Annotated in this window: 46 protein-coding genes (2 of these 46 running past the window's edge); 21 read left to right on the top strand and 25 right to left on the bottom strand. The window is 37.5% G+C overall.

Going from position 1 to position 57,671, the window contains the following annotated elements:
• Positions 1–5,507, top strand: the 3' portion of a protein-coding gene (locus ICG50_RS06565; RefSeq protein ID WP_187660115.1) for an immunoglobulin domain-containing protein. Its footprint begins 2,734 nt before the window's first position; only the last 5,507 of its 8,241 coding nucleotides appear in the window; its start codon lies off the left edge, out of view; its stop codon occupies positions 5,505–5,507.
• A 217-nt stretch (positions 5,508–5,724) separates the two neighbouring features.
• Here the strand turns inward: ICG50_RS06565 and ICG50_RS06560 are convergent, their stop codons facing one another.
• On the bottom strand, positions 5,725–6,102 hold the full coding sequence (locus ICG50_RS06560) for an RNA-binding S4 domain-containing protein (protein ID WP_187660114.1): 378 nt from the start codon (positions 6,100–6,102) through the stop codon (positions 5,725–5,727).
• 79 nt (positions 6,103–6,181) lie between these two features.
• On the opposite strand from ICG50_RS06560, the gene bamM reads away from it, so the two are divergent.
• A complete protein-coding gene (gene bamM / locus ICG50_RS06555) occupies positions 6,182–7,174 on the top strand; it encodes a BamM family beta-barrel-assembly machinery protein (protein ID WP_187660113.1) in 993 nt (330 codons plus the stop codon).
• 68 nt (positions 7,175–7,242) lie between these two features.
• Here the strand turns inward: bamM and ICG50_RS06550 are convergent, their stop codons facing one another.
• From ICG50_RS06550 to ICG50_RS06540, 3 genes are read right to left on the bottom strand one after another with little or no spacing between them, the layout of a single operon-like run.
• The gene (locus ICG50_RS06550) at positions 7,243–8,196 is read right to left on the bottom strand and encodes a transketolase family protein (RefSeq protein ID WP_187660112.1); all 954 of its coding nucleotides are present in this window, start codon (positions 8,194–8,196) and stop codon (positions 7,243–7,245) included.
• Positions 8,197–8,859 carry a hypothetical protein gene (locus ICG50_RS06545; protein ID WP_187660111.1) on the bottom strand — a complete coding sequence of 221 codons (663 nt, stop codon included), beginning with the start codon at positions 8,857–8,859 and terminating at the stop codon, positions 8,197–8,199.
• Between the two features lie 32 nt (positions 8,860–8,891).
• Entirely contained in the window at positions 8,892–9,737 is an 846-nt protein-coding gene (locus tag ICG50_RS06540; RefSeq protein ID WP_187660110.1) for a transketolase, read from the bottom strand.
• 213 nt (positions 9,738–9,950) lie between these two features.
• Here ICG50_RS06540 and ICG50_RS06535 point away from each other — a divergent pair, with 213 nt between their 5' ends.
• Positions 9,951–10,355: a response regulator gene (locus ICG50_RS06535; RefSeq protein ID WP_187660109.1), complete on the top strand. Its 405-nt coding sequence runs from the start codon at positions 9,951–9,953 to the stop codon at positions 10,353–10,355.
• 90 nt (positions 10,356–10,445) lie between these two features.
• Here ICG50_RS06535 and ICG50_RS06530 read toward each other — a convergent pair whose 3' ends face one another.
• Entirely contained in the window at positions 10,446–11,105 is a 660-nt protein-coding gene (locus tag ICG50_RS06530) for a hypothetical protein (RefSeq protein ID WP_187660108.1), read from the bottom strand.
• Between the two features lie 305 nt (positions 11,106–11,410).
• Here ICG50_RS06530 and tgt point away from each other — a divergent pair, with 305 nt between their 5' ends.
• The 6 genes from tgt (at position 11,411) to ICG50_RS06500 (ending at position 18,717) form a co-directional block, all read left to right on the top strand.
• Complete coding sequence (tgt, locus tag ICG50_RS06525) at positions 11,411–12,541, top strand: tRNA guanosine(34) transglycosylase Tgt (RefSeq protein ID WP_187660107.1); 1,131 nt, start codon at positions 11,411–11,413, stop codon at positions 12,539–12,541.
• An 83-nt stretch (positions 12,542–12,624) separates the two neighbouring features.
• Positions 12,625–13,710, top strand: a complete 1,086-nt coding sequence (locus ICG50_RS06520) for an LptF/LptG family permease (RefSeq protein ID WP_187660106.1) — start codon at positions 12,625–12,627, stop codon at positions 13,708–13,710.
• A complete protein-coding gene (locus ICG50_RS06515; protein WP_187660105.1) occupies positions 13,697–14,626 on the top strand; it encodes a DMT family transporter in 930 nt (309 codons plus the stop codon). The genes ICG50_RS06520 and ICG50_RS06515 overlap by 14 nt, the downstream gene beginning before the upstream one ends.
• Positions 14,627–14,733: 107 nt before the next feature.
• Entirely contained in the window at positions 14,734–15,687 is a 954-nt protein-coding gene (locus ICG50_RS06510; RefSeq protein WP_187660104.1) for an acetyl-CoA carboxylase carboxyltransferase subunit alpha, read from the top strand.
• A 140-nt stretch (positions 15,688–15,827) separates the two neighbouring features.
• Positions 15,828–17,372, top strand: a complete 1,545-nt coding sequence (gene dnaB / locus ICG50_RS06505; RefSeq protein ID WP_187660103.1) for a replicative DNA helicase — start codon at positions 15,828–15,830, stop codon at positions 17,370–17,372.
• Between the two features lie 85 nt (positions 17,373–17,457).
• Entirely contained in the window at positions 17,458–18,717 is a 1,260-nt protein-coding gene (locus ICG50_RS06500) for an asparagine synthetase B (RefSeq protein ID WP_187660102.1), read from the top strand.
• 176 nt (positions 18,718–18,893) lie between these two features.
• Here ICG50_RS06500 and ICG50_RS06495 read toward each other — a convergent pair whose 3' ends face one another.
• The 7 genes from ICG50_RS06495 to ICG50_RS06465 form a co-directional block, all read right to left on the bottom strand.
• A complete protein-coding gene (locus ICG50_RS06495) occupies positions 18,894–21,026 on the bottom strand; it encodes a S9 family peptidase (RefSeq protein WP_187660101.1) in 2,133 nt (710 codons plus the stop codon).
• 55 nt (positions 21,027–21,081) lie between these two features.
• Positions 21,082–21,543: a DinB family protein gene (locus tag ICG50_RS06490; protein ID WP_187660100.1), complete on the bottom strand. Its 462-nt coding sequence runs from the start codon at positions 21,541–21,543 to the stop codon at positions 21,082–21,084.
• Positions 21,544–21,612: 69 nt separating this feature from the next.
• Entirely contained in the window at positions 21,613–24,237 is a 2,625-nt protein-coding gene (gene cphA / locus ICG50_RS06485) for a cyanophycin synthetase (RefSeq protein WP_187660099.1), read from the bottom strand.
• 250 nt (positions 24,238–24,487) lie between these two features.
• On the bottom strand, positions 24,488–25,333 hold the full coding sequence (locus ICG50_RS06480; protein ID WP_187660098.1) for an alpha/beta fold hydrolase: 846 nt from the start codon (positions 25,331–25,333) through the stop codon (positions 24,488–24,490).
• Positions 25,334–25,364: 31 nt separating this feature from the next.
• Entirely contained in the window at positions 25,365–26,144 is a 780-nt protein-coding gene (locus ICG50_RS06475; protein WP_187660097.1) for a zinc ribbon domain-containing protein, read from the bottom strand.
• A gap of 3 nt (positions 26,145–26,147) precedes the next feature.
• Positions 26,148–27,242 (bottom strand): Nif3-like dinuclear metal center hexameric protein, encoded by a 1,095-nt coding sequence (locus ICG50_RS06470; RefSeq protein WP_187660096.1) that lies wholly within the window; start codon positions 27,240–27,242, stop codon positions 26,148–26,150.
• 48 nt (positions 27,243–27,290) lie between these two features.
• Positions 27,291–27,860, bottom strand: a complete 570-nt coding sequence (locus ICG50_RS06465; protein ID WP_187660095.1) for a hypothetical protein — start codon at positions 27,858–27,860, stop codon at positions 27,291–27,293.
• A gap of 57 nt (positions 27,861–27,917) precedes the next feature.
• On the opposite strand from ICG50_RS06465, the gene lpxK reads away from it, so the two are divergent.
• Both lpxK and ICG50_RS06455 read left to right on the top strand, forming a co-directional pair.
• Positions 27,918–28,937, top strand: coding sequence for a tetraacyldisaccharide 4'-kinase (lpxK, locus tag ICG50_RS06460; RefSeq protein ID WP_187660094.1), 1,020 nt, complete (start codon positions 27,918–27,920; stop codon positions 28,935–28,937).
• Positions 28,909–29,721: a purine-nucleoside phosphorylase gene (locus tag ICG50_RS06455; RefSeq protein ID WP_187660093.1), complete on the top strand. Its 813-nt coding sequence runs from the start codon at positions 28,909–28,911 to the stop codon at positions 29,719–29,721. The genes lpxK and ICG50_RS06455 overlap by 29 nt, the downstream gene beginning before the upstream one ends.
• On the opposite strand, the gene ICG50_RS06450 is transcribed toward ICG50_RS06455, so the two are convergent.
• From ICG50_RS06450 to ICG50_RS06435, 4 genes are all read right to left on the bottom strand, one after another.
• The gene (locus ICG50_RS06450; protein WP_187660092.1) at positions 29,718–31,889 is read right to left on the bottom strand and encodes a tetratricopeptide repeat-containing hybrid sensor histidine kinase/response regulator; all 2,172 of its coding nucleotides are present in this window, start codon (positions 31,887–31,889) and stop codon (positions 29,718–29,720) included. The two genes, ICG50_RS06455 and ICG50_RS06450, sit on opposite strands and share 4 nt — an antisense overlap.
• 39 nt (positions 31,890–31,928) lie before the next feature.
• Positions 31,929–32,924 carry a type I glyceraldehyde-3-phosphate dehydrogenase gene (gene gap / locus ICG50_RS06445; protein WP_187660091.1) on the bottom strand — a complete coding sequence of 332 codons (996 nt, stop codon included), beginning with the start codon at positions 32,922–32,924 and terminating at the stop codon, positions 31,929–31,931.
• 123 nt (positions 32,925–33,047) lie between these two features.
• On the bottom strand, positions 33,048–33,917 hold the full coding sequence (lipA, locus tag ICG50_RS06440; protein ID WP_187660090.1) for a lipoyl synthase: 870 nt from the start codon (positions 33,915–33,917) through the stop codon (positions 33,048–33,050).
• An 89-nt stretch (positions 33,918–34,006) separates the two neighbouring features.
• Complete coding sequence (locus tag ICG50_RS06435; protein WP_187660089.1) at positions 34,007–35,251, bottom strand: MFS transporter; 1,245 nt, start codon at positions 35,249–35,251, stop codon at positions 34,007–34,009.
• Positions 35,252–35,419: 168 nt separating this feature from the next.
• On the opposite strand from ICG50_RS06435, the gene ygiD reads away from it, so the two are divergent.
• Positions 35,420–36,253 carry a 4,5-DOPA-extradiol-dioxygenase gene (ygiD, locus tag ICG50_RS06430; RefSeq protein ID WP_222940159.1) on the top strand — a complete coding sequence of 278 codons (834 nt, stop codon included), beginning with the start codon at positions 35,420–35,422 and terminating at the stop codon, positions 36,251–36,253.
• Between the two features lie 11 nt (positions 36,254–36,264).
• Here ygiD and ICG50_RS06425 read toward each other — a convergent pair whose 3' ends face one another.
• Positions 36,265–37,356 carry a C1 family peptidase gene (locus ICG50_RS06425; RefSeq protein ID WP_187660087.1) on the bottom strand — a complete coding sequence of 364 codons (1,092 nt, stop codon included), beginning with the start codon at positions 37,354–37,356 and terminating at the stop codon, positions 36,265–36,267.
• A 123-nt stretch (positions 37,357–37,479) separates the two neighbouring features.
• Here ICG50_RS06425 and ICG50_RS06420 point away from each other — a divergent pair, with 123 nt between their 5' ends.
• The 7 genes from ICG50_RS06420 to ICG50_RS06390 all read left to right on the top strand — a co-directional run bounded on the left by ICG50_RS06420 (position 37,480) and on the right by ICG50_RS06390 (position 44,416).
• Complete coding sequence (locus tag ICG50_RS06420; RefSeq protein ID WP_187660086.1) at positions 37,480–38,322, top strand: 1,4-dihydroxy-2-naphthoyl-CoA synthase; 843 nt, start codon at positions 37,480–37,482, stop codon at positions 38,320–38,322.
• Between the two features lie 66 nt (positions 38,323–38,388).
• Positions 38,389–38,904 carry a PH domain-containing protein gene (locus tag ICG50_RS06415; protein ID WP_187660085.1) on the top strand — a complete coding sequence of 172 codons (516 nt, stop codon included), beginning with the start codon at positions 38,389–38,391 and terminating at the stop codon, positions 38,902–38,904.
• Positions 38,904–40,406, top strand: a complete 1,503-nt coding sequence (locus ICG50_RS06410) for a PH domain-containing protein (RefSeq protein ID WP_187660084.1) — start codon at positions 38,904–38,906, stop codon at positions 40,404–40,406. The genes ICG50_RS06415 and ICG50_RS06410 overlap by 1 nt, the downstream gene beginning before the upstream one ends.
• Positions 40,407–40,478: 72 nt before the next feature.
• On the top strand, positions 40,479–41,402 hold the full coding sequence (locus ICG50_RS06405) for a 1,4-dihydroxy-2-naphthoate polyprenyltransferase (RefSeq protein WP_187660083.1): 924 nt from the start codon (positions 40,479–40,481) through the stop codon (positions 41,400–41,402).
• 16 nt (positions 41,403–41,418) lie between these two features.
• Positions 41,419–42,096 (top strand): metal-dependent hydrolase, encoded by a 678-nt coding sequence (locus ICG50_RS06400; protein ID WP_187660082.1) that lies wholly within the window; start codon positions 41,419–41,421, stop codon positions 42,094–42,096.
• A 69-nt stretch (positions 42,097–42,165) separates the two neighbouring features.
• Positions 42,166–43,365: a tetratricopeptide repeat protein gene (locus tag ICG50_RS06395; RefSeq protein WP_187660081.1), complete on the top strand. Its 1,200-nt coding sequence runs from the start codon at positions 42,166–42,168 to the stop codon at positions 43,363–43,365.
• Between the two features lie 4 nt (positions 43,366–43,369).
• The gene (locus ICG50_RS06390) at positions 43,370–44,416 is read left to right on the top strand and encodes an o-succinylbenzoate synthase (protein ID WP_187660080.1); all 1,047 of its coding nucleotides are present in this window, start codon (positions 43,370–43,372) and stop codon (positions 44,414–44,416) included.
• 42 nt (positions 44,417–44,458) lie between these two features.
• Here the strand turns inward: ICG50_RS06390 and creD are convergent, their stop codons facing one another.
• From creD to ICG50_RS06355, 7 genes are read right to left on the bottom strand one after another with little or no spacing between them, the layout of a single operon-like run.
• Entirely contained in the window at positions 44,459–45,823 is a 1,365-nt protein-coding gene (gene creD, locus ICG50_RS06385) for a cell envelope integrity protein CreD (RefSeq protein ID WP_187660079.1), read from the bottom strand.
• A gap of 20 nt (positions 45,824–45,843) precedes the next feature.
• Positions 45,844–46,158, bottom strand: coding sequence for a hypothetical protein (locus tag ICG50_RS06380; RefSeq protein WP_187660078.1), 315 nt, complete (start codon positions 46,156–46,158; stop codon positions 45,844–45,846).
• The gene (locus ICG50_RS06375) at positions 46,130–46,816 is read right to left on the bottom strand and encodes a DUF1361 domain-containing protein (RefSeq protein WP_187660077.1); all 687 of its coding nucleotides are present in this window, start codon (positions 46,814–46,816) and stop codon (positions 46,130–46,132) included. Before ICG50_RS06375 ends, ICG50_RS06380 begins: the two co-directional genes overlap by 29 nt.
• Positions 46,817–47,272: a hypothetical protein gene (locus ICG50_RS06370; RefSeq protein ID WP_187660076.1), complete on the bottom strand. Its 456-nt coding sequence runs from the start codon at positions 47,270–47,272 to the stop codon at positions 46,817–46,819.
• Positions 47,273–47,324: 52 nt separating this feature from the next.
• Positions 47,325–47,621, bottom strand: a complete 297-nt coding sequence (locus ICG50_RS06365; protein WP_187660075.1) for a winged helix-turn-helix domain-containing protein — start codon at positions 47,619–47,621, stop codon at positions 47,325–47,327.
• A 2-nt stretch (positions 47,622–47,623) separates the two neighbouring features.
• A complete protein-coding gene (locus ICG50_RS06360) occupies positions 47,624–48,286 on the bottom strand; it encodes a YiiX family permuted papain-like enzyme (protein WP_187660074.1) in 663 nt (220 codons plus the stop codon).
• Between the two features lie 3 nt (positions 48,287–48,289).
• Positions 48,290–48,913 carry a hypothetical protein gene (locus tag ICG50_RS06355; protein ID WP_187660073.1) on the bottom strand — a complete coding sequence of 208 codons (624 nt, stop codon included), beginning with the start codon at positions 48,911–48,913 and terminating at the stop codon, positions 48,290–48,292.
• An 86-nt stretch (positions 48,914–48,999) separates the two neighbouring features.
• Between ICG50_RS06355 and ICG50_RS06350 the strand changes: the two genes are divergently transcribed.
• Both ICG50_RS06350 and ICG50_RS06345 read left to right on the top strand, forming a co-directional pair.
• Positions 49,000–50,373 carry a M28 family peptidase gene (locus ICG50_RS06350; protein WP_187660072.1) on the top strand — a complete coding sequence of 458 codons (1,374 nt, stop codon included), beginning with the start codon at positions 49,000–49,002 and terminating at the stop codon, positions 50,371–50,373.
• Positions 50,374–50,375: 2 nt separating this feature from the next.
• A complete protein-coding gene (locus ICG50_RS06345; protein ID WP_187660071.1) occupies positions 50,376–50,726 on the top strand; it encodes a DUF1801 domain-containing protein in 351 nt (116 codons plus the stop codon).
• Between the two features lie 35 nt (positions 50,727–50,761).
• Here the strand turns inward: ICG50_RS06345 and ICG50_RS06340 are convergent, their stop codons facing one another.
• A protein-coding gene (locus tag ICG50_RS06340; RefSeq protein ID WP_187660070.1) for a choice-of-anchor L domain-containing protein crosses the window boundary here: on the bottom strand, positions 50,762–57,671 show its 3' portion. Its footprint extends 1,073 nt past the window's final position; the window shows 6,910 of its 7,983 coding nt (coding positions 1,074–7,983); its start codon lies off the right edge, out of view; it ends in the stop codon at positions 50,762–50,764.

Raw genomic sequence — 57,671 nt, 5'->3', positions numbered from 1 at the left:
CTAATGGTAAGATTGTAAATTTAGTGAGTGCAGCAGGAGGTTCAGGAGATAACTTTAGCAACACAACGGTTACTTCAGATATTGCAGCTGCGGCATTTTCAACCGGTTCAGCGCCGTTTGCTAATGGTGTTTACACGGCAAGTTTATTAGACTTGGCTGTTACAAACTCAACTACAAATTTTGCTGAATTATTTACAGCACCATTCAATGGTACTTGGACTATTCAGACTTATGATACTGCCGGGGGTGATACAGGTACGTTAAATAGTGCTTCTATTAGAATCTTCTATTCAGCTCCTACTACTACTTCTTGGACAGCTTCTTCAGGTACTTTATTATCTTCGGTTAATCCTGATGTAGCTTATGTTTCAGGAGAAAATGCAGCAGTATTGTATGCAAGACCAACAACCGCAACTACTTATGCAGCTTCTGCTACTTTAGGAGGTTGTACTAGTATAGGAAGTACTTCAGTGGCAGTTAACCAATTGCCGGTATTTAGTGTGGCACCAATTACTATTTGTAATGGTACTACAGGAACTTTAGTAGCTTCTTCTTTAGAAAGTAATTCATACAGCTGGACGCCTGTAGGTGGTGGTACTACTTTATCAGGTAACTCTGTTATGGTGAGTCCAAGTGAAACTACTACTTACAATGTTACGGCTACGAGTAATACCACAGTACCGGCTTGTTCTAGTACTATTCAAGTTACTGTAACAGTAAACGAACCAGGTACTATTGTATCCGGTACAGCTTCAAGAACAGTGTCTCCGGGTCAGTTGACTTCTTTTGAAGTGGTAACTACCGGTCTAGTGACTTACCAATGGCAAGTAAATGACAACGTAAATGGATGGCAAAATATTTTGGCAGCTAACCCTGATTATTCAGGAGAGAATACTGCGGTATTGAGTCTTCAAAACATTACGTTAGCCTTTGATGGTTTCCAATACAGATGTTTGGTAACTGGTTTAGCACCATGTGTTACCTTAACACCAATTGAAGCCATCTTAAACGTAACTAATACAGGTTTCTCTACTCAACCGTCAGATGTAAACCTTTGTGGTCAATCAAGTACCTCATTCAGTATTGTAACTACAGGTGATGCACCTTATAATGTACAATGGCAAATGAGTACTGATGGTGGTATCAGTTTTAATGATATTTTTGATGGACTTGATGCTTCAGGATTAACATTCTCAGGCGTTAATGAATTCAGCCCAAAAACATTATTTGTTTCCGGAATTACTACGGTTCATTCAGGATACCAATTCAAATGTCAATTAGATTTCTTCTTAGACAGTGGAATTGCTACCTTAACAGTTAATACTCCGGTAACTGTAACTAATAATTTCTCTACAACTCCGGTTGTAAGATGTAATGCACCAAGTGCAGCAGCTACTACTTTTGGAATTTCAACTACAGGTTCTGTAGCGGGAGTAGAGTGGAAATATGCTACTTCAGCTAGTGGTCCTTGGAACACTATTGCTGCAGGAACACCGGTAGGAGCTTCTTATTCGGGTGCTAATTCTAATACTTTATCAGTAACTACCAACGGAAGTACTCCGGTAGGTAATTACTACTATAAAGCTTTCGTAACCGGTTCAGGTACGGGTGTTAACAAATGTGCTGATGTAGAATCAGCGCTAGCTACAGTAACTGTTGCTAATCCAACCATTACTGTTTCTTCAAGTGCTGCAACTTACTGTACGCCAGGTCCTGCGGTTACTTTAACAGCGTCTGGAAGTGATATTAACAGTTATTCATGGACGGCTAGTGGTTTCACTACTACTACAGGAACTTCTGTGGCAGTAACGCCTTCTGCAGCTACTACTTATACAGTAACGGGCACAGATGCTAATGGTTGTACTAATACAGCTCAAGCTACTGTTAATGTTGGTGGTACATTTAGTTTAGCGGCTACAAGCTCACTGGATACAGTATGTCCTGGTAACACAGTTTCTTTAAATGCTGTACCAACGCCTTTGAGTGGAACTAGTTACTTAATCAACTCTGTACCTTATCAATTTAATCCAAGTAGTGGTGCATTTACACCATTAACAGGTACAGTATCTACAGCCGTTGCCAGTTTATCTGATGATACCAACTCGGCTTCATTACCTATTGGTTTCAGCTTTAACTTTGGTGGTACAAACTATACTAACTTCAGAGTAAACTCTAATGGTTTATTCTCTTTTGGTGCAGGAAACACCTCGGCAGGCAATTCATTAAATTCAACTACAACAGGTGTAAGACCTGGAATCGCTCCTCTTTGGGATGATTTACAGTGTTCTTCTACGGGTGTGACTTACCAAGTAAGTGGTGTTTCACCAAACAGAGTGTTAACTGTTGAATGGTTAAACATGGAATGGAACTGGAGTTCAAGTCAAAATGCCATCTCTTTCCAAGTGAAATTGTACGAAGGTACTAATGCAGTGGAATTGGTGTACAGAAACGAAGTACCGGCAGGTAGCCCTGCAGGTTCAGGTGGAGCTTCTGTTGGTTTAATGGGAACAGCTTCTACTAACTTTGTTTCTTTACAAAACCTTACAGCTTCTCCTACTATTAGTACGACTACTTCAACAAATAATATAGCTGTAAAACCAGCTACTGGTCAAACCTATAGATTTACTCCTGTAGCTCCGGTTACTTATACTTATGCATGGTCGTCTACTCCATCAGGATTTACGGCTAGTACGGCTAGTACAAGTGCCTCTCCAAGTGTAACAACTACCTATAATGTAACGGCTACTTCAAACGCGGGATGTACTGCTCAAACATCAAAATTAGTTACTGTTGATTCAACACCTCCGGTGTTTACATTACAACCGGTAGCTACTTTAGAAAGATGTCAAGGAACAACAGCTACATTTACGGCTACTGTTTCTAGTGCTACCCCAGTAACTTACCAGTGGTTTAAAAATGGATCTCCATTAACAAACGGAACAGGTATTTCTGGTGCTACTACTGCTACATTGACCTTAACCGGAACAACTCCTTTAACTTCAGGAAGTTATACAGTTACTGCAACGAATTGTTCTGCTGTTTCAAGTGAGGCTGCTGTATTAACAGTATATCCTACACCAACTGCAGTGGCGCCGGTTGCTCAAGTTTACTGTATTGATGCTACTGTACCTGCAACTCCTTTAGTAGGAACTCCAAGCGGAGTAACTTTTGATATAAGTGGTGGTGCTTCTGTAGGATTACCAAATCAAACAGGAGTTACACAAATTCCTTCATTCAATCCAACAGCAAGTGGTAATGTAACTATTACAATTACACCTAAAGCAAATGGTTGTACAGGATTACCGGTAACTTATAACTTAATTATTAATGCCTTGCCAATTGCACCGGTATTAAGTTCAAATTCTGCTATTTGTCAAGATAGCACCTTAGACTTAATGTCTGTGGTTGCTGTTGGTCCTCCTACAATTTTAACGCAAAACTTTGAAGGTGGTTTAGCAGGATGGACTGTAACATCTGCTTCTACAGGTGGTGCTAATGCTTCATTAGCTAATTTCAACATTAGACCACACGGCCATGCAAGTGGAACAACTTTCAATAGTCCAGGTGCTGGAAGCTTTATTTTAGCTGACCCGGATGCTGCAGGAAGTGGAATTGTATTGAATACGCAGTTAACATCTCCTAGTTTCAGTACTGTAGGTTATTCTGCTGCTACTCTAAGCTTCAGACATTATCACAGATATTTGACTAGCGCACCGTCAGTACAAATATCTACAGATGGTGGTACAAACTGGACCACAATAGCTTCTTATTCGACAACTGTAGGTACTGCTACAAGCTTTACCACTGCTTCAGTATCATTAAATGCTTATTTAGGCTTATCAAATGTGAAAGTTAGATATAACTATACAGGAGGTTGGTTATGGTATTGGGCTATCGATGATATTAGTATCAATGGTGTTCCAAGTACTTATGATTATGCATGGACTGGACCTAATGGATTTACTTCTTCAGCTCAAAATCCAAGCATTGTTAATGCTACACCGGCTGCAACTGGAGACTACACTTTACAAATTACTAATGGTAATGGATGTAAATCAAGTTCAACTATTTCGGCGGTAGTTTATCCTACTCCAACAGTAGTTGCACCTGCCAATCAAATTTATTACTCAGGTTTTGCAACAGCAGCTATTCCATTGACCGGAACTCCATCAGGTGTTACTTTCAATATTAGTGGTGGTGCTGCTTCAGGATTGGCTGATGCAAATGGTATAACTACTATTCCATCTTTCATTCCTACTGCTACGCCTTCAACAGTAACCATTACACCGGTTGCTAACGGATGTGTGGGTGTGCCTGTAACTTATCAAATCGCGTTTAACCCTGTAGTGGTAAACATCACTTCAAATATTTGTGGTGGAATCAACCATGGTTTGAATAATCAAATTCAAGCCGGTTCGGTATCCGTTCCTGGATATACTGTAACAGGATATCAGTTTGAAGTTACGAATACTGCAACAGGTGAAGTATCCATTGTACAAAGCAGCCAAAGTCACTTTAAATTGACTGACGCCAGCAACTATGCTTATGGAACTACATTCACTATTAGAGTGGCTGCGATATTAAATGGTAACGTACAAGGATACTTCGGTAATACTTGTTCATTGACAACAACTACAGTTCAAACTAGTAGAGTTGTTACCGCTCAGTGTGGTGCTACATTAGTATTCATTAATTCAACTATTAATGCTAATGCGGTAAATTCAACTAACTTATACCGATTCAGAGTAGCCTTGGCTAGTGCTCCAACAGTAACTTATACAGTGGAGCGTACTGTTCCTAACTTTAAGTTAACTGATGTGGTGGGCTTACCATTACTATACGATACGGAGTATTTAGTAGATGTACAAATCCGTGTTAGATTAGCAGGATTTGAGGCTTGGTCTCAATATGGTTTACGTTGTTCAGTATTTACTCCTACAGCTCCGGTGACTTCTTTAGTTGACGCTCAGTGTGAGGATTACGCAGTACCATCTGATGCTACTCAAATCAATGCTATTGCATTCCCGGGTGCTACCGCTTATCGTTTCAGATTAACTGGATTTGATGAGTTTGGTGATGTGAACTACCAACAAACAGTTACTAATGCTACACCAAGCTTTACTTTAAGCCAATTCACAGGATTAACACCTGGAGTTACTTATGCTGTAGCAGTGTCTATGAATTTGTTCGGTACATTCACTGACTATGGTAAAGATTGTAGTATCATTACTCCAAGTGTGACTAAACAATCTGTTGTAGAGCCATTTAAAGCAACTGCTTACCCTAACCCGTTTGCAGCTAACTTTATGATTGATGTGAAAACAACAAGTGATTCTGTAATCGCTATCAAAGTTTATGACATGGTAGGTAGATTAGTTGAACAAAAATCGGTAACTGTTGCCCAATTGGAAAATGCTCCAATAGGAGATCGTTATCCATCAGGAGTTTACAATGTTGTAATAACTCAGGATGAAACCGTTCAAACAGTTCGCGTTGTTAAACGATAAATAACAAATAAGTAATAAGGAAAAACCCATCAAGTAATTGATGGGTTTTTTTATTTAATAAAAATCGGTAGTATTCAAAAAAGAAAAAGACAATAGTCATAAGGCAATAGCCAATACTGAAAAACCAAAAATCAATAACACAGCTTACGACTCAGAAAACACAACAAAGTATCATTTAGTGCTCCCTTTAAACCTTACACTAACAGAACACTGAACACTACTCCTCATCCACCTCAAATCCAAACTCATCCAAATCTCTACGATCTTTCTTTGTAGGTCTACCGGTTCCGGTTTTGCGATAATGTTCTTTAGACAATTTTAATAATTCCAAATGCGCAAAAGTTTCCGGTGGTGTTTCATCCTTACGGTATATATCAACCAATTTAGCCCCAACTCTGTTAAGCGGAATGTCTAAAACTGTGATGATATAGGTAATTTGGTCTTTTCTAAAAGTAATTTTATCCATAGGGAAAACCTCTCGGGAAGCTTTTGCCACTTGACCATTCACCGTGATTTGGTTTTTCCGACAAGCTTCGGTCACCATGTTTCTGGTTTTGTAATATCGAACACACCATAAATATTTATCAACTCTCATTTTTTTTCCAAAATCAACGTTAAATAGTTCACAAAAATAAATCAATATTGTATCTTGCGGACTTAAATACCAAACAAAAATGAATAATTTTTTTAAAACTATTGTAGGGTTCACTTTAGCGCTATTGGTAGTTTCTTGTACAAAAGACGATGAAAAAACGGTGCCTTTGCGTGATTATGCTGAACAGTATACAAAGGACATTGAAATCATTGAAGAGTTTTTACAAACGCATTACATTGACGTGATTAACAATCCGGGTGCTATTAATGACCAAGAAGTGACTTTTACTAAGATACCGGAAGGTGGAACACAAACCCCTATTTGGGACAGTCCGGATTTGGTGACTAATTACACAGTAGATTTACACGATATTACTTATAAAATATACTATTTAAAGTTAAGAGGCCATGTAGATCGCAGTGTCTCTTCTCCTGAAGATATTGCCAAAGCACCTTGTAATGTTGACAGGGTTTTGGCCGCTTATGTAGGTCAGTATATGTACGTAGATTCAGAAACGGTTGACGGTCAAACTACAGAGTCACTTGAGTTCAGTGAATTCGAAAGAAACTTAAACCCGCAGAGCTTTTTGGCTTTATCATCAACCATTAGAGGTTGGAGTGAAATTTTCCCAAGATTTAAAGCAGGTACTTATGTCGGAAACCCGGACGGAACCATTTCTTATTCAGATTTTGGTGCCGGTATTATGTTTCTTCCTTCAGGATTAGGGTATTATAACAATGTAGCCGGATCTATTCCGAGTTATTCCAACTTGATTTTTACTTTTAAATTATATGAAATCCAAAGAGTTGATAATGATGGTGACGGTATTTTTTCCTACCAAGAAGATATAAATAATGATGGGTATGTAAAAGCGCTTGGAGAAGGCATTGCTAATATTGATGATACCGATGGTGATGGCGCTCCCGATTTCTTAGACATTGATGATGATGGAGATTTCTTTATGACTAAAGTGGAAATTAAAAACCCTTTAACCGGTACAGCTTATCCGTATAATGACATTCCATTGTGTTCAGACGGGAAGAAAAAGCACCTTACAGCCGATTGTCATTAAACAAAAACTAATACATAAAAAAGCCGTCTTGTTAATTCAAGACGGCTTTTTTTATACGCTAAGATTTCTTATTTTCTCTTAATTACTTTTTCAACAGCTGCCACGATGGCTTGGTGGTTCAGTTTGTATTTGTCCATCAATTGCTCCGGAGTACCACTTTCCCCAAAGCTGTCATTAACGGCAACAAATTCTTGAGGTGTTGGGGTATTTAAAGCCAAAACTCTGGCTACACTTTCGCCTAAACCGCCTAAGAAGTTGTGTTCTTCAGCCGTTACTATACAACCGGTTTTGGCTACCGATTTTAAAATAGCTTCGTCATCCAATGGTTTAATCGTGTGAATGTTGATTACTTCCGCTGAAATTCCTTTGGCTTCTAAAGCTTCCGCTGCTAATAAGGCTTCCCAAACCAAGTGTCCTGTAGCTACAATGGTTACATCAGTTCCTTCGTTTAACATAATCGCTTTACCAATTACGAAAGGTTCATCGGCAGGAGTGAAGTTAGGCACCACCGGACGGCCAAAACGCAAATAAGCCGGACCGTGATGGTCGGCTAAAGCCAAGGTAGCGGCTTTGGTTTGATTGTAATCACAAGTGTTGATTACCGTCATACCCGGTAGCATTTTCATTAAACCGATGTCTTCCAAAATTTGGTGTGTAGCACCATCTTCTCCTAATGTCAATCCGGCATGGGAAGCACAAATCTTTACGTTTTTATCAGAATACGCTACGGATTGGCGAATTTGGTCATAAACCCTTCCGGTAGAGAAATTGGCAAAAGTTCCGGTAAAAGGAATCTTTCCGCCTATGGTTAAACCCGCTGCTATGCCAATCATATTCGCTTCTGCAATACCAATCTGGAAAAAACGCTCCGGATGGTTCTTTTTAAAATCGTCAAACTTCAACGAACCAATTAAGTCTGCACAAAGCGCCACGACGTTTTCGTTTTTTTGCCCCAATTCGGTCATGCCTGCTCCGAATCCTGAACGGGTATCTTTACTTCCTGTATTTTCGTATTTTTTCATTTAGTCTTTTATTTTAATTTCTTTTTGGTTTACCGTAAAATTAAAGTGAGTTGTAGTTTCTTTAATCAAGGTAATTTCATTTTTAATGTTGGAACCTGAAAACATCTTTAGAGAGGTCGGTAGCCCTTTTTGTGAAATTTTAATTTCTTCGCAAAATAAGAAATGAGATTCTAATGCTTTTGTAATTAATCCTAGAACCGCTAAGTCATATGGCTTAGAAATAACTTCTATCTGATATAAGATCTTCTTTTTTTTATCGTTTTTATATTCTGTAAGTAAGAGTTTTGTAGAAGTATTGTCAACTTCAGTTTGGTCTAAACTTATTGAAGTACATAACTCATTTAATCTTGCCGTTTTTGTACTATCATTTGTTTTAGATGAGTACCAATATTCAGGGATATTACTTTTATTTATATCGTAGGTTTTATAACGATGATAAATTTGATTTTTAGTATCAGTAAAATAGGTGTCTAATTCTTCACCCCAAGTTCTGCTTACAATATAATGAGACAAATCTTTGGAATCAAAACAGATTGTAATCACTCGAATACCCGTAAAAGAAGAACTTAAATATTTATATTGAATCATTCTATCAAAATGATACTCCTGACCAAATAAATTTTGGCCTAAAAAGAATAAAAATATCAATAGAATCTTTCTCATCTGAAATCGGCAATCTAAAAACGTCCTTCTGTTTAATAATCTCCTAAAGTCTCTGCATTTTGGTCCAATCCGATAGCTAACTGATCGTTATTAGGGGCTTTACCGTGCCAGGCGTGAGTATGCATCATAAAATCAACGCCATTACCCATTACGGTATGCAATAAAACACAAACCGGTTTGCCTTTTCCGGTTCTGCTTTTCGCGTCTTCCATGCCGGCTATGATGGCTTCAATGTTGTTGCCTTCTTTAATTTCCAAAACATCCCAATCAAAAGCTTCAAACTTGGCTTTCAAATTCCCCATGTTCAATACTTCATCGGTAGAACCGTCAATTTGTTGGCCGTTGTAATCAACAGTAGCAATAAGATTGTCTACTTTCTTAGCCGAAGCATACATAATGGCTTCCCAATTTTGACCTTCTTGCAATTCGCCATCGCCATGTAAAGAATACACTAAATGATTGTCGTTGTTCAATTTTTTGGCTTGAGCCGCACCAATCGCCACCGATAGGCCTTGCCCTAAAGAACCGGAAGCAATTCTAACGCCCGGTAAATGATCGTGCGTGGTTGGATGTCCTTGCAAACGCGTATTCAACTTTCTGAACGTCGCTAATTCGGCCACCGGGAAATAACCCGAACGCGCCAAAACACTGTAATAAACGGGGGAAATGTGCCCGTTGGACAAAAAGAATAAGTCTTCGCCTTTACCGTCCATGTCAAATTCCGGGTTTCTTTTCAATAAGTGTTGGTATAACACGGTGAAAAATTCGGCACAGCCTAAGGAACCTCCAGGATGTCCCGAGTTAACGGCATGAACCATACGCAAAATGTCTCTGCGTACTTGTGTTGTAAAATCTTGTAAATGTTGTGTGTTAGACATTATAAAGTAGATATAAATTATTGTGCCCAAAAGTAATTCTAATTTTTGCAAGCCGCAAAAGTTTTACAAATTAGTTATCAAAGGGTTATTAATAAACTAAAGGCCATCAATCTGCCTGACATCTTGAGATTGAAATCCTATAAGAAAAGTGTAATATTCTGTAACAAACATTGTTTGGCGTTCAATTAATTTTATAATCAAAGAAAAATGGCTATGAAAAATTCACAATTACTTTTTTATTTAGATGATGATGAAGAAGATTTAGACTTCTTTAAAGAGATTGCGGAAGAATTAGGGCATACCGTTCGCGGATTTACAGCAGGCAGAATCATGCTCTTGGTGTTAGAAACCGAAATCCAAAAACCCGACATGATTTTTCTTGATATACACATGCCCATCCTCAACGGTCAGGAGATTTTAGAAATCATCAAAAAATCTGACTCGTTAAAAAAGATTCCGATAGTCATGGTTTCCGGAGCCTATCCTAAAAAGTTAGTCAAGCAGTTTTTAGACCTTGGGGTGAATTATATGTTGAAAAAACACCACGTTCACGATTACAGAGAATCACTCAAAGAATTACTGGATCATCATTTGGAAAATTATAAAGCAACGTCTTAAATGTAATAGAAAAACGCTTAACCAATCTTAACCACTATTTACTAAACAACCTTGAAGGGATGTAAGGTTGTTTTTTTGAAATGTATTGGTTTATGTGCCGTTGTATTTTCTATCCTTTTTCTTTTTAAGGATGAACCAAATAAGAATAACCAGCACAGCAACACCTATAAAATAACCCACAACTTCCCCAATTTTATAAGCCATAGAATCTTCCACTGAAGCTGTTAATTGATGGTTTATAGTTAAGCCATCACGAAATTGCAAAGAAGAAATGACCGCTTTTTTTTGTGTTTCATAGTCAGCTGGAGTCGAACCGATGTTGAAAAACTGAACGGTATAGGCGTAATTGTTTAAAAATACTACCAAACAATCAATGGTTAAATTAAGATTGTTCATTTTCGACCGGCATTCAAACAAAGAGCCTTTTAAATGACCAACATCGACTATTTTGTCCTTAACAATCTTTCCATAAACGGATTTTGCATAACCTTTCTGAAATCCGATATAGAAATCTACTAAATCGGATTCCTCTTCTAAAACAACTTTCGTATTTTGTTCCTTAGCCTTTAAGAAAACTATGTTCACACCACCGATAGTGCCTTTTATCATTTTTTGACCTACACTATCCGTCACAACACTGTTCTCCGGTAAAAGTAGAGAAGCATCTTGGTCAATAGTATAGTTTACAAGCTGTTGCGAAGAACTGTTAAGGGATAAAAAAAATAACAACGTAATAAAAGCGGCTTTCATAATAGGCTATTTTGGTAAAAAGCTAATCTACTAAAAAAACTTATTCTAAGTTTATTAAGCTTTACTAAATTTATAATTCGACTCAATTTTCAACTAGGATTAATCCATAAATAAAGTATAGTAAAGGTATGGATAGTGTATGAAAACAGTTCTAAAAAGATACCCAAAATGTATATAATAAAGGGCTGAAAATAAACTTTATCAATAATAACCATTAGGACACCTATTTGTAGTGTTAAATAAAATCCTAAATCCTAATACCTAAATCACAATTCTTTTATCTTTGCCGACTGTAAAAGAAACATATGCAATTTGATTTATTAGCCAAAGATCCTAATTCAAGCGCCCGTGCCGGAAGTATCACAACCGACCATGGCGTAATTGAAACTCCTATATTTATGCCCGTTGGTACCGTAGCTTCTGTAAAAGGAGTTCACCAACGCGAGTTAAAAGAAGAAATCAATCCCGATATTATTCTTGGGAATACTTACCATTTATACCTTCGTCCACAAACTGAAATCCTCGAAAAAGCCGGTGGTTTGCACAAGTTCATGAATTGGGACAGGAATATCCTAACCGATAGTGGTGGTTACCAAGTGTATTCGCTATCGGCCAATAGAAAAATTAAAGAAGAAGGCGTAAAATTCAAATCGCACATCGATGGTTCGTACCACGTTTTTACACCCGAAAATGTGATGGAAATCCAACGTACTATTGGTGCCGATATCATTATGGCTTTTGACGAATGTACCCCATATCCTTGTGATTACCGATATGCCCAACGTTCCATGCACATGACACATCGTTGGTTAGATCGTTGTATCAATCATTTGGAAAAGTTACCGTTTAAGTATGGTTACGAGCAAACATTTTTCCCAATCGTTCAAGGAAGTACTTACAAAGATTTAAGAGCACAATCTGCAGAATATATTGCCAATTCCGGAGCTCAAGGCAACGCTATCGGTGGTTTATCTGTTGGGGAACCTGCCGAAGAAATGTATGCCATGACAGAAGTAGTTACCGCTATTTTGCCACAAGACAAACCAAGGTATTTAATGGGTGTCGGAACGCCAATAAACATCTTAGAAAACATCGCTTTAGGCATTGATATGTTTGATTGTGTGATGCCAACCCGTAACGCCAGAAACGGAATGTTATTTACAGCAAACGGTACAATCAACATTAAAAACAAAAAATGGGAAGACGATTTTTCTCCGATAGACGAAATGGGTCATACTTTCGTGGATACCGAATATACCAAAGCCTATTTGCGTCACTTATTCGCAGCCAATGAATATTTAGGGAAGCAAATTGCTACTATTCATAATTTAGGCTTTTATATGTGGTTGGTTCGTGAAGCCAGAAAGCATATCTTAGCCGGTGATTTCAGAACTTGGAAAGACATGATGGTAAAACAAATGAGCCAACGATTGTAATGTTCCGAGTTGCTTGTTAAAAGTTTCAAGTTTATTATAACCGAAACCTTGAACCCAAAATCCTGACCCGAAACCAACTATTTATGTTAAAAATAATTGACAAATACATCCTTAAACGATACTTAGCGACATTCTCCGTGATGTTGCTGATGTTTATTCCTATCGGAATCGTGATTGATGTTTCGGAAAAAGTCAACAGAATGATTGAAAACAAAGTGCCTTTCAAGGAAATTGCTTGGTACTATCTTGATTTTACGATTTATTTTGCCAATTTATTATTTCCTATCTTTTTATTCCTGTCAGTGATTTGGTTTACTTCTAAGTTGGCCAACAACACTGAGATTATTGCCATTTTAAGTTCAGGAATTTCCTTTACTAGATTTATGCGACCTTATATCGTCGGCGCTACCATAGTGTCTGTTTTTGCCCTAATCATGAGTATCTTTTTGGTACCTAGCGCAAGTGCCGGATTTAAGAATTTTAGGTACAAGTATCTTATAGGTAACGGACACAATGAGGTTCGAGATAACTCAGATGTGTTTCGACAAATCAGCAAAGACGAATACCTTTTTGTAACTAATTTTAATGAAACTTCTAAAATGGCTTTCAATTTTACTTTGGAGAAGTTTGAAGGAGACAAGTTAAAATACAAATTAGTCGCCAACCGAATCAAATGGAATGAGAAAACTAAAAACTACACTTTATTCAACTACAGCAAAAGAAAAGTAGGTGAGTTTGGCGATATCATCGAAAGAGGCGAAAAAAAAGACACCGTTTTTAAATTTGATTTAGAAGATTTGACACCGGTGGTGTATATAGCGGAAACTTTGCCATTAAACGAATTGCATAAGTTCATCGATAAAGAGAAAGCCCGTGGTTCTTCCAATATCAATACTTATTTAGTGGTATTGTATAAAAAGTATAGTATTCCGGTTTCCGCTTTTATTCTAACCATTATTGCTGTAGCGGTTTCGGCCATGAAACGCCGAGGCGGAATGGGAGCCAACTTGGCTATAGGCATCGTATTGGCTTTTGCTTTTGTCTTTATGGATAAAGTATTTGGAGTACTCGCCGAAAAATCTACTGCACCACCAATGTTAGCGGTTTGGACACCCAATATTGTATTCGGACTCTTAGCGATTTATCTTTTAAGAAATGCCAAACGATAATCTAAAGAGCTATTTACATCTTCATTTGATTGTATTCATTTGGGGATTTACGGCCATACTTGGTGCTTTAATTACTCTTGATGCTTTACCCTTAGTTTGGTTTCGGATGTTGTTTGCCGTTGGTTTTATCGCGATATACATTTACTACAAAAAGTTACCGTTAAAAGTACCAACCAAAATACTTTTTCAATTCCTTTTTTCCGGATTAATCATTGCTTTACATTGGTTTACTTTTTTTCACGCGATTAAAATTTCCAACGTTTCTATAACGCTGGCTTGTCTTTCCACCGGCGCATTATTTGCCTCAATATTGGAACCAATTTTATACGGCAAAAAGATTGTTTGGTACGAATTACTTTCCGGTTTAGTTGCTATAGTTGGATTGTACTTCGTAGCCGTTTCTGCCGATACCGGAACGGAAGGCTTACTAAAGGCTATTTTTAACGGTGGGAACAATTACTTATTCGGAATCGGATTTGCTTTAATTTCAGCTTTTCTTTCAGCTTTGTTTGCGGTAATCAACAGTCGATTAGTAAAATCATATGATGCAACGGTGATTTCCTTTTATGAACTCAGCGGTGGCGTGGTGTTTTTCTCTTTTCTATTGTTGTTTTTTGGTAGTTTCAGTCCAGAATTTTTCCAACTTTCTGCCAAAGATTTATTGTATTTATTGATTTTAAGCTCAGTTTGTACCGCTTATGCTTTTATCGCTTCAACGGCAGTGATGAAATTTTTAAGTCCGTATACTGTAATGTTGACCATCAATTTGGAACCTATTTATGGAATTATTTTAGCGGTTTTAATCTTCAAAGAAAAAGAAAAAATGAGTTTTGAATTCTACATTGGTGCGGTAATTATTTTAATGACCGTAATCATAAATGCCATCATAAAGAGTAGAAAGAAAGAATTAAGTTAAGGTCAAACAAAGGTTAATTTTTGTTTAAAACTAATCCCTATGATTTGCTTTTTATCACAATTTAAAATTTTATATTTGCTATTCGATTAAACAAAACAAACAACCCTATGGAATATTTGGATTTTGAACTTCCTATCAAGGAACTAGAAGATCAACTCGATAAATGTCAAATCATCGGTGCCGAATCCAATGTTGATGTCACCGCTACTTGCAAACAAATTGAAAAAAAATTAGAGGAAACCAAAAGGAAAATCTATAAAAACCTAACCGCTTGGCAACGTGTACAATTGTCACGTCATCCTAACCGACCTTACACTCTTGAACACATTACAAACCTAACCAAAGGTACTTTCTTAGAAATGTTTGGCGACAGAAATTTCAAAGATGACAAGGCCATGATTGGTGGTTTAGGTCGAATTGACGGGCAATCGTTCATGCTAATAGGACAACAAAAAGGAATCAATACCAAAATGCGTCAGTTGCGTAATTTCGGAATGGCCAGTCCTGAAGGCTATAGAAAAGCATTGCGTTTGATGAAAATGGCGGAAAAATTTAATATTCCTGTAGTAACTTTGATTGATACACCAGGAGCATTTCCGGGTTTAGAAGCAGAAGAACGCGGACAAGGAGAAGCCATTGCCAGAAATATTTTAGAAATGGTGCGTTTAAAAGTGCCAATTATATGCGTGATTATTGGTGAAGGTGCATCCGGTGGCGCTTTAGGAATAGGCGTTGGTGATAGAGTTTTAATGATGGAAAACACTTGGTATTCGGTTATTTCTCCGGAATCTTGTTCGTCAATCTTATGGAAAAGCTGGGAATACAAAGAACAAGCAGCCGAAGCCTTAAAACTGACTTCATCCGATATGAAAAAAATGAAACTAGTGGATGATGTAATTCCGGAACCATTAGGTGGCGCTCATTACGATAAAGAAACTACTTTTAAAACGGTTGAACAATATATCATGAAAGCCTTTAATGAGTTGAAAGATTTATCAACAGCAGAATTAGTGGCGCAAAGGATGGATAAATACAGTAAGATGGGCGAATACAAGGAATAAATCTCACAAAATAAAGCTGAAATCCGAAGCCCTATGGTTTCGGATTTTTTTTTGGTTATCAACAAAAAACACAAACTTATAAACAATGGTTTTGAATAACTCAATTCAATAAATTTTATAAAAATAGCTACTTTCGTTTCATGGAAAATCTCAGAAATATTAACCCTATCAAAGTAGATAAAACTACGATCATCAATCTGGAAAAAGGAAAACTCCCGCCACAAGCGATGGATTTAGAGGAGGCCGTATTGGGTGCGATGATGATTGATAAAAAAGGAGTGGATGAGGTAATCGATATTCTCCAACCCGATGCCTTTTACAAAGACGCTCACAAACACATTTTTGAAGCGATTTTTCAGTTATTCACAGATTCTCAACCTATTGACTTGTTAACAGTTTCAGCGCAGTTAAAAAAGAGCGGAAAACTAGATTTAGCCGGTGGTGATTTTTACTTGATTCAGCTCACGCAAAAGATATCTTCTTCAGCGCACATTGAATTTCACTCTAGAATTATTTTGCAGAAATATATCCAACGAAGCTTAATCAAAATCTCTTCTGAAATTATCGAAGAATCCTACGACGAGTCCACAGATGTATTCGATTTATTAGACAAAGCGGAATCCAAATTATACGAAGTTACCCAAGGCAACATCAAACGAAGCTCGGAAACCGCCCAAAGTTTGGTCATCCAAGCCAAAAAAAGAATTGAAGAAATTGCCAATAAAGAAGGACTCAGCGGTATCGCTACCGGTTTTGAAAAACTAGACAAAGTAACTTCCGGTTGGCAACCCTCTGATTTAATCATTATTGCCGCTCGTCCGGGTATGGGTAAAACGGCATTCGTATTGTCGATGGCCAGAAACATTGCAATCGACTTTGGTCATCCCGTAGCCTTATTTTCATTGGAGATGTCCTCCGTGCAATTAATCACCCGTTTGATTTCTTCGGAAACCGGTTTGTCTTCGGAAAAACTGAGAACCGGAAAACTCGAAAAACACGAATGGGAACAATTGTCTACCAAAGTAAAAGACTTAGAAAAGGCACCTTTGTATATTGACGATACGCCATCGCTTTCTATCTTCGATTTAAGAGCTAAAGCAAGACGTCTGTCGTCACAACACGGCATCAAGATGATAATAGTCGATTACCTTCAATTGATGACCGCAGGCGGAAGCAACGGCAAAGGTGGCGGAAACCGTGAACAGGAAATCTCCACCATTTCAAGAAACTTAAAAGCACTAGCAAAAGAGTTGGAAGTGCCGGTAATTGCGTTATCACAGTTATCGCGTGCCGTGGAAACCCGTGGTTCGAGCAAAAGACCTTTGTTATCCGACTTACGTGAATCCGGTGCGATTGAGCAAGATGCCGATATCGTATCGTTTATCTACCGTCCGGAATACTACAAAATTGACGAATGGGATGACGACGAACAATCACCAACTGCCGGTCAGGCCGAGTTTATCATCGCCAAACACAGAAATGGTTCGCTAGAAAATATCCGACTGAAATTCATCGGAAACCTTGGTAAGTTTGATAACTTAGAAGAATACGGAGGCGGATTTGACGATTTACCTTCGAAAATGAACCATGATGATAATCCGTTTATGACGAAGAACTTGCCATCGCCCAATGAAGCTTTCGGAAGCAATATCAACAATGACGACGACAGCGATGTACCATTCTAATAAATATAATCCCGATAATCTCGGGATTTTTTTATGATTTAGTTCACAGTAAATCTGTTATCTTTGGGTTGTAATATTACTTGAAATGTTTAAAAAGTCACTTTATATTTTCTTTATACTGCTTTCCTTTTCCGTTAAGGCCAATTTTTTATTGTTGCCCATGGATGAAGTGTCACAAAAAAACCATCTCAAAGCCTACGGAATTACCTATTGGGCTCTAGACAAACAATACAAAGCGAGTTGGTTGTTAAACTACCGCGGTGGTTCTTTTTTATTACCCGATGTAGCCGAAATTCGCAAAGAATGTCAAATTCGAGGTGTGAGTTTTGAAGTGTTGTCTGATGGAGAAATGCAGAATATTTTAGCTGAAATAGCGAGTCCGTCACAAAATATGGAAACCGTAGTTTTAGAAAAAGCACCCAAAATTGCAGTCTATTCGCCACCGGGGAAACAACCTTGGGACGATGCGGTAACGATGGTATTGACTTATGCCGAAATTCCGTTTAAAGTGGTTTATGACGAAGAAGTCTTGAGTGACCAATTGATTTTATACGATTGGTTGCATTTACACCATGAAGATTTCACCGGTCAATATGGAAAGTTTTACGGCGCTTATCGAAATGCACCTTGGTATATCGAGCAAAAGAAAGATGCGGAAGCTTTGGCTACTAAATTAGGTTTTCCTAAAGTATCGAATGAGAAATTGGCTGTGGCCAAAAAAATACGCGACTTCGTAATTGGTGGCGGATTTATGTTTGCCATGTGTTCAGCTACGGATAGTTTTGATATTGCGCTTTCTGCCGAAGGCGTTGATATTTGCGAACCGATGTTTGACGGCGACAATAGCGATGCCAACTACCAATCGCAAATAGATTACAATAAAACGTTTGCCTTTAAGAATTTTATTTTAGACCGAAAACCGGAACACTATGAGTTCTCAGATATTGATATGACGGAGAAACGCCGAATTCCGTTTGAAAAAGATTATTTCACCTTAATGGAATTCTCTGCCAAATGGGATGTGATTCCGAGTATGTTGTGCCAAAACCACACGCAATTGGTCAAAGGTTTTATGGGACAAACCACTTCTTTCGACAGTAATTTAATTAAATCCAACGTATTGACTTTGGGTAAAAACGAATTAAACGACGAAGCGCGTTACATTCACGGTCAAAAAGGAAAAGGCTTCTTTACCTTTTACGGCGGTCATGATCCGGAAGATTATCAGCATCGAGTAGGCGATGAGCCAACGGTTTTAGATTTACATCCAACATCTCCGGGTTTTAGATTGATTTTAAACAATGTTTTATTTCCGGCAGCGAGAAAGAAACCACAGAAAACGTAATAGTTTTATCCCGAAGTATCGGGAGAAATAAGAAATCCCAAAATCCAATGAATGTGTTGGATTTTGGGATTTTTTTTAGCCCCGATTGGAGCGGCATCCTTTTTCGTCTTCTCTTTATTCGCTTGTCACCGCATTCGAACTGACGAAAAAGATATAGCGGAAAGCGGGATTAGCTCCTACTTATTATTCTCAATCACGTAGTTCAAAACTTTCTGTATCAAATGCACGCGGTCTTTGCCGCTTACATTGTGTTTGTGCATTGGGTAAGGGAAATAATCTACCTGTTTTCCGGCTTCAACGAACTTTTTGACTAGAGACAAATTGTGTTGTTCCACTACCACATCATCGTTGGTTCCGTGAATTAAAAGCAGTTTGCCTTTTAGATTCTTTACGTAATTGTAAACAGTAGTTTCTTCAAATCCTTTTGGGTTTTCTGTTGGTGTGTCCATGTAACGCTCGCCGTACATCACTTCATACCATTTCCAGTCGATAACCGGTCCGCCGGCAACGCCTACTTTAAACGTATCGGCTTTGCGTAACATTAAAGAAGTCGTCATGAATCCGCCGTAACTCCATCCGTGAACAGCTAAGCGATTACCGTCAACATATGGTAATGATTTCAAATAATCGACACCTTTTAATTGGTCGTCCATTTCGTTGGTGCCTAAATTACCATGGATAATGCTTTCAAAAGCAAAACCTCTGTTGTCCGAACCGCGATTGTCAACCGTGAAAACCAAATAGCCTTGTTCGGCCATCCAATACATCCATAAATTGGCTCCATCTAGGTACGAATTGGTAATCATTTGCGCATGTGGACCGCCATAAACGTAAACTAAAACCGGATATTTTTTGGTTGGGTCAAAATTACTCGGCTTAATCAAACGCGTGTATAAATCGGTTGTTCCGTCGGCAGCTTTGATGGTTTTGATTTCGGCTGAACCAATTTCGTAACCTTCATATTTATTTTTGCTTACCAAAAGTGTTTTGGCTTTCAAACCTTTGTCATACAATAACGATTTAGATGGCGTATCGTGATTCGAAAATTCGTCAAAAAACCAATTCCCATCACTACTCGGAATCACATTGTGAACGCCTTGGTCTTTGGTGATTAAGGTTTGTTTGCCTTTTAAATCGACTTTATAAACCAACATATTCGTTGGGTTTGGACCGGTCGCTTTGAAATAAATCTCAGTTCCGGTTGTATTGGTACCAATGATATCGCGCACTACGAATGGGTTATTGGTCAATTGCTTGATTAATTTTCCTTCGATAGAGTAGTAATACATATTTGGGAAACCGTCTTTTTCACTGAACCAAACAAAGTTGTTAGACTTAGCGTTCGGGAAGAAAGCATCGTGTTCGGGTTCAACCCAACGTGGATTTTTTTCGTTTAAAATAGTTCTTACGAAAGAGCCTGAATTGGCATCATACAGATTTAAATTCATATCATTTTGGCCGCGATTTAATTCGGCTATCAAAACATATTTTTCGTCGGGTGTCCAAGACAAGTTGGTTAAATAGTCGTCTTGATTGCCTCTTGGCGTGATGAACACGGTTTTTTGAGTGGCCAAATTGTAAATCCCAACGCGTGGTTTTTCACTTTTTTGTCCAATCATCGGGTATTTGATGTTGACCAATTGGCCCGGTGTTTCGTTGATGTTTAATAAAGGATAATCAGCTACTTCGGTTTCGTCTTTTTGGTAGAAAGCTAAAAAGGAAGCTTTTGGTGACCAGAAAATACCGTTGCTAATGCCGAATTCGTTACGTGCAATAGATTGTCCTGATACGATTCCTTTGTTGGTTTCGTTGGTTACCGTAACTTTTTCACCTTTACTGTTTAGGAAGTACAAATTGTTTCCTTCGGTAAAAGCCAAGTTTACTTTATTGCTATCAAATGTATTGTTTTCAGCAGTTTCCGGTGCTTGTTGGGTTTGCTTTCCACTTTTGGTTGTTAGATTATAACGGTAATATTTTCCGTTTTCAGTTACCATAAAGGTGTTAGCATCAATCCATTGCAAACCAAAGAAGTTTTTTAATTTGGTTCCCAATGCGGTATTCAAGTCAGCCAAAGTAACCAATTCTGTTGCAGCATCGTTAGTCGTAGAAGCTGATTTCATTTTGGTCCAAGTATCGGTATAAAACACGTATTTGTTGGTATTCGGAATCCATTGAAAACCGGTTAAACCATCGGCTCTGAATGCACGACCTTGTTGTAAAACAGATTCTTCAAGCGTAATTTTTTTAAGTTGTCCGAAAGCAGTTGTGGCCACAAAACACAGTAATGCCACGAATAATTTTTTGTTCATAAGGTTGAAATTTAGCGCCGTAAATGTATAAAAAAAGGATAATCTTTTTTTAAAATTATCCTTTGTTTATGATGTCATTAACGATTTTTAAATGGTGATTGGTGTGTAGTTTTAGGAACCAAATGGTGCGTTTAAGATTCAAATCTCCAAAAAACGGATGTGTAAAATAATTGTTTGGATGAAGGTTCTCCAATTCAGCAATACCATTTCTAGCTTGTTGCAATTTGGATTTTAATTCTTCAACCGTAGCAACGTCAACGGGTTTGACAGATTTTGGCACTCTGACTTTGCCTCTTGGAATTTTGTTGGTGATTTGAATAAAGGTTCGAATCCATTTAAATTTCCATTTATAGTTTTCAGGATTGGAGCTTTTCATTTGGGAAACAACGCTGTTAATCACAATCAAACTATGGTCTAATTGCCAACCAATGGTAGATTGCGAAACCTGCTCATTCGATTTTTCGTGATGCGGAATGTGGTTTTCGATTTGGTTGAGAATATCCTGAAGTTGTTTCATTTTTTTAGGGTTTAAAAAATCCCAAAAACCTATTGGAAATTGGGATTTATTATTTTAGCATTTTAATTTTTAAATGTTTCCATCCTCATTTTCTTTGTCCAAGTATTCCTGAACAATGTCAATGGCGTTGGTTACCACGTCGCTTAAAGCCGTAATGAATGTACCGTCTTGCGCGCTGTTGATGGCGTGTTTGATGGCTTCGACTTCTTTGGCGATGATTTCGTGAGTGACTGTTCTACCCGAAGCGTTGATGCCTTCCATAATCAGTCCGATGATTTCTTCTTCGGTTCTGCCGCGTAGGTATTTTTCTTGGCGAATGATGATATGGTCAAACATGCGAGCGGCGATGGTGGCACATTCTCTGATGTCTTCGTCTCTTCGGTCACCAACTCCGGCAATGATTCCGATTTTTTTTGTCGCTTCTACGGACGTTAAATATTCTTCAACTCCTTTATATCCCGAAGGATTGTGAGCAAAGTCGATTAACACTTTGAATTTCTTAAACTCAAAAATATTCATACGACCCGGAGTTTGTGCTGCACTCGGAATAAACGTTTGCAAAGACAAACTAATGTCTTCCGTTTTGAATCCTTGTAAATAAGCGGCTAAAGTGGCTGCTAAAGCATTGGCAATCATGAATTTTGCTTTTCCGCCCAAAGTCAACGGCACGTGTGTTGCGCGCTCCACTCTGATTTTCCATTCGCCTTTTTTGATGGTAATATAACCGTTTTCATAAACGGCTACTACTTTTCCTTCTTTGGCAAATTGCTGTACTTTTGGGTTGTTTTCATCCATACTGAAATAGGCGATGTTGCAACTTAACTCGTTGGCGATTTTCAAACATTGTTCGTCTTCGGCGTTTAGAATGGCCCAACCGTCTTTTTTTACAGAACGGACAACCGTCGCTTTTACGCGTGCCAAATCGTCTAAAGTGTGAATGTCAGCCAAACCTAAATGGTCTTCCTGTATGTTGGTTATAATCGCAATATCACAACGGCTGAAACCTAAACCGGAGCGAAGGATTCCACCGCGAGCGGTTTCTAAAACGGCAAATTCTACCGTTGGATCTTTTAAAATGTATTCAGCCGAAAGTGGTCCGGTGGTGTCGCCTTTTTCCATCATGTGGTTTTGCACATAGATTCCATCGGAAGTAGTGAAACCCACTTTGTAACCGTTATTTTTTACAATGTGTGCCAATAATCGGGTAGTGGTGGTTTTTCCGTTGGTTCCGGTTACGGCTATAATCGGAATGCGACTTGGTTTTCCCGGAGGATAAAGCATGTCGATTACCGGTGCGGCTACGTTTCTAGGCAAACCTTCGCTTGGCGCTAAGTGCATTCGGAATCCAGGAGCAGCATTAACTTCCAAGATACAACCGCCGTTTTCTTTTAAGGGTTGGGTTAAATTTTCCGCCATGATATCGACACCACAAATGTCTAGACCGATTACACGAGAAATACGTTCGCAAAGGAAAATATTTTCCGGATGCATCATATCGGTAACGTCTATGGATGTTCCGCCTGTGCTTAAGTTGGCTGTTGATTTTAGATAAACGATTTCACCATTTTTGGGTACCGAATCAACGGTATAATTTAGTTTTTCTAATAAGTCTAAAGTATCTCGGTCGACGTCGATTTGGGTTAAGACATTTTCGTGACCGTAACCACGTCTTGGATCTTTATTGGTTTCTTCTATTAAAGATTGAATGGTGTCTTTTCCGTTGCCGACTACGTGTGCCGGTTCTCTTTTGGCAGCTGCGACCAATTTATTGTCAATCACCAAAACCCTAAAGTCGAAACCGGTGATGAATTTTTCTACAATGACTCTTCGGCTGTATTTTTGGGCGTATTCTAATCCGGCAACGGCATCTTCCCAAGTTACTACATTAATGGAAGCGCCTTTTCCGTGATTACCGTCTAAAGGTTTGATTACGATTGGGTAACCTATTTTTTTGATGGTAGCTTCTAAATCTTCTTCGTCTACACAAATGCCACCATTGGCTACCGGAATGGAAGCTAAGTCGAGCATTTTTTTGGTTTGTTCTTTATTACAAGCAATGTCAACCGCAATGCTGCTGGTTTTGCAAGTAATGGTGGCTTGGAACCGCATTTGGTTTACACCGTAACCCAATTGTACTAAGGAATTCGTTCCCAATCTTATCCAAGGAATATCTCGGGCAACCGCTTCATCTACTATACTTCCTGTTGAAGGTCCGAGACGTACTCGTTCGCGAATTTCACGCATTTTTTGGATATCGCCTTCAACGTCGTATTCGGTTCCTGCGATTAGGGCTTCGGCTATGGCTACTGAACTTTCGGCGGCGAACATGCCGACGTTTTCTTCGGTATAGCTGAAGACTACATTGTATATTCCCGGAGTTTTGGTTTCTCGGGTTCTTCCGAAACCGGTTTCCATGCCGGCTAGGGTTTGAATTTCTAAAGCGATGTGTTCAATTACATGTCCCATCCAAGTACCGCGTTCGATTCTGGAGAAAAATCCGCCACGTGTTCCTTCTGAACAACGGTGTTCAATCATGGTCGGAAACATGGCTTCTATGCGTTCGCGAAAACCTTCTATTTTATTGGTTGGAAATTGTTCCATTTCTTCTAAATCCAAGCGCATTTGGATTAGCTTTTTGCGTTGTACACTCCAGATATTCGGTCCGCGTAATGCTTGTATTTTTAGAATCTTCATGTTTTGGAATAGTTTGTAATGTTAATAGGTAATGATTTTGTTAAAAATAGGAAATATTTGTTTTTGGTCGCTACTTTTTTTGCAGAAAAGCTAAAAAGATGTTTTTGCCCAAAGTGTTTTGTTTTTGGGGTGTTGATTTTCAGGTTTTTAAAGTGACTGATATAAAAGACAAAACCTATCTAGCCCCGATAGAAGCGGCTACCATGTAGCGCGAATAGCGGGAAAAGGGACAACAAGAAAGCGCAAGCCTTTACGCTTCTGAAACAAATGCTACTATTTTTTGGTACAATTCTTTGTCGTGCATGCTGTGGCCTAAGCCTTGAGTTTCGATGTATGTCGAATTTTTCCATGCGGAAGCGTACATTCTGCCTTCTTCTACGAGGATGACGTTATCGTGAATATCGTGGGCGATGATGGCTTTTTGCGGGAAGTTTTTGGCGAACAGGTGTCCGGAAAACTCATTAATATGAATATTGAATTTTTCCTGATAATAAGCTTCTAAAAGGTTTTTCATTTTGTTGTTCAGGCTCAGAATGTTGACAAAGTTATCGCTGATTTTTTTGAAGCTTGACGGTGCGCCGAGCAGTACGATTTTCTCGATGTGGTCGTTAGGATATTTGTGCAAATAATAAGTAATCGCCGCACCGCCGATAGAATGGCCGATTAGGGTTTTGGGGTTGTATTTTTGGGTCAAAACGTGAATGAATTCGGCGTAACGTGGTGCGTTGAATTCTTTGCCCGAGCTTAATCCGTGACCCGGTGCATCGATAGCGATGATGGTTTTACCTAAGGGTTTTAGTTGGTTCAAAAGTTTTTTCCAGCGTGAAGCGTTGCTTTCCCAGCCGTGAAGTAAAAGGATAATCTCTTCGGAACCTTGCCAAATATAGGTTTGGAAATCTTCGCCGTTGTAATGCAAAGTTTCTTGTTGGGCGTTTTGTAAAGTTTTGGGCAGTTTACCGTTTTTGATTTTTCCTTTTCTCGGTTGGCTGAAAATGGCGTAGGCGATTTGTTTGGCCTTTTCCGGGAAGAAATAGCTGATTAGGTTGATGTATAAACCAACGGTTTTGGTGATCAAAAAATACTGGATTTTCTTCATAAAAAAATCCCGAGCGAGTCGGGATTAATTATTATAGGTGAGCAAATAATTTTTGCATTTTCTCTCTTTCTTCGTCTGCTAGTGAAGCATCTACTAAGATTCTTCCTGAGTGCTCATCAGTGATGATTTTTTTGCGAGCGGCGATTTCTACTTGGGTTTGTGGTGGAATCGTAAAAAACGAACCGGCTGAAGCACCACGCTCGATTGAAACTACTGCTAAACCGTTGCGAACGCTTGAACGGATTCTTTTGTAAGCCGCTAATAATCTTTCTTCGATTAATGCTTCAAACTCAGCTGATTTTTCCATTAAGAAGTTTTCTTCTTTTTGGGTTTCGGCCATGATGTCGTTCAACTCAGCTTTTTTGTGTTTTAAATGCGAAGTTTTTTGGTCTAATTTTTCTTTCGAACTAGAAATGACTTCTTTCTTGTGATCGATAGAAGCTTTTAATTCTTTGATTTGTTTTTCAGCCAATTGGATTTCCAATTCTTGGAATTCTACTTCTTTAGTTAAAGAGTTAAACTCTCTGTTGTTACGAACATTTTTTTGTTGTTCGGTGTATTTTTTGATGGCCGCCTGATGCTCTTCGATGGCACTTTTTTTAGTTTTGATTTGCTCTTCGATTGCAACCAAATCGCTTTTTAATTTGTCTAAACGAGTGCTTAAGCCAGTAACTTCATCTTCTAAATCTTCCACTTCTAAAGGTAATTCTCCTCTAACGTTTCTGATTTCATCAATTCTTGTATCTATGATTTGCAGGTCGTAGATAGCTCTTAATTTGTCTTCAACACTTAGTTCTTTTGTAGTCGCCATATTTTATAAGTACTTAACTGGATTTGTATTTTCTTCCGAAAAAATGATGGCAAAATTAAGGATTTTTTTCTTAAGAAAATCAACAATATAATTTTTTGTAAATCTTTCGCTTTCAAAGTGTCCGATATCGGCTAAAACGAGTTGATTTTCAGCTTCATAAAAGTTGTGGTACTTCAAATCGGCGGTCAGAAAAATATCGGCTCCGGCTTGTTTGGCATTACTAATCGCAAAACTTCCAGAACCACCAAGAACGGCTACTTTTTGGATTGGTTTACCTAATAATTCACTGTGGCGAATGCCGCCGCATTGCATTTTATCTTTAACAAACACGAGAAAATCAGTTTCACTCATAGGTTTTTCGAGTTCTCCTATCATGCCAAGACCTATGTTTTGGTTTGCATTTTGGAGCTCGTAAATTTCATAAGCGACTTCTTCGTAAACATGATTGGAGAATAAGGCTTTCAGCACTTTGGATTGCAAATGTTTTTCAAAAGTCACTTCGATTTTGATTTCTTCATTTTCCACAAATTCGAAGCGATTCCCGATTTCAGGATTACTGTCTTCGTTGCCCATATAAGTTCCGATTCCTTTAGAGTTGAAACTGCAATCTTCGTAATTGCCAATTTTTCCGGCTCCGGCATCGAAAAGCGCGTTCCGTAAAGTTTCGATGTTTTCCGGAATGGTATAGGTTACGAGTTTTTGGATGAAGTTTTTCTTGGGTACCAAAATTTTGGTATGGGTTAAACCTAAAGCATCACTGAAAATCTTATTTACACCGTGTTTGTGATTGTCTAAAGCGGTATGAACCGCATAAATGGCGATATCGTTTTTGATGGCTTTCAACACAACGCGTTCCACATAATTTTTACCGGTAATTTTCTTCAACCCAGAAAAAATAATAGGATGGAAGCAAACCACCAAATTACATTTCTTGGCAATAGCTTCGTCAATGACAGTTTCTAAAGCATCGTGGCAAACTAAAATTCCGGTGGCTTCGGTATTGGCATCACCAACTAGTAGGCCAACGTTGTCAAAGTCTTCGGCATAAGCCAAAGGCGCCATTTCTTCTAAAACGGATTGTATTTCTTTAATTTTCATATTGAGGTTATCTGCTAGCTGAATACTGTGACTGCGACTGAAAACTTATTAAGTCGCCCATTCGTTTAAATATTCCTTAATTATCCATTCGCCATTGACTTTTTCGAGTAACAGAAATCGACCGCTATTGTGTTCGATATTTCTGTAAAAGGCCACTCTAACTAATGCAAATTGGCTATTGGTAAAGTAAATGGGTTTATTGACGATAAGCAAACGTTGGTTGTTTTCGCCGTATTGTTCTGAGACTTTTTGAAATTCTTCTAAAGACAAACAGGTATTGACTTTGCTTTTTAGATATTGGTGTTGGTTGTCAAATAGGAGATTGTATTCCTTTGACCAATCTTCATTGAGACCAATTACAATTTGTTTTTTGATTTCAGTAGCATTCTTTTTTAGCAAATCGTTTTTCGAAATAACTTCCAGTATTTCTTCGTTATTCGGAGCTTTGCCACAATAGAAATTTAAAAGTTGTAATCTGCCTTTGGCGATGACTTTTTCATTTTTGTAATATTTGGTAAAAATGATTTTAAGGATAGCCGTATTGTCTGCTTCTTGCGAAAATGACAATGGTGAGATGAACAGAAACAGTAAAAGAAAATGCAGGTTGAATGTTTTCATTAGTTAATGGAACAGTAATATTTTCATTCAAAGATAAAAAATCGTTACTTTCGTACTATGATTTTGTTGCGAAAATTACTTTTCCCTTTTGCCATTCTTTATGGCTTTGTCACTTCCGTTAGAAATTATCTTTATGATAAAGGTATACTAAAATCGTATTCTTTCGACATACCAGTCATTGCTGTTGGAAATCTCAGCGTTGGCGGAACCGGCAAAACACCACAAATTGAGTATTTAATTCGTTTACTTTCTCCTAATTATAAAGTGGCTACACTTAGTCGGGGTTACAAAAGAAAATCGGAAGGTTTTATTTTGGCGGATGCCAATGCCAATGCGGCAATGCTTGGAGACGAACCGTTTCAGTATTATAGAAAATTTCCACAAATACAAGTTGCCGTCGATGCTGACCGACGAAACGGTATCACTCAACTATTGGCACAAAAAGATAAGCCGGAAGTGATTTTACTCGATGATGCCTTTCAACACCGTAAGGTTAAAGCCGGATTTTATATTCTTCTAACCGCTTATGACGAGTTGTTTTGTGATGATTATCTATTGCCAACCGGAAATCTTCGCGAAAGTCGGAATGGCGCTAAAAGAGCCAATATGATAATTGTCACCAAATGTCCGCCAAACATTCCGGATCTTGCGCAGGAAAATATCAAGAAGAAAATTGGTCTAGACATGCCTATTTTCTTCAGCTTTGTAGATTATGATGATAAGGTATATAACCAAAGCAGTAGTTTGGAAGTGGCCAAAGTCAAATTACAGGAAAAATTATTGTTAGCCGGTATTGCTAAGCCAAAACCGTTTTTTGATTATCTGCAATCTGATAATGATGTGGTTATGACTTTTGCTGACCATCATCATTTTACCGAAAGCGATATTTTGAATATTAAAAGCCAAGCCATCGACACAATTATCGTTACAACCGAAAAGGATTTTGTACGTTTGGAAGCTGCTATTTTCGGAGCACAATTATATTATTTACCAATCAAAAGTAAGCTGATAAAGCACAGTGATACTTTTGACCAAATTATTTTAAACTATGTGGGAACTTGTACAAGAAACGGTTAATTACATTAAGCATAAAACCAATTTTACTCCTGAATACGGTGTAATTTTAGGCTCGGGATTAGGCAGTTTTACAGACGATATTGCAATCGAATTTACTTTGCCTTATAATGAAATCCCTAATTTTCCGGTATCTACTGTAGAAGGGCATAAAGGCGCTTTAGTATTTGGAACTATTGGCGATAAAAAAGTAGTGGCGATGCAAGGAAGATTTCATTATTATGAAGGCTATTCGATGCAAGAAGTTACTTTTCCCGTAAGAGTTATGAAATATATAGGCGTGAGTAAACTCATTGTGTCCAATGCTTCCGGTGGTGTGAATCCGAATTATAAAGTAGGGACAATCGCCATCATTACCGACCATGTCAACATGATGCCGGAACATCCATTAAGAGGCAAGAATGATCCGCGTTTCGGGCCTCGATTTGTAAATATGAACGAACCATACAGTATCAAAATGATTGCCAAAATCAAAGAGATTGCACGTGCTTCTAACATTGAATTACAAGATGGTGTTTATCTTGGATTGCAAGGACCAACTTTTGAAACCTTGCATGAATATAAAATGGTCAAAGTGATTGGTGCTGATTGTGTCGGAATGTCAACGGTTCCTGAAGTAATTGTGGCAAGACACATGGAATTAGAGACTTTTGGGATTTCGGTGATTACTGATATTGGCAGTGAAGAACATTTGGAAAACATTACCCATGAAGAAGTTTTAAAAGCGGCCAATGAAGCTGAACCCAAAGTAAGACAGTTGATTAAGGAGTTGATTCTTCAGTATTAAACTAAATTCAACGCAATTACCCTATAAAAATTTTCTGGATCGAAAGGTTTGGTGATTACATCTGTCATTCCGAAAGATAACAACATTTCTCGGTTTTCGTTTAATGAAATGGCCGTTAGAGCGATGATGGGTTTTTGGGTTTCAAATTCTCGGATATTTTGTGTAGCTATGGTTCCGTTAATTCCGGGTAAATGCACATCCATTAGTACTAAATCATAATCATTTTCGGCACGCATGACTTCAATAGCTTCTTCGCCGTTGTCGACGATTTTGCATTTCATCCCTTTATTTTCTAACATTTTTTTGGTTACCATTTGGTTGATTTTGTTGTCTTCTACTACCAAAACATTTTTACCTACTAAAATATCATCCGAATAAAGGACAGGTTTTTCGGTTTGTATTTCTTGACTTCCGTTGTGTAAATTGAGTTCGAAGGCAAAAGAAGTTCCTACGCCGACTTCACTTTTCAGTCCGATTTCACCACCTAACAAATCAACCAGTTTTTTTACGATGGTTAGTCCTAAGCCGGTTCCGCCATATTTTCGATTAATTTCAATAGAACCCTGAGAGAAACTGTCAAAAATGGTTTCTTGCTTTTCTTCCGGTATTCCGATTCCGGTATCGCGTATCTCAAAGTTGATTCGGGAGAAATCACTGCCTTGATCAACCAATTTGGCAATAACAGTCACTTCCCCGTTTTTAGTAAACTTCAGGGCATTATTGATTAAGTTGATGAATATTTGCGATAATTTTGTTGGATCACCTAATACTATTTCCGGTATGTTTTTGTCTATTTCTAAAGTGAATTTGTTGTTGTTCTTGGTGGCAATTTCATTCATTGAGTTCTGTATGTCTGCCAACAACTGTTTCAAATTAAAGTCGATATATTCAATTTCAATATTACTTGAGTCAATTCGGTTGATTTCTAAAATTTCATTGATAAATGTCAGCAGGTAATTTCCTGAAAACTTTAAGGAATTCAAGTAATGCAATTGGGTTTGCTTCGGATTGTCTTCAATCAACAAATGGGTAATCCCATTGATTGCATTCAATGGAGTTCTCAATTCATGACTTACAGTCGAAAGAAATTCGGCTCTCGCTTTAGAGGCTTTTTCGGCTTTCTCTTTGGCCATTTGCAGTTCAATGTTTTTCTCTTGAAGCAGCTCATTAGAACGCGTTCGAATGATGTTGTTTTTGTATAAAGACAAACTTAAAAGCGATAAGATAGAGATTAAAGCAATGGCTAAAATACTGATCAGCTTAACAAATTTATTGGTTTTTTGTTGGGCTTCATTCTCTTTCGTCATTTGTTCAAGCGCTTTCATTCGCTCGCTTTCTTTGAATTCTTGGTAATCATTGGCATCCAGTTTTTGATTGCTCAAAATGGAAAGACTGTCTTTGATTTCCATGTGTTCTTTTAAATAGTCATGTGATTTTTTTAGGTTCAGCAGTTTTTCATTGGTTCGACTAAGGGATAGCAATATGGCTGCTTTTTGGTCTAAATTCTTCTCTCGTGCATTTAAAACTAAAGCTCTGTTCAAGTAGTTAATTGCAAGGTTATTGTGGTTTAGGCTTTCTTCAATGGTGCCCATTTGATATAAGGCTTCTGCTTTGGATTTATAGATGTCTTCCATGTCAGATTTTGAAATAATTTCATTGAATAATTTTGAGGCTAATTCGGTTTTGCCTTTGTTTTTGTACAAAATTCCTTTTTGAAGTTTTAAAGGTTCGGAAGCATCTATTTTTAAAATGTTATAAACGGCTTGTGATTTGTTGAAATTGAGTTCTGCTTTAGCAAATTCATCCAAATTCATGTAGCACATGCCCATATTGTAATAGCAAATCGCTTGTTGGCTTGAAGGAGGAATCGAACTTAATAAAGCAGCGCATTTAGAAAAAACTTCTACAGCATCTTCATATTTTTTAAGTTCGAAATAGGTTGTGCCTAAAGAGTAAAGTGCGTCTGACTTTTGTTGGGTATTGCCTTTTAATTGGGCATAGTTAATCGCTTTCTGAGAAAAGTATAACGAAGATTTGTAGTTGTTGATTTTTTTGTTAAAATTGGCCAAGTCTATGTAATATGCTGTGCTGTCTGCAGGCGATATCGCGACTTTTCTTTGACTAAAGCCGAGCGTTTGAAATAGTAATATGAATAATAACCATCTCATAGAATTGCAGGTTTACATAGGTTTATAAATGTAGCTAAATTATTTTTTCAACAAAATAATAAGGTCTATTATTCTTGAAGAATATCCGATTTCATTGTCGTACCAACCCACAACTTTGACCATTTTGTCAATGACAGAGGTGAGTTGCGCATCAAACAGACAAGAGTTTTGGTTGCCCAATATGTCTACAGAAACAATTGGATCTTCCGTATAAGCGAGAATTCCCTTTAAGTTTGTTTCTGCAGCGTTTTTGAATGCCCAATTGATTTCTTCAATACTTACTTGTTTTTTGACATAACAAGTAATGTCAGTTAACGAACCATCCGGAACCGGAACGCGAATACCGCTGCCACCTATTTTGCCCTCCATTTCCGGGAATATTTTGGTTAAGGCTTTGGCTGCACCGGTTGTAGTTGGCACAATTGATTGACTTGCGCCGCGTGCTCGACGTAAATCTTTATGCGGTTGGTCGTGTAGACTTTGGTCAGTGGTATAAGAGTGAACCGTTGTAATGTAAGCTTGTTCAATGCCACACAATTCATTGATGACTTTAATCATCGGAGCGGCATTGTTGGTGGTGCAACTGGCGTTGGAAACGATTAGTTCTGTACCGTCTAGAATGTTTTCGTTTACACCAAGCACTACAGTTTTAATTTCGGGCACTTCGCTTGGTGCGGAAAGAATTACTCTTTTGGCTCCGACCGATATATGTTGGTTAATATCTTCAAAAGTCTTGTATTTACCGGTGCATTCCACAACAAAATCTATAGGTTCCCATTTTAGATTACTAATTTCTTTTTCGTGAAAAAAAGTGTAATGCTTTCCCTCAACAATAATGGAATTATCATCAAAAGATACAGGATAAGGCAAAACCCCGTGTATGCTGTCGTATTTGATTAAATGTGCCATCGTACGATTGTCGGCAATATCATTGATAGCGACAACTTCAATACTTGGGTGATTTAAAAGCAATCGGAATAAGTTGCGTCCTATTCTTCCAAAACCGTTAATGGCAATTTGAGTTTTATGGTTCAAGTCTACTATAGTTTAAAGTCGTTTATTGTGGTTTAAAATAGTTCGATGTTGTTTAAATGTTTAGATTAATAACAATTTTAAACCTTTAAACCCTATAACTTTTAAACGTTTTTTTTTGCTTTTTTACAAAATATGTTTTTCTGCATGGTATGAAGAACGAACCAATGCGCCGCTTTCCACGTGACGGAATCCCATTTCCTTACCGATTTTTTCGTATTTTTCAAATTGTTCCGGTCTGATGAATTCTTTTACCGGTAAGTGTTTTTTGCTAGGTTGTAAATATTGTCCAATGGTTACAATATCTACGTCATTATCGCGTAAATCTTGCATGGTTTGGATTACTTCTTCTTCGGTTTCACCTAATCCGAGCATGATACCCGATTTGGTTCTTTTGATACCTTGTTGTTTTAAGTATTTCAACACGGCCAAACTTCTGTCGTATTTTGCTTGAATACGCACTTCACGTGTCAAACGACGGACGGTTTCTACGTTATGTGAAACTACTTCAGGATTGGCTTCTACGATACGGTCGATGATTCTTTCTACGCCCTGAAAATCGGGGATAAGTGTTTCCAAAGTCGTTTCGGGATTCATTCTGCGGATGGCTTGAACGGTTTCAAACCAAATAATTGAACCCATATCTTTTAAATCATCGCGGTCAACGCTGGTGATTACGGCATGTTTGATTTTCATGATTTTGATGGAACGCGCTACTTTTTCAGGTTCGTCCCAATCTACCGTTTCCGGTCTTCCGGTTTTTACGCCGCAAAATCCACACGAACGCGTACAGACATTCCCTAAAATCATAAAGGTGGCGGTGCCTTCGCCCCAACATTCACCCATATTAGGACAACTACCTGAGGTACAAATAGTGTTGAGTTTGTATTTATCGACTAAACCGCGAAGTTCAGTGTATTTTTGACCGATAGGCAATTTGACTTTTAGCCATTTTGGTTTACCAACGGGTTGGTTGCTTTCGAGTACTGATTCCATAATTGCAATTTACGTAGTGCAAAGATACAAAGGTTGGATTTAGTTTTTAGAATTTACTTTTCAGAAATTCTTGTTAAAAGTGCGTTTTTTTACTCCACAAAATCCATGTGACGATTGTGGGTTTCACTTATGGTCAAAGTAGCATAAATGCCCAATGCGAATGCAATTAAACCTACTACAGCAGCTGAAATAATGACCGAATTGTTTTGTTTCAAATAATCGAAACCAATCAGCATAATTGGTACAGTGCCACGAACCATATTGGGAACACTCGTGGTTGCTGTACTTCTCATATTGGTGCCAAATTGTTCTGCGGAAACCGTGACAAACATCGCCCAAAAACCGCAACCCAAACCAATCCATCCGCAATAGAAGTAATACATGTTTTCGGTTTTATTGCCACTAAAAAGGAGCAAAGCAACACCCGCAAAAGTGAATAATAGCATGTATAAAATGGTTTTCTTTCGTGAATGCAAGGCTTGCGATATAAACCCACAAGAAAAATCACCGACAGAAGTTGAAATATACGTCCACATAATCGCTTTTCCCGGATCGATGGATGTAATGCCCATTTCGGGAGCAAATTGGTTGGCCATAAAGACCAAGATTCCGATGCAATACCAAATGGGAACACCAATTAGAATGCACTTTAGGTATTTTATAAACAAAGTTTTTTTGGTAAAAAAGGATAAAAAATCACCTCTTTTAATCGAACTGTTTTCTTTGATGCTTTTAAACATTCCACTTTCGGCAACGCTTATTCTAAGTACAAGCAGCATCAATCCTAATCCGCCACCAATGAAATAAGCGGTTGTCCAACTTCCGGCAAGTTCGACCGTAAATTGAGCTACCACGGCTCCCAAAACGCCAAATCCGGCTACTATTGAAGTTCCGATGGCTCTTAATTCTTTGGGTAAAGTCTCAGAAACTAAAGTAATTCCAGCGCCCAATTCGCCTGCCAAACCAATACCGGCAATAAATCGCAACCAAGCATAAATTACACCTTTGTCGGCAAAATCCATTTGAGGTAAAAAGCCGCAAGCAATATTGGCCAAAGAATATACGATAATAGAACCGAATAAAACAGAAAGTCTTCCTTTTTTATCGCCAAAAACACCCCAAACGATGCCTCCTAAAACCAACCCAACCATTTGATAATTCAGAATCATGGTGCCAACGGTATCGGCCTCTAAGCCCATATCATTCAAACTGGGAATTCGAACAATTCCGAATAGGAGTAAATCATAAATATCTACAAAATAGCCCAAGGAGGCAATGATAACAGGAAAACTGAACAAGTGTTTCAATTTTTCTTCACGGGTGAATTGTTGCATTTGTTTGGTTTAGATAGTAACAATCAAATATATAAGTTTTTAGTTTTGAACTGTTAATTTTTTTGTAATGTGCACAAAATATTGTTTAAAAGTCATATATTTGTATATACAAATGTTGTGATAATGAAGCGTAATGACTTTATAAAATTAGCAATAGGAGGAACTACAATGATGGCACTAAATCCTTTATATAACTTGACAAAAGGCTTAAAAGAAACCGATACTAAACTTCCTGTCTTGTTTATTGGTCACGGTTCGCCAATGAACGGAATTGAAGACAATGAATTTTCAAGAACTTGGTCAAAATATGGAAATGAGATTCCACGACCAAAAGCGGTTTTAGTAATTTCAGCACATTGGTTGACCGAAGGTACTCATATTACGGCTATGGAAAATCCGCAAACCATTCACGATTTCGGTGGTTTTCCAAAAGCGCTATTTGAGGTACAATATCCAGCAAAAGGAAGCCCTGAATTGGCTGTGGAAACTTCTAAGTTAATTAAAGCTACTCAGGTTGAACTTGACCACGATTGGGGTTTAGATCACGGAACATGGACGGTGGTCAGACATATGTATCCCGAGGCAGAAATTCCCGTATTGCAATTGAGTATTGATTATAGTAAACCACCACAATACCACTTTGATTTGGCTAAAGAATTAGCTTCTTTGCGCCAAAAAGGTGTTTTGATAATTGGTAGTGGCAATATGGTTCACAATTTGAGAATGGTGGCTTGGGACAAACTTAATGAACCCGAGTTTGGTTATGATTGGGCTAAAGAAATCAATCAGGTTTTTAAAGAAAAAATTACTTCCGGAGATGCAAAATCACTGATTGCTTATGAAAAATTAGGAACTGCCGCCAAGTTGGCTATACCAACCCCCGATCATTATTATCCTTTATTATACACTTTGGGGTTACAGGATAAAACAGATGAAGTAAGTTTCTTTAATGATAAAGCTGTTGGTGGTTCACTAACGATGACTTCAGTGAAATTCGGATAAATCGGTTGTTTTTATAGGCCTAAAGATTTTTTTGTGCTTGACATTAAACCGTCTTTGTGTACTAAAACCGAAATTGCTTTTAATTTTAAATAAGCTACACTCATGTAAACAAATCCGTTTCTTCCTGATTTTGTTCCCCAAGAGTTTTTGACCTTGTAATACAGGTTTCCTTTTTGGTCTTTGGCTTTGCCGATGATGTGCATTAAATGATCATCCATAGTGTTGTAATTTTCAAATTCTGCTTGCCGATATTCTGGAGTAATCATTTTTTCAGGTTTGATTTCGGTTAGTATAGTTTTGTTGTCAGTTTCGTTTTGAGGAATAACAGCAATGCCGAATTGGCCGGAAAAGGTGCTTTCACTAACATCGCTGTCAAGAGCGATTGTAAATCCCTTATCTAATGCATAATCAATATTTTGAATAAACTCATCTAAAGATAAATTGTAAAAATATCCATTGGAGAAATTATCAGGAATATTGAGAATGAATTTCGAATAAACCGGTTCATGAGTAAAAGACGTAATCGTCACATAATCGTCAAAATTGATTAGGTAAATGGTCGAAACGGCTTCTTTTACAATTGGACTAACATATTCAGTTTCGCCCATGTATCGGTCTAAAACAGCTTTGTAATCTGTTTTCCAGTTTGGGTATTTAGCCGGTGTTTCCGCTACAGCCTTTTTGAGGATTTCTTCTAATTCTGAAACCATTTTGGAATGGTCGTATTTATCATCTGGTTTAATCTTTCCCGAAAAATCGTTTTGTAATGCCAGACCATATTTTCGAGCGCTATTAATCACATCGTGGTTTAAACCGCCTTCACCAAATTGAGTTTTACCCTGGCGCATCACATAATTATCAGCTTTGTCTAAATAAATATTTCTTACGTTATACATTTCTGACAAGTCTATTTTTACACCCGTTGTACGAATGATTTCGGCTTCTAAAAAAGAAGTAGTTGAGAAACTCCAACAAGTTCCGGTGTTTTGTTGGTCAATGACTTCGGCACAAGTGATTTCTTTAATGACTTGAAAATCATATTTTTGAGAAAATGTACTTAAACTGAAAAATAATGATAAAAGAAGCAACAATTTTTTATTCATAAGAAACTGATATAGGATGACGATAAAGTCAAAAAATGATTTATTTTTACGCTAAAATAATAGTTTTAGTTGGCTAACAATTATTTTTAACTTAAAAATATAAGAATCCTAATTTAAGTAAATATGAGTTCAATCAATTGGATTACTGCCAAAGAGTTTGAAGATATCACCTATAAAAAATGCGACGGTGTAGCCCGAATAGCATTTAACCGACCGAATGTGCGTAATGCCTTCCGTCCAAAAACAACCAGTGAATTATACGATGCCTTTTACGATGCTATGGAAGACACTTCAATAGGAGTGGTTTTGCTATCCGGCGAAGGACCGAGTTCTAAAGATGGTGTTTGGTCATTTTGCAGTGGTGGAGATCAAAAGGCTCGTGGTCATCAAGGTTACGTTGGCGAAGACGGTTACCATCGATTGAATATACTTGAAGTTCAGCGTTTAATTCGTTTTATGCCCAAAGTCGTGATTGCAGTGGTTCCGGGTTGGGCTGTTGGCGGCGGACACAGTTTGCACGTAGTTTGCGACCTGACATTAGCCAGTAAAGAGCATGCCATTTTCAAACAAACCGATGCTGATGTGACGAGTTTCGACGGTGGCTACGGTTCGGCCTATTTGGCCAAAATGGTCGGACAGAAAAAAGCCCGTGAGATTTTCTTTTTAGGCCGAAATTATACTGCGCAAGACGCTTTTGATATGGGTATGGTGAATGCCGTTATTCCACATGATGAATTGGAAGATACCGCCTATCAATGGGCACAAGAAATATTAGAGAAATCTCCAACGTCTATTAAAATGCTAAAATTCGCCATGAATTTAACCGATGACGGTATGGTGGGTCAACAAGTTTTTGCCGGAGAAGCCACGCGTTTGGCCTACATGACAGACGAAGCGATTGAAGGGCGAAATGCCTTTTTGGAAAAAAGAAAACCAAATTTCGGAAAAAACAAATGGATTCCTTAACATCAGCCTTCGGTTTGCGGTGTTCATTCGTCAGATTTGATTTATAAAATAATTCTAAAAGAATATATGGAAAACTTTACCAACGAAACCATTGATACTAAGGCTTTGCCTAGATTTGAAGCGGTTCAATTGTCTCCTATCGACCCCAAATATTGGCGAGTAATTTTGATTAGTATTATCGGCTTTTTTTTGTTGGGTATAGCCATTATGGTTACTTTATTTTTTTTGGTGGAGGAAGAATTTGAGCACAAACCATTGCTCTTTTCGGCTTACGTAACAGTTTTTGCTATTGCTTTATTATTGTCACGCATTAGCTTCAAGAAAAAAGCCTATGCTTTCAGAACTCATGATGTGATTTTCAGAAGCGGTATTATTGCCACCAATACGATGGTGATTCCGTATAATCGTGTCCAACACGTAGCACTTCATGAAGGTTTTATTGCGCGTTTTTTTGGCTTAGCCAAAGTGGAAATTTTTACTGCCGGCGGCATTTCCAGCGATTTGGAGATTCCGGGGATTGCCAAAGAGGAAGCCGAAAACATTAAGCAATTGTTGATGGGTAAAATTCAAAAGCAACTCTAATGGAATCCAATTTCAATCAGCCGCAACGCCAGTCTTTGGTGGGTATTTTGGTGATTTTCCTCGAGATGATTTTTCAATTACTCAAAGCCATGTGGCCGATTATTGTCATTACTTTACTGAAGGCAAATTCTCTATCTGTTCTTATCGGTTCACTAACGTTACTTGCTGTAGCGGTTTATTTTGGCGTTTATTCTTTTTTAAAATACCGAAATTTCACTTTTTACATTGATGAAGAAAACGAAGAGTTTATCATCAGTGACGGTATTATCAATAAGACCAAAACAACGATTCAACTTCATAAAATCCAACAGGTAAATATCAAGCAAAACTTGATTCAACGGTTAATCGGAGTTTATGCATTAGATGTTGATACTGCCGGAAGCGACAAAAAAGAAGGTAATATCAAAGCCATTTCGCATGATTTAGCTTTGGCTTTGAAATCGAAATTATTGGAAAATGAAGGGAAAAAAGTAGCTGTTTCGGAAGAAGAAATTGCAGCGGAAAAACCCGAATACCAAGCGATTCCGTTTCTTAAAGTCAATTTGGGCAGTTTGCTCAAAATCGGCATTACTTCCAACTATGTGAAAAGTGTTGGTTTGATACTGACGTTCTTCTTTACCATTTATGAAAACCTCCACCAAGCCGGAGCAGAAGATGTTATCAGCACAGAAAAATTGGAAGGTTTTGTCGATAATAACTCGGTTTGGTATTCAGGTTTGTTGTTTGTATTGATTATGTTCAGTGTCGTTTTTTTAATCAATATAGGACGAACAGTAATCAAGTTTTTTGATTATACCGTTACCAAACAAAAAGGCTCGCTAATGTTGACTTATGGCTTGATTAACACCCAAAGCACCATTTTGAAACCAGAGAAAGTACAAATTGTGAAAGTGTCAAGAAATTATCTCCAAAAGAAACTTAATGTCCTTGAAATAAAGATTAGACAAGCCATCAGTGACGAGAAAAAAGATAATAAATCCCTGATAGAAGTTCCGGGTTGTAATGCTTTTGAACGCGATGAGATTCTGAGATTATTGTTCAAACAAGTGCCGGAAAAAGGTGTAATGATGAAGCCTAATTTTCGGAAATTGATTTTTTCTATTTTCCTCATAATTGTACTACCTTTAACCGTCTATTTTTTGTTTGGAAAATACGTTGAGCCTAGGGTTTTTGAATACGCCAATGTTGCCGTATTTTTTGCGATTTTTATGTTGGTTTTACTGTTTTTTGGATTCCGAAATTACCGTTTGTTTGTCAATGATAACCACATTATCAAACAAAGCGGCGCTTGGGATGTTGACCATGAAATAATTGAAATCGGTAAAATACAAGCCATCACGACTTCGCAATTGTTTTGGCACAAAAGCTTAAATATAGGTTCGTTGACGATGCATACCGCTGGCGGAAACATTACTTTTCATTTGGGCAAATTTGACAAAATAAACGAATATGTTAACCTTTGGCTGTACGAAATAGAAACCTCTAACAGCAATTGGATGTAGCAATAATATTAGATTTGAAATATCAAATATCAAAATCATATCTAATATCTAAAATTTAATATTTAAAATTATATGAAACACTGGGTTGAAGCCGCACGAGTTAGAACTTTACCACTTTCGGTATCGGGTATTATTGTTGGAAGTTTTTATGCGATGTCACAGGGAATGTTCAATTGGAACATCGTTATTTTTGCTTTGCTGACTACTTTGGGATTGCAAATTCTCTCCAATTTTGCCAACGATTATGGCGATGGCGTAAAAGGTACGGATAACGAGGACAGAGTTGGGCCAAAACGTGCCATTCAAAGCGGATTAATTACACCGCAAGCAATGAAAAAAGCGATGGTAATCACTGCTTTAATTACCCTGACTTTTGCCGTTTTACTAATTTATTTTGCTTTTAAAGAAAGCTATCTACTGTATTCTTTTGTCTTTTTGATATTAGGGATTTTAGCCATTGCTTCAGCGATACGATATACCGTTGGAAAAGGAGCTTATGGTTATCGTGGTTTTGGAGATTTGTTTGTGTTTATTTTCTTTGGATTGGTAAGTGCATTTGGAGTTTATTTTATGTTTTCTAAAACAATAGATTGGTTATTATTATTGCCGGCCACTGCGATTGGTTTCTTGAGTGTCGGTGTCTTAAATCTAAACAACATGCGCGATGAAGAAAGCGATAGAAAAGCCGGAAAGAATACTATCGTGGTCAAAATGGGTGGCGCAGCGGCTAAAAAGTACCATTTCTTTTTGGTGATTTCGGCCATGATTTTAGTGTTGGTGTTTGCCTTTTTAAACGATTTTCACTTCGACCAATATATTTTTGTGGTTGCTTATTTCCCTTTGATAAGTCATTTGATTACCGTTTACAAAAACCAAAATCCTAAACTTTTGGATCCCGAATTGAAGAAGTTGGCCATCAGCACTTTTTTGCTTTCAGTTCTTTTGGCCTTGTGTCTGATTTTCTTTATTTCAGATGTCGTAGTGAATTACGTTTAATTAAAAAAATACAGTCATGAAAATTACATTTTACGGGCATTCTTGTATCGGAATTGAAGTGGGTGGAAAACAGTTACTAGTTGACCCATTCATTTCCGGAAATGAAAAAGCTGTTCATATTGATATCAATGCTTTAAAAGCAGATTACATCCTAATTACACACGCTCATTTCGACCATATTTTAGACGTTGAAACTGTGGCCAAAAACAATAATTCCGTGATTATATCCAATTGGGAAATCGCGACTCATTTCGGAAACAAAGGCTTGCAATACCACCCAATGAATCAAGGCGGAAGCTGGCAGTTTGATTTTGGTAAAGTGAAATATGTCGCTGCAGCGCATTCGAGTTCGTTTCCTGACGGAACGTATGGTGGCAATCCGGGCGGATTTGTAATCGAAGGGGAACACAAAAATATCTACATTTCAGGCGATACGGCTTTGACCATGGATATGAAATTGATTCCGATGAGAACCAAGCTCGATTTAGCCATTTTTCCTATCGGGAATTGTTTTACCATGGATGTTGAAGATGCAATCATAGCAGCTGATTTTGTCGATTGTGACAAGGTTTTAGGTTGTCATTTTGATACCTTCGGATTTATCTTAATCAATCACGACGAAGCCAAAAAGAAATTCTTCGATGCCGGAAAAGACTTGATGCTACTCGAAATAGGAGAAAGCATTTCGCTTTAATAATATTAATACAGAGAATGAGAGTGTCAGTTTTGGCACTCTTCTTGTTTTAGGAACGAAAAACATCTTATGAAATTTTTAATTTTAAGATTACTATTAGTCTGTACCTCTTTAGATTTTGCACAAAGCAACGAAGGCTTTTGGGACAATATCAGAACGACTAATGAAACGATTATACTCAATGCCGGAAAACGAAAAGCCATCAAAACAGCCGATTTTCCTATGGGTACAACAGAAGTGGTTTATCGCATTTCCCTTTTAGATGACAATCAAAAAATCAGTTCGAGTTTGGTTTCTGTACTAAAAGCCATTCCGGATCCAACAGGAATTAGTCAAGGTGCTGCAGGAACGGTGTTTTTGCTTTCTTCTATTTCAGGGGATGACAAGTGTAAATTTTATGTATTTACCAATGAAAATGACGCTTTGCAATACGAAAAAGAAGGAACTGTCAAGAACGCTTGTGTGTCTCAAGAAGAACCGGTAAACAAAGCCGCCAAGCTCCTAACAGAAAAATCAAAATGCATGCCTCAAGGCATACAGAATCTGTGGTTTGGATTTCAAAGCGACAATTGGGTGATGAAAGAAAAAATTGTTTTAGAGGTCGTTCCATGGGTTAATTATAGTCTGCGAAGCGGTTGGACAGTGGAAAATAGAAAGAGTCTTTTAAAAGAAATTGAGCAGTTGGAGATTGCCAAAAAAGTATCCAACAAGAATTTGTTTTTGGGGAATTTTATGGAAGTCTTTATTGCCAAATATGCTTACAATGACTATAAAAAGCTATTACCGGCTGAAAAAGCTAAGGCTATAGATGGTTTTGCTGAAGAAAGTCTGGTGAAATCAGGGCAATTGAATAGTTACTTAGAAATGGTCAGAAGTGAAGCTCAAAAGCTTAATTTCAGTAATAAATCAGAAGAAGCGATTCTTAAAATCCAAAAGGAAATCATTGAGAAAAACCGAGCTACAGCCATTGATTATGGTTTGTTGGGCAGTTTTTATTTATCTTCCAGGCAATTTGTAAAAGCGGAAGAAGCTTATTTGAAAGCCATTTCCATGAATCCTTCAGAGTTAAATTATCGATTGCAATTGGCGCATATTTATATGTATACAGACAGAGTAAATAAGTCCAAAGACCTTCACAAAAAGTACCAACAAAACAATTTGGCCAACCACAAAAGTTGGATCGAACAGACCAAAATTGATTTTGAACAGTTTAAAAATAATGGCTTTGGTACCGAAAATTTCAAGAAGATTTTACGCGTTTTAGACTAAAAAAATGACTGCAACTTACCATAAATATATCCTTCATTTCAAACAGGCTTCGGGTACTTCTCGAGGCGTTTTGACCGACAAAGAAACCTGGTTTTTGATACTCGAAAAAGACGGTAAAAAAGGCATAGGCGAGTGCGGTATTTTACGCGGATTATCGGCTGATGATCGTCCCGATTATGAAGAAAAACTGCAATGGGTTTGTGAAAATATTCACCTTGGCGAGGAAAAATTATGGCAAGAATTGATGGAATTTCCTTCGATTCAATTCGGAGTAGAGATGGCTTTTTTGTCTTTAAAAAGTAAAAATCCGTTTGTTTTATTTCCGTCAAAATTTACGTCCGGCGAAAAATCTATTGTTATCAACGGACTCGTTTGGATGGGTGATGAAGCCTTTATGAAACGTCAAATTGAAGAGAAAATTGCCCAAGGATTTACCTGTATAAAAATGAAGATTGGCGCTATAGATTTTGAGAAAGAAATCGAATTATTGCGCTTTATTCGTCAAAATTTTGATGAAAAAACCATCGAGATTCGGGTTGATGCTAATGGTGCTTTTTCTGAAAATGAAGCTTTAGATAAAATTAATCAAATAACTGGTTTTAAATTACATAGCATAGAGCAACCGATTCAAAAAAACCATACTGACACGATGTCAGTTTTGTGTAAAAGCACTAATTTGCCCATTGCTTTAGATGAAGAACTTATCGGTGTGTTTTCTTTTGAAGATAAGGAAGCTTTGCTACAAAAAATCCAACCGCAATACATCATTTTAAAGCCGAGTTTTATCGGTGGAATCCGTGGTACTTTAGAATGGATTTCTCTTGCCGAAAAATTAAATATCGGTTGGTGGATTACTTCCGCTTTAGAAAGTAACGTTGGTTTGAATGCAATTGCCCAATTTACTTTTGGACTCAATAATCCGATGCCGCAAGGTTTAGGAACCGGAAGTTTGTATACCAATAATTTTGATTGTCCGCTACAAGTTTCACAAGGCCAACTTTGGTATCGAAATGAGTCCGATTGGAAAATCGATTTAGATCATTTTGAATAAAAAAAAACCTGCTCGAAAGAACAGGTTTTTTAGTTTAGAAATTTACTTTTCCCAATCAATTTTTCGGGAGAAATACATCACGGCTCCGAGGATGAAAAATAAGCCAATGCTTCCAACTAAAAGCGCATAATCTTCCATTTGGATAATCACATAAATGAAGGTGTACAATACGGAAAGTGACGTCGCAATAAACATCGGGAATTTTCTATTCTTCAAAATCGAAATCGAATAGAGTGTAATCATAACTACCACCGCAATTCCGGAAATAGCATAAGCTAAACTAAAACTACTGTGTTCAGTAATTGAAATCAATAAAGTGTAAAACATAATCAGCGCAATGCCAATCATTGAATATTGAAAAATATGAATATTGATTTTGCTTATCGACTGAATTAAGAAGAAAATCAGAAATGTCAAACCGATTACGAGGAAGCCATACTTGGAAACACGCTCGTTTTGCTGGTATTCGTCGACTGTTTCAATAAATTTTACGCCAAAGAGATAATCATCCAAATTAGGCAAAACATTCGCGTATTGCTGCGAAAACGTGCGGTTGATGTCTAATACTTTCCAATCCACGTGAAATCCGTCTTTGTTTACGACTTTAGTAGTGTCATTAGCGGCAAATGAACCTTCAAAACTTGGCGATTCCCAATCGGAATCAATCCCAACATTGGTTACTTTTCCAATCGGAATGAAGTTGATGCTGTTGCTTCCGTTATAAGTAATGCCAAAATTAAAATTGATTTGGTTATTGGCGGCTAAGACTTTGTAATCAAAAATATTGGTAGCCAAAACGCTGTAATCACTTTTTTCATCCGGTTGTGGTTCAAACGTTAGTTTTTCATTGTTGAGCTGTATTTTTAGTTCACTTTTGATACTTTTCAGATTGGTAGTTTTGACAATGATTGCCGCTTTGTCCCATTGAATGCTCTCTTCCGGAATATTGAGTTTGGCAAAATTAGGCGCGGTGAAATTTCCTTTAAAGTTCATGTCTGCCGAAAAAACTACCGGGTTAAAAAGACCTCGTTTCAGAGATTCATTTTTCTTTACTTTAGAAATATTGTTCAATTCGTTCGGGAAGAAATAAGCATAATTAGTGGTTGCTCTTCTTTGTAAAGTGGTTACGCCGGTTTTTTGGTCAATGACATTTAGATTCTCGTAAGTATTATATGGAATTCTTAAAACCGGACCATAAAAAGCGACGTTGCTTCCCCAAAGAGTTGACACTTCATCAACAACTTCTGATTTCCGTTGGGAGCGTTCTTTAATCAAATCTTGTACAAAGAATAGCGGAATAAGTAAAAAGAGTGTGAGCGCACCAACCATAATCATTTTGGCGGTTGTGGATTGGAAGAATGTTTTTTCTTCGGTGTTTTGTTGTTCTTGAAATTCTTGATTTTCCATGATGTGATGTTTAAATAGGATTAAAATTTGTAAAATATAATGTAGAGGTAAAGTAATGCAATTGGAATATTAGCCAACATAATCAACATTTTGACCGTTAAAACTTCTCGTTCTTTGGGCTTTATGAAAAACTGAAAGAATAAATACAGAAAAACAAACAGATTGATCAAAAAAGCGAAAAGCAAATAGAAATAGCCGATGAGATACAGTATTCCAAATTCCGGAAGAATGAAATGAATTAGAAATAGCAAAGTGCCGATGCCAAATGAACCAACAGCTAAATAAGTTGAAAATCGGTCGGATGTTTCAGTTTTGGTAATGAGTTGTGTTTCCATGATTATGATTGTTTGAGATTAAATTCTTTTTGATTAAAAAGGAGAAATAGATGAATACGCCAAAGTGAAGGGAAAATAATAGGGCCTTTATCGAAATGGCCATTTGGAACAGATCAAAAGCTAAGTCAATAGGATTGCTAAGGATATCCCAACTGTTGTAGCGCATAATTCGTCCAATATAAATTCCAAAACCACAAAGAATGCTGATGGTCGGAATGATAAGATTAACAGTTTTTATCGTAATGTATTGTTCGGTAATTTTTTCAAAATGCAACAGCGAGAGTAATCCGAAAGCAAAACCAATTAAGGCGAATGAACTCACAATAATTAAATCGAGCCAAAAGAGATTTCCTTCAGAATTGGCCAAATGGACTAAGTCTGTGATGATGTAAAAGGCATTCGGAATAAAAGCCAACCAAACAGCTGAAATGAATAAGATTTTGAATTTAGAAGTTTTTTTTAAGTTCATAGTCAATAAATAGGATGAAATCCCATAAGGAACAACGGCTAGAAATAGGTTCCAAATCAGGAAAAACAAGTAAATAGAATGGGTTAATTTGGCTCTGACCAATAATAGCGAAAGACAATAAATTCCATAGAAAAGCAACAATTGGTTGGCTTTCTTGTTTTGATAGAAAAGTTTTAATATTACGTTCATTTACTTGATGTTAAAAGTGGTTTGAATGGTTTGTATCGGTAGGTGTAACATTTTATTAAATTCTAAGTCATGAAATTGATGTGCCGATTTACCTCTTTTGAAGTAATCTAAAAAAGTAGTGTATCGGTTAGGGTAGAAGAGGGAGCCTATGAAAATTACCATATATAAATAGGCACTTTTTTTTCCGTTACCCCATAAGAAATATTGCATCCCAATTTCTTCAATGACCGAAACACCGGTGTTGGTCAACACGTGAATCACATCGTGATCTTCGAGTTTGGGTTGTATTTCAAAATTGTATTTAAGCAAAAAACAGCCCATGTGAAAACCCAAACTGTCTTGAGGATACAGAATCAGTTCTTTGGGCGTTATATTCCAAGGTTCATTCTTTTTAAAGAATTTTTGGTAGGGCTTTTTGCTCCACTCATACATTTTTTCGATGATTAAGTCTCTCATGAATTATATTAAAAGTACTTTGAAATTCAAAGTGTATAGATAAAAAAAATAGTTAATTTTTCGATAGTAATTTTTCAAGTGCTTCTATGTGCTCTTGGAAAGCTTTTTTTCCGGTTGCCGTAGCTATGTAACGCGTGTTGGGCTTTTTTCCAATGAATTGTTTTTCAATCATAATGTATTCCTCGGTTTCCAAGGCTTTGGTATGGCTGGCTAAATTGCCATCCGTAACACCCAGTAATTCTTTAAGCATGTTAAAATCGGCACTTTCGTTGACCATTAAAACCGACATTATCCCCAAACGTATTCGGTGATCAAAAGCTTTGTTAATATTTTGGATGATATTTTTCAAAATTAATAAGTGTCAATAACGGTTTCTAATAAAGGCGAATCTACCAACTGTGATGGAGCTACCACTTTTTCATCCAATGGGATTTTATTGCCATAACGTTCTTTGAGAATTTCTTTTACCAATTCATGCTCCAAAGTAAAACTTTTTAAACTTTCCAATCCACAGAGTTCTATTCCGGCACCGTTTTTATAGATTTTCCAAACCAATTCAGAGCAATACATTTTGTTATCTGTCCATTCAAAATAAAGGTCGTAATCTTTATTATTAAACTGATTTCCATAAGACTTCATTTTCTCCAATACTGTAGTGTTTAAAACAGCCTTTGCATTTTTTAATCTTTTAACCAAATATGAATTGCCTTGACCGTGAGAAATCCATTCCTTAAAAGGTGTAATTTTTACGGGCTGAACGGCTTCATAAACATATTTTTCCCCTTTAATTTCATAAATAATACCGCAGTGTGAGAATTTCGAGTTAGTGGCAATTCTTACCGCTTCGCATTGTTTTGATTGTGAAGTTTGAAAGATGATATCACCGTCTTGCAATGACTCTTGGGGATTTTGATTTAACTTGACAAAAGCTTTTTCAACTTGCGTTGAGTTGCCTTTCGCCAATACAAAAAAGGCAATCAATAAACCTAAAACTATTACGATAGCTTTTCTCATTACTTATTTTCTATCGTATTTAAAATACATTATACTTCCGTATAAAATATTACATACACCAAAGCCTAAAGCCCAAAATAGCAATCCATAACTTAAAAACCAAGTAGAAAGTAAGCCTATCAATATTTGTGAAATCCCCAAATATCGAACATCTCCTAGGGTATATTTACTGGCATTCACACAAGCCAATCCATAAAAAATTAAAGTCAGTGGTGCCACAAGTTCCAATATGTTTTTTTCTATCAGGAATACTATAAAAAATGCACCGGTTAACAAAGGAATTAAAAAATTGATTAATAATCTTCTGGAGGTTGGATTCCAAAAGGCCTCTTTTTCTTTGGCTGCTTTTCTCAGACTTAAAAATAATCCGGTTAAAATGGATAAAACCATAACTGAAGTACCAATGATTAATAATCGGTAGACTGCATCATAGGAAATGACCAAATCTCTATACGAACCACTTGTAGACGTATCAAAGTAAATGGTTTTGTATGCCAGCCAAGCACCAATTAAAGAATAAACACCTGCGAGAACGCCTGATAAACCACTCAAGGATATGAATCTTGAAGATTGCGTCATCATTTGTTTGATGTCTTGAATGTCTTTTAGATAATCTTTAGTTTCCATTTTAAAGTACTTTGAAAAACAAAGTAAATAAATATTTTTTCAGTGACCAAATGTTTTTTCATTTATTTTTGATAAAAATTATTTCTATGAAAAAGCTTCTTTTCGGTTCTTTGTTTTTTATGGCAGTTTCAGGTTTTGCTCAAAGCAATGATGAACAAATGCTCAAGGATATTTATAAATATGCTTTAACCAATTCAAAGTGTTATGCTTGGTTAGATGATTTATCTAATAAAATCGGACATCGTCTTTCGGGCTCTGTTGGTGCTGAAAAAGGAGTAGTTTATACCAAACAACAATTAGAAACTTTAGGTTTAGACAAAGTTTATTTACAAGAAGTTATGGTGCCCAAATGGGTTAGAGGCGAAAAGGAATCAGCTTATATTTTAGATAAGAAAAACAAAATCAGTGTGCCTATTTGTGCTCTTGGAGGTTCTATAGCCACGCCAAAAGAAGGATTAACGGCAGAGATTATTGAAGTCCAAAGTCTCAAAGAATTAGAAATTTTAGGCGAAGCCAAAATCAAAGGTAAAATTGTCTTTTACAATCGCCCGATGGAACCTGAAAACATAGAAACCTTTAAATCTTATGGACATTGTGTGGACCAACGTTACGCGGGCGCAAAAGAAGCGGCTAAGTTTGGCGCGGTTGCAACGATTGTTCGTTCGATGAATTTAAGATTAGATGATTTTCCACACACAGGAACACAAAGTTATGGCGATTTGCCTAAAGAGAAATGCATTCCAACGGCTGCTATCAGTACGAATGGTGCCGAATTATTAAGTCAAAAACTCAAAGCAAACAATAAGCTGCTATTCTATTTTAAACAATCTTGTCAAAATTATGATGAGGTTCTTTCCTATAACGTAGTTGGTGAAATCATAGGATCAGAACATCCGGAAAAAATTATGGTCGTTGGCGGACATCTGGATTCTTGGGATTTGGCAGACGGTTCGCATGATGATGGCGCCGGTTGTGTGCAAAGTATGGCGGTTGTAGAACTCTTTAAAAAACTAAATTACAAACCTAAAAACACCATCAGAGTAGTCCTTTTTATGAATGAAGAAAACGGTGGAAAAGGTGGGAAACGCTACCAAGAACTCTCTCAGGCCAATACAGAGAATCATATTTTTGCATTGGAAAGTGATGCCGGTGGATTTACTCCAAGAGGTTTTTTCTTTGAATGTGATAATCCTAATTTTGAGAAAATCATGACTTGGAAAGCGTTATTTGAACCTTATCTTATTCACAGTTTTGTCAAAGGTGGCACGGGTTCAGATATTAGTCCGTTGACTTCTGCTAAAATTGTAAAGGCAGGTTTGAAGCCTGATTCGCAAAGGTATTTTGATTATCATCATGCAGCCAATGATACCTTTGACGCTATCAATAAAAGAGAATTAGAACTTGGGGCAGCGACTATGACGGCCTTAGTTTATTTGTTTGATCAATACGGAATAGATTAAGTTTGAAACCTACAGCATTATATATACTTCAACAGCCTGAAAAGTATCGTGATATATTGCTTCATATCATAACGGTTGTAGAGCAGACTTTACCCGAAGTAACTTTAGAATACAAATGGGGAATACCCTATTTTTATTATAAGAAGAAGCCTTTTTGCTATCTCAATGCAAGTCATAAGCATGAATTCGTTGATGTTGGTTTTGCGAAGGGCTTTCAATTAAAATCGTATCAAGAGCATTTGATAGCAGACAAAGGGAGAAATACAATTAAGTCATTGCGGTATTTCAGTATAGAAATGATTGACAATGCTGTTTTAATCGCTGTCATTGAAGAAGCCAAAAAGTTATATTAAAAAAAAAGCCCCAAATTTGGGGCTTTTTACATTGATTATTGTTCACGATTGACATAAATCCAACCTGTTTTGGCGGCGTCACCGCTATTAAATTCGATTACATAATAATAAGTACCATCCGGTAATTCATCGCCATTGTCGGTTTGACCTTTCCATTCGTTTCGGTATTGGTTTTTGCTGTAAACTTTCATTCCGTAACGATTAAAAATAGAGAGATTTTTAACATTCAATTGGGTCAAATCAAAAAAGTCATTACTACCATCGTTGTTAACCGATATTCCTTTTTGAATGCCACAGAAGATTCTGTCTAAGGTGATTGATTCATTTTTGGTACAACCATTGGTATCAGTAACAGTTACCGAGAAAGTGATTGGTAGTTCTTCAATTATTGTTGTTGAACTTAGGTATTCGCTAACATTGAACGTATTTGAATTGGTACCAACTAATTGTTGGTCAATTGTAAACCAATTATAACTAGCAGTATTGACATCAAAAGTATTGTTTACAGCTGTAACTTCTAGTACGAATTCATTTCCGACACAATTTCCGGTAATGTCAAAATCAAAACCGCTTTGTACGACTACTGTAAGGATTGCCGAAGTAGCACATTGACCGGCGGTTGGAGAAAAGACATAATCTCTTGTTGTAGTATTGTCAATGACTGCCGGATTCCATGTTCCTGATATTCCTTCAAGAGAAGTAAGAGGTAATGAAGGGACTGTTTCACCAATACACAAAGGTGCTATCGCATTAAATGTTGGTGTCACATTCGGATTAACAGTAATTGTCAATGTCGTTTGCAATGCACAAAGACCACTTGTAGGTGTAAAAGTATAAGTTGTAGTTTGAGTGTTATTCAATGCCGGTAACCAAGTTCCGGTAACTCCATTGGTAGAAGTTGTCGGCAGTGGATTCAATTGTCCACTACTACAAATGGCCGCTATAGGGTCAAATGTAGGGAGTGTAGGTTGATTTACAGTAATGGTTAAAGCACCTACTCCAGCACATTGTCCAGGTGTAGGATTAAAAATATAAACACCGTTTTGTGTAGTGTCAACTGTCGCCGGATTCCATGTCCCACTGAAACCTTCAATAGAAGTTGATGGTAATGTTACCGAAGCTCCACTACAAATTGTAATAGGAGTAAAGGTTGCGGTAACTAAAGGATTTACAGTTATGGTGCCAATTAAAGTTACGGTATTGCAACTTACAGAAGAAGACACTGTATAATTGAAGGTACCACTTTCCGTAGGAGTACCACTAATAGTAAATCCACCTGTATTAGAATCAAAAGTACCGGTCACTCCAGAAGGAAGTCCTGAAACCGTAACATCAGTTGCATTGGTTGAAGTATATACAATAGCGTTTATAGCCGTGTTTATACAAACTGTTTGTTGGTTATTAGCTGAAGTTAAATTCAAACTCACAGCAGGTGATAATGTTACTGTTCCTGAAGCAGGAGATGAGCTACAACCTGATGAAGTTACATTAACAGCATCAAGGAAATTACCAACTGAAGGATCAAAACCTGCACTTGATACAGATACAAAACGTAAAGAATAGTTATTGCCACCGGTCGTTGGAACCGTATAGGTTAAATTGCGTAAAACCCATGCCGTATTACCATCTGTAAAGTTTCCTAAACTTACATAAGGTCCACCAACAGGTCCTATTTCAACACCAACGGTGTCATTACCTTGACGACCTCGGTGGGCAAAAGAGATTTGCAATTGAGCTCCCGGTGAGGTTGTAAAGTCTTGGAAAATTGTGGCTATTGAATTTCCGTTCATCTCTATAAACTGATTACCTTGATATGCAAAAACATTTTCAAATCCGGCTGCTGGCCATACTTCCAAAATTCCGTCTGCTGCGGTAGTATCCCAACATGGAATTGCATTTTCGTTAAGCATATTAGGGAACTGTCCGGTAGCTAGAGGATTTTCAAAACTTCCATTACAAAATGTGGTTAGTAAAGGAGTAGCAACTACAGTATAGGTACCAGGAACCGATGTAGAGAAACTGGCAACATTACCAGGATTTGTAAATCCGGCCGGTACTGTCCATAAATAGTTATATGTTCCCGGAACTTGAGGAGTAGCAGTAATAGTAGTACTTTGACCACTACAAATACTTTCACTATTAACAGTAATTATTGGTGCTCCCGGATCAGCTAAAGTTGTTGCTTGATTGGATGTGTAAGAACAGTTGGTGCTACCAAGGTTGAAATTGTTGTAAACACCGGCATTAAGACCCGTTAATACAATTATTCCATTTGAATCTGAAGTAAAATTTGTTGGCCCTACTAAAACAGTGTCATCTGTATAAGTGACTGAATAGATTTGGTTTGGAGCCAAATTACCAATCGTGATCGTACCGGTGTTATCACCACAAGATAGTGGATTTACACTTGTAATTGATGCAGTTGAAGGCGCATTCAGAGTAACTATATCAGTGGTATTAATGGCACAACTGTTAACGGTAAAGTTAAAGTTCGAATAATTTCCATTATTTAATCCGGTCAAAGTATATGTTCCATTGTTGTCAGTTACAATAGTAAGTGGCCCGGTCGTAATGTTATCATCAGAATAAGTAAAAGAATACGTTGTGTTTGGTGCCAAACTTCCAATTATAATAGTACCATCTGCGGTTGTACAATTAGATGGAGCTGTGAAAGCAAATGTTGGATTAGCTTGTAATGTATAAGTGGCTATAAAATTAGCCCCGTTATTATTAATCAAAATAGTGTCATCACATTGAGTTGTTGAATTTACATCACCGGTGATATCATAATAGACTTCAATCACATAATCACCTGCAGGGAATGCAGTTAAATCAACCGGCAATTCACTATCGTTTAATACTCTTTGCCATTTTTGATCTCCTGTGTTACATGGACCACCACTTGGGAATGTGCCACCGGAACAGTCATCAAGGAATGGTAAGTTGATAACAGTAAATGCTCCAGGTGTTCCTGATGCTGGATAAATTCTATAGTTTAATCTGGCACTACAAACATTGGCCGTAGCGTTTTTAAATGTTTTTACTTCACCACCTCTTAATTTAAATGTGTTTGAATTGGTTAAATAGGTTCCATAATCAGTGTTAGGGAAAATATTTTGGACAGGTCCAATGATAGAAGTTCCAGAGCCAACTGTATTAAAGAAATTATTGGTTTCACAATTGGTTAACCAAACCGCACTAGCATAACTTCCAAAAGCACAATTTTGATAAACTGTAACTACTAAGGTTGTTTGCGTTGCACATTGTCCTGCGGTAGGGGTAAAAGTATAGGTTATTGTTTGAGTATTGTCTACTGATGTAGGTGACCAAGTTCCCGTAATACCATTCAAAGAAGTTGTTGGTAATATTGGAGCTGTATCTCCACTACAAATTGGTGCCGGTGATAGGAAAGTAGGTGTTACAGTTAAATTTACAACCAAATTAAATGTTCTAATCACATAACAACCATTAACATTGTTTTCTATTCTAACATATATAATCTGTGAGTTAGCTGTAGTATTGGTATATAAAGTAGGTAAAGCATTTGTTTCAGCATTTGCATCTTCATTGGTTGCATAATAAGTAACTGTATGCGCTGTTGAATCCAAACCACCTAAAGCTGCACTATTATTTTGACTTAAGTCAAATTGAGCAAAATCTGAAGCATTACAAACTACCAAATTGTTAGGAGTTCCCGGTATTACAGGATCATAGTACTCCACGGTAATAGAATCACTTGAAGTACAGTTTGTTCCAATGTATTGAATTGTAACACCATAAACACCTGGTTGGGTAATGGTTAAATTTGGTCCAGTTTGATTAGGTATAATATTTGTCCCATTGGTCCACACAAAAGTGTAAAGAGCCGGATTCAATCCTGAGGAAATGGTATAACTTGTTCCTGCACACAACGCAGTATTATTGGCTTGAAGAAAATCTTCTCCCAGTTCAATATTACCAATATCTAAACTACCACCTTCAAGGAAAACAGCTGAATCAAAGCTATTATCCAAACGATCAGCAATAACTAATTTAATGTGGTATTGGTTCCCCGGAATAACTGCTGATGTTGCCGTAAGTGGAACTGTAATACCATTAAAATTCGTAGGAGAACCTAATGGGTCTAGTCCACCAAATCCGTAAAATGCAGCAAAATATTCAGGATTTACTGATTCACAAAAATCATTATAAAGGTTATCTCTAATAGTAACTACAGAAACCGGTGTAGTCGTGTTAGGAATTACGGCCAAATTGGTTGTTATTCCGGTAGAAATATCGGTTAATAAAAATGCAAAAGCATCCGAATAAGCACATTGGAATGTACCGTATTCTTCTGAAGCGAAAATAAAATTAAAGTTGATTTCACTAACTAAAGGCACAAAATCGAATTCTAATTTAGTTGCATTTCTTGAATTCATTGGATCTCCGGTTGCTGCTAAAATAATAGCTTCTAATTCAGCGTCACCTGTCCAAGCTTGATTACCATCACCAAGACCTGTTGTATTTGGACCCGGAGCACTCATGGCGTTTCCGGTAGTCAAAACAATTCCTTCGCTAAATGGGAATCCTGATCCGTTTTGATTAAAATAAGCGATACCATTGGTTGAACCAAAATTTGTACCGGTTGATGAGGTTACGTTTGAAACACTGGCACAAGTGGAATTTAAGAATACATCTTCTACCAATTGAAGTGTTGTATAGGTGGTATTGTTAGTTGAAATAGGAGGCGGAATTGTTCCAATACAAATATCAAAAGTAGAGGTTTGTCCGGCAGTTGCAGTCCAAGAATACACTCTTACATAATAAGTTTGTCCAACTACTAGTGAATTCGCAACACTCTGGTTATTATCACTGCAGTAAAGTTGGTTTAAAGAACCACAGCTTCCACTATAAACTACGTGAAATAAATCTGTAGTACTTCCTAAAACATTATTTAAAGTAACAGTATGAACCGTGTTCGTCGCAGTAAAGGAAAACCAAACATCATCATCATCATTTCCGCCACAAGTATTTGGTTCTGGTGATGCTGTGGCTCCAATGATAGTTCCAGATACAAATTGAGCACAAGAAGTATCCGGATTTACAGGGACGATTATTGCATTGGCACATTCATCATTTGAAATTAAAGTAGCAAATGTTACCGGATTTGACCAAAGACTTATGTCCGTATCACTACAAAAGGATCTGACATATACTTTATAAAGTGTTCCTGAATTTAATCCACCATAAACAAAAGGATTAGTTGTAGCAGTAACCCAACCTACAGTGGAAGCATCGGGAACAGGTGCATTTGCCGGTAAAAATAGTACTTGCCAAGTAGTAGCTGTACCAATCTCAGTCCAGGCCACAGTAGCTCCTGTTTGTGTAACGTTTGAAACCACCAATGCTGATGGTCTTGGGCAAGTTGGAGGAGGATTACAAGTTACATTTGCCACCCATCCCGGATTGTTGAATGAACCATCACTTCTAAATCTAAAAGTAAGACAACCATCAACACTTGATGAGGTAAAAGGCCCCGGAATTTCAGTTCCCCAATAACCTCCGGCTAAACCTCCCGGAACATTGCCAGCAGGGTTTTCACTTGCAATTTGTGGTGCTGTAATTGAATTTCCGTCAAAAACATATAAGGCATCCCAATTATTTTCAGTGTCAAATTCAGTGAAAGTGACAGTGACTTGGTCACCGGCATTAATTGGGCAAATGGTAACAGTAGAGTCTGAATTATTTGCGTAGTTAGCGTTTGGTCCAGCAGCATCTACAAAAACACCTCCACAAATTGGCGGTGCTACCTGAGTAGTTATCGTTCTGGGACCGGCCCATAAACTTGTGCCATTTGCACCACAATTACCTCTAACATAAATATCGTAACAAGTTGTAGGATTTAAACCAGTTAAGGTAAATGGGTTAGTAGTAGCTACTATCCATCCTGTTGAAGCTTCATTCGGAGCCGGAGAATTACAAGGCAAAGCCAATATTTCCCAAGAAGTAGCGACTCCAACGTTAGTCCAACCGACAATAGTTGAATTTGATGTAACCGTTGTGGCCGTTATACCTGTAGGTTGCTGACAAGCCGGTGCAGGAGCACAAGTAATGTTAGCGACCCAACCCGGATTATTTACAAAACCATCACTTCTAAATCTAAATGTTAGACAACCATCGGGACTTGAAGAGGTAAAAGGTCCAGGGTTAGTAGCTCCCCAATAACCTCCGGCTAAACCTCCGGGTACATTTCCGGCTGGGTTGGTGCTGGCAATTTGAGGGGCTGTTATTGAGTTTCCGTCAAAAACATATAAAGCATCCCAATTGGTTTCAACATTGAATGAAGTAAAAGTTACAGTTACCAACTCTCCGGGTATTATAGGGCAAATGGTAACCGTGGAATCAGCATTATTAGGATAATTTGCGGTTGGACCTCCTGTATCCACAAAATTCCCACCACAAACCGGTGGTGCAATTAGCGTAGAAAAACTACTTGGACCTGCCCATAAACTTACACCATCTGTACCACAATTACCTCTTACATATACATTATAACAAGTTGCTGAAGTTAATCCTGTAATTGAAAATGGATTCGTAGTTGTCTCTGTCCAACCGGTTGTGTCAGCAGTTGGTGCCGGAGCATTACATGGTAAGACTAAGACTTGCCATGAAGTAGCAATTCCAACATTAGTCCAACCAAAAGTAACTGAGTTTGGAGTGATAGTCGAGGTTGTTAAGCCATTCGGTTGTTGACAAACCGGTGGTGGCGCACAAGTTACATTAGCAATCCATCCCGGATTATTAACAAAGCCATCACTTCTAAATCTAAATGTTAGACAGCCATCAGGACTTGACGAGGTAAATGGACCAGGTATTGTTGTGCCCCAATAACCTCCAGCCAATCCTCCAGGCACATTGGCAGCTGGGTTTGTACTGGCAATTTGAGGTGCTGTAATGGAATTTCCG

Origin of the sequence: Flavobacterium buctense, from assembly GCF_014486695.1 — a bacterium.
Classification (GTDB): domain Bacteria; phylum Bacteroidota; class Bacteroidia; order Flavobacteriales; family Flavobacteriaceae; genus Flavobacterium; species Flavobacterium buctense.
The sequence above is the reverse complement of the archived record's forward strand: the minus strand, read 5'-3'. Positions and strand labels throughout refer to the sequence as shown.

Excerpts from the sequence above, each read along its gene's own strand:
- dnaB (WP_187660103.1), top strand. The coding sequence starts at position 15,828 with ATGGAAAATCTCAGAAATATTAACCCTATCAAAGTAGATAAAACTACG.
- tgt (WP_187660107.1), top strand. The coding sequence starts at position 11,411 with ATGCAATTTGATTTATTAGCCAAAGATCCTAATTCAAGCGCCCGTGCC.
- ICG50_RS06480 (WP_187660098.1), bottom strand. The coding sequence starts at position 25,333 with ATGAAGAAAATCCAGTATTTTTTGATCACCAAAACCGTTGGTTTATAC.
- ICG50_RS06360 (WP_187660074.1), bottom strand. The coding sequence starts at position 48,286 with ATGAGAAAAGCTATCGTAATAGTTTTAGGTTTATTGATTGCCTTTTTT.
- ICG50_RS06500 (WP_187660102.1), top strand. The coding sequence starts at position 17,458 with ATGTTTAAAAAGTCACTTTATATTTTCTTTATACTGCTTTCCTTTTCC.
- ICG50_RS06545 (WP_187660111.1), bottom strand. The coding sequence starts at position 8,859 with ATGAGAAAGATTCTATTGATATTTTTATTCTTTTTAGGCCAAAATTTA.
- ICG50_RS06465 (WP_187660095.1), bottom strand. The coding sequence starts at position 27,860 with ATGAAAACATTCAACCTGCATTTTCTTTTACTGTTTCTGTTCATCTCA.
- ICG50_RS06550 (WP_187660112.1), bottom strand. The coding sequence starts at position 8,196 with ATGAAAAAATACGAAAATACAGGAAGTAAAGATACCCGTTCAGGATTC.
- ICG50_RS06405 (WP_187660083.1), top strand. The coding sequence starts at position 40,479 with ATGAAACACTGGGTTGAAGCCGCACGAGTTAGAACTTTACCACTTTCG.
- ICG50_RS06415 (WP_187660085.1), top strand. The coding sequence starts at position 38,389 with ATGGAAAACTTTACCAACGAAACCATTGATACTAAGGCTTTGCCTAGA.
- ICG50_RS06380 (WP_187660078.1), bottom strand. The coding sequence starts at position 46,158 with ATGGAAACACAACTCATTACCAAAACTGAAACATCCGACCGATTTTCA.
- lpxK (WP_187660094.1), top strand. The coding sequence starts at position 27,918 with ATGATTTTGTTGCGAAAATTACTTTTCCCTTTTGCCATTCTTTATGGC.
- ICG50_RS06495 (WP_187660101.1), bottom strand. The coding sequence starts at position 21,026 with ATGAACAAAAAATTATTCGTGGCATTACTGTGTTTTGTGGCCACAACT.
- ICG50_RS06455 (WP_187660093.1), top strand. The coding sequence starts at position 28,909 with ATGTGGGAACTTGTACAAGAAACGGTTAATTACATTAAGCATAAAACC.
- lipA (WP_187660090.1), bottom strand. The coding sequence starts at position 33,917 with ATGGAATCAGTACTCGAAAGCAACCAACCCGTTGGTAAACCAAAATGG.
- ICG50_RS06540 (WP_187660110.1), bottom strand. The coding sequence starts at position 9,737 with ATGTCTAACACACAACATTTACAAGATTTTACAACACAAGTACGCAGA.
- ICG50_RS06560 (WP_187660114.1), bottom strand. The coding sequence starts at position 6,102 with ATGAGAGTTGATAAATATTTATGGTGTGTTCGATATTACAAAACCAGA.
- ICG50_RS06420 (WP_187660086.1), top strand. The coding sequence starts at position 37,480 with ATGAGTTCAATCAATTGGATTACTGCCAAAGAGTTTGAAGATATCACC.
- ICG50_RS06520 (WP_187660106.1), top strand. The coding sequence starts at position 12,625 with ATGTTAAAAATAATTGACAAATACATCCTTAAACGATACTTAGCGACA.
- ICG50_RS06475 (WP_187660097.1), bottom strand. The coding sequence starts at position 26,144 with ATGGCGACTACAAAAGAACTAAGTGTTGAAGACAAATTAAGAGCTATC.
- ICG50_RS06370 (WP_187660076.1), bottom strand. The coding sequence starts at position 47,272 with ATGAGAGACTTAATCATCGAAAAAATGTATGAGTGGAGCAAAAAGCCC.
- ICG50_RS06425 (WP_187660087.1), bottom strand. The coding sequence starts at position 37,356 with ATGAATAAAAAATTGTTGCTTCTTTTATCATTATTTTTCAGTTTAAGT.
- ICG50_RS06490 (WP_187660100.1), bottom strand. The coding sequence starts at position 21,543 with ATGAAACAACTTCAGGATATTCTCAACCAAATCGAAAACCACATTCCG.
- ICG50_RS06410 (WP_187660084.1), top strand. The coding sequence starts at position 38,904 with ATGGAATCCAATTTCAATCAGCCGCAACGCCAGTCTTTGGTGGGTATT.
- ICG50_RS06350 (WP_187660072.1), top strand. The coding sequence starts at position 49,000 with ATGAAAAAGCTTCTTTTCGGTTCTTTGTTTTTTATGGCAGTTTCAGGT.
- ICG50_RS06450 (WP_187660092.1), bottom strand. The coding sequence starts at position 31,889 with ATGAGATGGTTATTATTCATATTACTATTTCAAACGCTCGGCTTTAGT.
- ICG50_RS06400 (WP_187660082.1), top strand. The coding sequence starts at position 41,419 with ATGAAAATTACATTTTACGGGCATTCTTGTATCGGAATTGAAGTGGGT.
- ICG50_RS06515 (WP_187660105.1), top strand. The coding sequence starts at position 13,697 with ATGCCAAACGATAATCTAAAGAGCTATTTACATCTTCATTTGATTGTA.
- ICG50_RS06355 (WP_187660073.1), bottom strand. The coding sequence starts at position 48,913 with ATGGAAACTAAAGATTATCTAAAAGACATTCAAGACATCAAACAAATG.
- ICG50_RS06395 (WP_187660081.1), top strand. The coding sequence starts at position 42,166 with ATGAAATTTTTAATTTTAAGATTACTATTAGTCTGTACCTCTTTAGAT.
- ICG50_RS06390 (WP_187660080.1), top strand. The coding sequence starts at position 43,370 with ATGACTGCAACTTACCATAAATATATCCTTCATTTCAAACAGGCTTCG.
- bamM (WP_187660113.1), top strand. The coding sequence starts at position 6,182 with ATGAATAATTTTTTTAAAACTATTGTAGGGTTCACTTTAGCGCTATTG.
- ICG50_RS06375 (WP_187660077.1), bottom strand. The coding sequence starts at position 46,816 with ATGAACGTAATATTAAAACTTTTCTATCAAAACAAGAAAGCCAACCAA.
- ICG50_RS06530 (WP_187660108.1), bottom strand. The coding sequence starts at position 11,105 with ATGAAAGCCGCTTTTATTACGTTGTTATTTTTTTTATCCCTTAACAGT.
- cphA (WP_187660099.1), bottom strand. The coding sequence starts at position 24,237 with ATGAAGATTCTAAAAATACAAGCATTACGCGGACCGAATATCTGGAGT.
- ygiD (WP_222940159.1), top strand. The coding sequence starts at position 35,420 with ATGATGGCACTAAATCCTTTATATAACTTGACAAAAGGCTTAAAAGAA.
- ICG50_RS06470 (WP_187660096.1), bottom strand. The coding sequence starts at position 27,242 with ATGAAAATTAAAGAAATACAATCCGTTTTAGAAGAAATGGCGCCTTTG.
- ICG50_RS06535 (WP_187660109.1), top strand. The coding sequence starts at position 9,951 with ATGAAAAATTCACAATTACTTTTTTATTTAGATGATGATGAAGAAGAT.
- creD (WP_187660079.1), bottom strand. The coding sequence starts at position 45,823 with ATGGAAAATCAAGAATTTCAAGAACAACAAAACACCGAAGAAAAAACA.
- ICG50_RS06435 (WP_187660089.1), bottom strand. The coding sequence starts at position 35,251 with ATGCAACAATTCACCCGTGAAGAAAAATTGAAACACTTGTTCAGTTTT.
- ICG50_RS06510 (WP_187660104.1), top strand. The coding sequence starts at position 14,734 with ATGGAATATTTGGATTTTGAACTTCCTATCAAGGAACTAGAAGATCAA.